This is a genomic window from Geothrix limicola (assembly GCF_030268085.1).
Taxonomy (GTDB): Bacteria; Acidobacteriota; Holophagae; order Holophagales; family Holophagaceae; genus Geothrix; species Geothrix limicola.
Genome location: NZ_BSDE01000001.1, coordinates 401,443 through 457,933, shown reverse-complemented (window position 1 = coordinate 457,933; position 56,491 = coordinate 401,443). Strand labels below are relative to the sequence as shown.

Below are 56,491 nucleotides of genomic sequence, written 5' to 3'. Positions count from 1 at the left end.
GCCCGAAGGGCGATTCGCGTCATTCGGGGTTGATCGCCTTTTGAATGGGCACTGCTGTTACCAGCGTTCCTGGTCCGACGCCGGGGCCAGGGCCCACGGATCCGAAGCCACCCCGTTGAGCGTGGCGCCACTCTGCATCACGTGCTTCGTGTTGGCCAGGAAGCCGTGGGGGAAGATGGGCGCCGGCGCGCTGGCCGCGTCGAGGCGGGCGAGATGCTCAGCGGAGAGAGGCAGGTCAAGAGACTGCAGGTTCCCCTCCAGCTGCGCCAGGGTGCGCGCCCCAAGGATGGGGCTGGCCACGCCGGGTCGCGCCAGCACCCAGGCGAGCGCCACCTGGGCGACGCCGGTATCGTATTCCTGGGCCACGCCTTCGGCGGCCTCGATGATGGCGTAGTTGCGGTCCGTGAGGCTCTTCGACACGCCGGGCAAGTGGCGGCCCTCTCCCTGAGGCTGCTTGTTCCGTCCGTATTTCCCGGTGAGCAGGCCGCCCTTCAACGGGGACCAGGGGGTCACGCCGAGTCCGCAGGCCTGGGCCATGGGCATCAGGTCGTGTTCCACCGTGCGCTCGATGAGCGAGTATTCGATCTGCAGCGCCACGAAGGGCGACCAGCCGCGGAAGGCCGCCTCGCACTGCCCCTGCACCACCTTCCAGGCGGGCGTATCGGAGACGCCGATGTAGCGCACCTTGCCGCTCCGCACCAGGTCGTCGAGGGTCCGAAGGGTCTCCTCGATGGGGGTGTGGGGATCGTGGAAGTGCATCCAGTAGAGGTCCACGCAGTCGGTGCGCAGGCGGCGCAGGCTTTGTTCCAGCTGCTGCTGGATGGCCTTGCGGCCCGCGCCTCCGGCATTGGGATCGCCGCGATGGAGGCTGCCGCAGAACTTGGTGGCCAGCACCACCCGATCGCGGCCCCCACGCTCGGCGAAGTAGTCGCCCAGGATCGCCTCGCTGTGCCCCTTGGTGTAGATGTTGGCCGTGTCGATGAAGTTGCCCCCGGCCCCCAAGTAGCGATCCAGCATGGCGCGGCACTCGTCGATTTCTGCACCCCAGCCCCAATCCGTGCCGAAGGTCATGGTGCCCAGGCAGAGCGGGCTGACGCGCAGGCCCGAACGACCCAGGGTGCGATAGTCGGTGAGCTTCATGACGGCCTCCAGGGCCATCAGCCTACACCAGGGATTCCCGGACTAGATCCCCGGATCCTCGTCGTGGGTCTCGTCGGGATTGGCGAGAAGGATGGCGCGGAAGCGGTCCAGGTGAGTGAGGAACAGCCCCACCAGATGGGGATCGAAATGCATGCCGCTGCCCTGCTCGATCAGCGCCACCACGCGATCTTCGGGCCAGGGCTCCTTGTAGTGACGACGGTTGCTGACGGCGTCGTAGACATCCACAAGGGCGGTGATGCGGGCCTCCAGTGGAATGGCCTCGCCCTTCAGGCCCTTGGGATAGCCCGTGCCATCCCATTTCTCGTGATGGCCGATGGCGATGCGAGCGCCCATCTGGATAAAGGGAACCGCCGAGCCTTTGAGGATGGTGGCGCCCATGCTGGTGTGCCGCTTCATCGTCACCCACTCGTCCTCCGTGAGGGAACTGGGCTTCTGCAGGATCGAATCGGGCACGCCGATCTTGCCGATGTCGTGCATGGGGGCCGCGGCCTGGATCGTGTCCACGCGATCCGGATCCCAGCCCAGCAGCCGCGCCATCTCCGCGGCGTAGAGGCCGATGCGGCGCACGTGCATGCCCGTCTCGTTGTCGCGGTGCTCGCTGGCGGCGATGAGGCGGAGCGCGATCTCCTCCCGTGAATTGCGGATCTCCACCGTCTGCTCGCGCACCTTCTGGGCGAGCTGGGCCTCGCGGTCACGGTAGGCGATCTCCAGCATGCGGCGGCGCAAAGCACTGTTGACCTGCACCAGGATTTCCCGCGGCTGGTAGGGCTTCAGCACGTAGCCGAAGGCCCCCTCCTGCAGGCACTCGATGGCCGTTTCCGCCCCATCCATGGAACTCACCATGACCACTGAGGTGTCGGGGATGCGGTCCTGGATCGCCCGCACCAGATCCAGACCCGAGGCCCCGGGCATCTGGATGTCGCAGAGGATCAGGTCGATGGTGTCCTCGTTCAGCACAGCCAGGGCGCTGGGCACGTCCTCGGCTTCGCGGACGCGGTAGCCGGCTTTGGCGAGGATCCGCTGAAGCGACAGCCGCACGATGGCCAAATCATCCACCACAAGCACGCTGACTTGCTCGGGCACGATCTGGATATCGTCGTTCATGGCTGCCCCGTAGCGGTCCCAACGGATTCCATGTGGTCTAGCGGTACCACCCGATGATGGCACAGGTGGAAAAACCTGGATCACCAACTGCCGGTGGGGCGGAACCTGGCCCGGGTCCGCACGGATCTGGCATGCCTACCGCGCCCACTCCAGCGAATCCCGCTTGGCCGCGTAGTGCGCGCCGAGGTCCAGAGCGATGGCCCTTTCACAGAGCTCCAGAGCCCCGTGGAAATCGCCCAGTTCGCTGTAGGCCTGAATGCCCCGTTCAAAGCAGCTGAAGCCCTCCAGCATGCGCCGGTACTCGTGCGGGAAGGCCGTCTCCAGATCGCCAAGGTAGCCCAGGGCCTGATCCACGGAGGCCACGCAGTCCTCCCACTGCTCGCACTGGGCCTGGGCGTCAGCGCAGAGGTCGTAGGCCACGGCCTTCACGGCGTTGGGCAGGCTACCTTGGCTTTCGAAGGTACGGCGCAGGTACTTCAGCGCGGATTCAGGCCCGCTGAAAGCCGCCTCGCGGTGCCCCGCCAGCAGATCCTCCAGCACATCCTTCACCGACTTGCGGACGGGTTCGTTGCGTTTCGCCATGAAACCTCTTGCTTCGCCACAGATGAACACGGATGAACACAGATCTAGGGATTCAGATGGAGATCATCCGTGTCCATCTGTGTTCATCCGTGGCTGCTTATTCGTATTCGATGGTCGCGGGCGGCTTCGAGGTGATGTCGTAGACCACGCGGTTGATACCCTTCACTTCGCGGACGATGCGCTGGGCGATGCGGTCCAGCAGCTCGTAGGGCAGGCGCGCCCAGTCGGCGGTCATGAAGTCCTCGCTGGTCACGGCCCGCAGGGCGCACATCCATTCGAAGGTGCGCTCGTCGCCCATGATGCCCACGGTCTGCACGGGCAGCAGCACGGCGAAGGCCTGGCTGGTGCGCGCGTACCAGCCGCTCTCCCGCAGTTCCTGCATGAAGATGGCGTCGGCGTTCTGCAGGATGGTGGCCCGCTCGCGGGTGATGGCGCCCGGCAGGCGCACGGCCAGGCCGGGCCCCGGGAAGGGATGCCGCTGGTTCATTTCCTCGGGCAGGCCCAGGGCCAAGCCCGTGGCGCGGACCTCGTCCTTGAACAACTCGCGGAGGGGCTCCACCAGCTTGAGCTTCATGCGCTCCGGCAGGCCGCCCACGTTGTGGTGGGACTTCACGAGGATGGCGCCGCCGATGCCGCTGCTCTCGATCACGTCGGGGTACGTGGTGCCCTGGCCGAGGAAGTCGGCCTTGACCTTGCCCGCCTCGCGCTCGAAGACCTCGATGAACTTGCCGCCGATGATCTTCCGCTTCTGCTCGGGATCCGTCACGCCGGCGAGGGCGCCGAGGAATTCTTCAGACGCATCCACCCAGATGACGTTCAGTTCGAAGGGCGCGAAGTAGGCCTGCACCTGCTTCATCTCATCCTTGCGCATGAGGCCGTGATCCACGAAAACGCAAGTGAGCTGGCGGCCGATGGCCTTGTGCAGCAGCAGCGCCGCCACGCTGGAATCCACGCCGCCGCTGAGGCCCAGCACCACCGTGCCCTGGCCCACCTGCTCGCGGATGGCCTTCACCTTCTCGTCGATGAAGTTGCCCGCGTTCCAGTCCAGCGCCATGCCGCAGCGCTTGAGGAAGTTCAGCAGCAGGGGCGTGCCCTGGGCGCTGTGGGTGACTTCGGGATGGAACTGCAGGCAGTAGATCCCGCGCTGGGGATCCTCCATGGCCGCCACGGGCACGCTGGGCGTCTTGGCCGTGACGGTGAAGCCCGCGGGGGCCACTTCCACATGGTCGCCGTGGCTCATCCACACCTGCTGGGCGTGGGGCAGGCCTTCGAAGAGCATGGACTGCTCGGGCATGGCCTGGATCTCCGCCTTGCCGTATTCCCGGCTCGCGGAGCGGTGCAGCTGCCCGCCGAGGTTGCGGGCCAGGAGCTGCTGGCCGTAGCAGATGCCGAGGATGGGCACACCCAGGTCGAGGATGGCCGCATCCAGGTCCGGCGCGCCCTCTTCCAGCACCGAATTGGGTCCGCCCGAGAGGATCACGCCCTTCAGATCCGCCCCGGCGATCTCCTTCGCGGTGGCGCCGCTGTTGTAGACCAGGCCGAAGGCCCCCAGTTCACGCAGGCGCCGCGTGATCAGCCGCGTGTACTGGCTGCCGTAGTCGATGATCGCGATGCGTTCGTGGTGCATGGGTCCTCAGTCAGGTCGGGCGGCCCGGGGGATCCCAGGCGATGGCCTAGCCTCCAGTTTGCCCTATCCGGGCCTTGAGCGTGTCCAGCAGGCTCTGGAGGGTCTTGCGGTCATAGGCGTTATTGGCCTTGGCCAGGGCCTTTTCCACCAGCCGGATGGCCTCTTCGGTCCGGCCCTCGCCCGACAGGCGCATGACCTCCTGGCCCAGGGGCGCCAGGTGGGAGGACAGGCTGAACTTGAGGGGTTTGGCCACGTTCGAGGACCGGGACGGAACGCCTCCGGGGCCCGTGGGTGACACGGCGGCGAGGGCCAGGGCCTTCTTCCGTTCCAGGAGGCGGGCCAGGGACGCGGCGTACGACCCCGCCATCTCCTTCTCCGACTGGGTGGCCGCGAGCTGGTTCAGCTGATCCCCGACGGCCTTGGCTTCCCGTTCGAGATCCAGGCTGATGCAGGCGTAGCCGAAGTTGACCCGGTTGACCAGGTTCTGAGGTTCCAACTCCAGGGCCGTGCGGCCCGCCTGCAGGGCCTTGGCCGGGTCCCTGGGCTCCAGGGTGTACTGCCGGCACAGCGCCATGTGAACGGGCGGGACGTCCGGGCGCAGCCTGATCGCGGCCTCCAGCCAGGCCAGGATCTGGGTCGCTTCTGCCGCCGCACCACCACGCCGGTTTTGAGCCAGCAGGGCCAACTGAAAGGGCACGCGGAAATCCCGGCTCCCCAGGCGGAGGGCGCTTTCGAAGGCCTGCCGCGCTTTCTCGTCCTCCCCCTGGAGCAGGAACCCGTGGCCCAGCGCCGCCTGGACTTCCGGCAGCTCCGGCGCCAGGGCGAGGGCCCGGTCCAGCAGGGGTCGGCCCTGCGGTTCCTGGTGGTGGTGCTGCAGGAATTCGGCCCGCACCACCAGGGCTTCGGCCTCACCGATCTTGCGCACCTGGAAATCCTTGTCCGTCAGCTTCAGGGCCAGGGGCAGGTTCCAGAAATGGAAGGCGGAGTGGTTGGAATAGGAGGTCAACGTTTCCTGCAGGCGGGCCAGATCCCCGAATCCGGCCTGGGCCGCGGCCAGCGGGTCGCTGTTCTGGGAGAGGGCCTTCAGGTAGGTCTGGAAGAGTCCGGCCTTCCGGGCCTGATCGTCCATGAAGAGGTAGTGCACGAAGGCCCAGCTCTGCGCGTAGAAGATCCCGGTCTTCTCCCCTTCGCGGTAGTGCGGCGAGTCATGGGTCACGGTCAGCAGCGTCTCGAGGGGCAGACGGACGCTGTGCCGCAGCTTGAGGAGACGCCCCTCCGGCACGCGCCCCAGATAGACCCGCTCGGAGCGGATCTCGGTGGCGCCATAGAAATCGGCGAGACCCTCATCCAGCCAGACGGGCAACCGCGGGAAATTCTGATGGACGATGCTGTGGGTGTACTCGTGGAACAGCACGTAGTAGGGCTGGTCCACCTGCTGGTTGACGTCCAGCCGGAGGATCGCGTAGTGGCGGTCCTGCCCCTGCACGAAGACCCCGGCCGGCCGCGTGGGATCCTTGCCCTCCCAGCCCTCCGGCATGAAGCGCTTCATGGATGCCTCATCCTCGGTCACGAGAAGGATCATCGGCTTGGGCGGATCCACCCGGAGACCCGGAAAGAGCGTGTCGAACACGCTGCGGATCCCCTCGAAGCCCTTGACCGCGTCCCGCGCCTCCCCCTCCCCCGCATCGCTGTACGCGATGAAGTGCGGGGATTTCACCTCCACCCAGGCTTCCTTGCGGCCGGCGAAGAGAACGGGTCCGTAGGCCAGCACCGAAAGGAGCATCAGGAGCCGGAACCAGCGCGCAGCATGCATGGGGCGCCTCCCTCAGCGGGTTCGGGTGGATAGGTTGTGCCCTACTGCCAGAGGCTGAAATCCGCCACACGCAGGAAGGCCTGGCGGAGGCGGTGGAGCAGGCTGAGGCGCGCGGCGCGCAGGGCCGGATCCTCGCACTTCACCATGACGGCGTTGAAGAAGGCTTCGAGGGGTTCCGCCAAGTCGGCCAGCGCGGTGAGCAGGGCCGCCTGGTCAGGCGTGCCTTCCAGATGGCCCAGTTGCTCGGCGAGCGCCTTTTCTTCGGCCTGCGTCAGCAGGGCCGCATCGAAGGTGGTGGAGGGCGTTTCGTCCTTCAGGATGTTCCCGATGCGCTTGGCGCTCTGGGCCAGGGAGGCGAAGCGGGGGTCTTCGGCAAAGGCCGAGAGGGCCTCGCAGCGGGCCTTCAGATCCGTCAGATCCTCCCAGCCCGCGGCCAGGGCGGAGCGGCGCACGGAACCCGCGTATCCCGCCACCTCAAGCTGGTAGGCCACGCGATCCCGGAAGAAGGCCAGGAGCGCTTCCTTCGTTTCTGCGGCGGGCTTAGTGGCCTTGGCGCCGACGACACCGAGGGCGACCGTGATGAGGTCGCTGGGGCTCAGGTCCCAGCCGCGCTCCCAGAGGATGCGCACGATGCCCTGCCCGGCGCGGCGCAGGGCGAGGGGATCCTTCGAACCGCTGGGGATGAGGCCCACCGCGAAGCAGCCGGCGACGGTGTCCAGTTTGTCGCAGAGGGACAGCAGGCAGCCCATGGGCGTGGAGGGGATGGCATCCTCGGCGCCGACGGGCCGGTAGTGCTCCTTCACGGCCATCCAGACATCTTCATGGGCGCCCTCATGCTTGAGGTATTCGCCGCCCATGACGCCCTGCAGCTCGGGGAACTCACCCACCATCAGCGTGCGCAGGTCGCACTTGGCCATGCGAGCCGCTTCGAGGGCACGGTTGACGTGCGTCTCATCGCTGGACAGGCGCGTGGCTATGCCCTTCACCAGGGCCACGACACGGCCGGTCTTGGCGTGGTAGCTGCCCAGGTCGCGCTGGAAGGTGAGGGCCTGGAGCTTCTCCAGGCGGTCCGATAGGGGATGCTTGAGGTCTTCGGCGAAGAAGAAGCGCGCGTCGTAGAGCCGCGCCTTGAGCACCCACTCGTTGCCCGCCTTCACGAAGCCCGCCGGGTCGTCCGTGCGGTTGGCCGCCGTGAGGAAGAAGGGCAGCAGCGTGCCGTCCGCCTGCTCGATGCAGAAGCTCTTCTGATGCTCGCGCAGCGAGGTGACCAGCACCTCCTTGGGCAGCTCCAGGAAGCTGGCGGGGAAGTCGCCGCGCACGATCTTCGGGAATTCCACGATCTCGGCCAGGGTGTCCAGCAGTTCCGCATCGGCGACGACGCGGCCGCCCACCTCGGTGGCCAGCGCTTCGAGCTGCTCTGCCATGCGCGCGCGGCGGACGTCGACGCTGACCACGACACCGGCGGCTTCCAGCGCGGCCTCGTAGGCCTCGGGCGCGGGAATGGCCACGGGCGCGGGCTGCGCGCGATGGAAGAGGCGGTGGCCCCAGGTGGTGTTCGAGGCTTGGACGCCATCCACCTGGAGGGGCACCACCTGGTCGCCCAGGAGGCAGAGGATGTTGCGGATGGGGCGCACGAATTCGAATTCGGAGCGGCCCCAGCGCATGGCCTTGGGCACGTGCAGCCCGGCGATGAGCCCCGGCAGGGCCTCCGTCAGCAGATCCGCCGTCGGCCGCCCCTGCTTCGTGAGGGTGACCACGGCGCAGGGTTCCTTCTTGCCCGCGGGCTGCTCGAAGCGCACGGCGGAGAAAGGCACGCCCCACTTCTCCGCGAACTTCTCGCCCTGGATGGTGGGCTTGCCAGCCTCGTCCACGCACATGCGCTGGGGCGGGCCCACCTGGGTTTCGGTCTGGTCGGGTTGGGAGGTCGGAATTCCTGAAATTCGCCACGCGAGCTTTCGTGGTGAAAGGAAATCCGGTAACGCATCGGATACGAATCCGTTGGCTGACACCGACGCTCCAGCAGGAACCAGTGACTCCTTTTCGAGAAATTTGAAAAACAGCTGACTAAATTCAAAATGTAACGGTTTTAGGAACCGCGCCGGAATCTCCTCACAGTGCAGCTCCAACAGGAAGGTCTTGGTCGCGCTCACTTCGCACCTCCCTTCCCAGCCATCACGCTTTTCTCCGCGCTCTCGGCGTTCTCCGCGGTTGGCGTTTTTGCGTTTTCAAACTCCAGGTACGCCTTGGCGCATCCACAAGCCAGGTCGCGCACGCGTTTGATGATGCCGGGGCGTTCGGTGGTGCTCACGGCACCGCGGGCATCCAGCACATTGAAGGTGTGGCTCATCTTGAGGGCCTGCTCGTAGGCGCTGAGGAAGTGGCCGAGGTCACTCAGCAGGTGCCAGCCCTCCTTCTCGTAGGCTTCGAAGAGCGTGCGGTGCAGGTCGAGATCCGCGTGTTCGAAGCTGTAGGCGCTCAGTTCGAATTCCTCGCGCTGGCGCATCTGGCCGTAGGTGACGGGGAAGACGCCATCGTCGGTCTTCACCTCGCCGTGCACCAGGTCGAAGATATTGTCATAGCCGCCCAGGAACATGCAGATGCGCTCGATGCCGTAGGTCAGCTCGGCCGAGACGGGTCGACAGTCCAGGCCGCCCACCTGCTGGAAGTAGGTGAACTGGCTGATCTCCATGCCGTCCAGCACCACCTGCCAGCCCACACCCCAGGCGCCGAGGGAAGGTGATTCCCAGTTGTCCTCCTCGAAGCGCAGATCGTGCTTGGAGAGGTCGATGCCGAGGGCTTCGAGGCTTTCGATGTAGAGCTCCTGCACCTTGGCCGGGCTCGGCTTGAGGATCACCTGGAACTGGAGGTGCTTGTAGACGCGGAAGGGATTCTCGCCGTAGCGGCCGTCCGCCGGGCGGCGGGAAGGCTCGACGTAGGCCACGTTCCAGGGCTTGTCGCCCAGGGCGCCGAAGAAGGTGAGCGGGTTCATGGTGCCCGCGCCCTTCTCCAGATCGTAGGGCTGGCCGATGAGGCAGCCCCGGTCGGCCCAGAACCGCTGCAGGCGGAGGATCAGTTCCTGGATGTGCATGGAGGCTCGCCAAAACGAGCATTGTAGCGGGTTTTCGGCACTTCGGTAAGCTGGAGGGATGCCGGTCAGGATCGCCCTTCCCCGTGATGCCCAGGCGCTGGCGCTCCTGGGAGAGCGCCTGTGGCGCGAAACCTACACGGGGCTCATTCCCGAATCCAATCTGAACCTGCACCTGGCCGAGACCTTCGGGCTCGCCCAGCAGGCGGCGGAACTGGCGGACCCCGCCTGCACGATGCTGGTCCTTGAGGAAGCCGGGCAGCTCCTGGGCTATGCCCTGCTCCAGAACCACCCCTCCAAATGGGCGCAGGTGCCCTTCGTCCGCCCCATGGAAGTGGTCCGATTCTACGTTGACCGGTCCCTGCACGGCCGGGGCGCGGGCGGGCAGCTCATGGCGGCCGCGCTGTCCCACGCGGCGGCGCGGGGCCACGACGGCGCCTGGCTGCAGGTCTGGGACCAGAATCCCCGGGCCATCCGCTTCTACGCCAAGATGGGCTTCACGGATGCCGGGGAGGTCAGCTTCCGCATCGGCGAACAGGTGGATCGGGACCGGCTGCTGGTGCGGCCCCTCGATGCCCGGGATGCCACCCTTTCGCAGGATTCCTCCGTCGAACCCGGGTTCAGGCATCCGCCGCGCCTTTGACAGGGTGCAAAGGGTCCGGGGTTCCGACCAGGGTTCATGGGGCTCGCCGGGCACTCTGTGACGACTGTCCTTTGCCCTGTGGCGCCAGCCCTGTATGATCCTCGTTTCCCGGGGTATGGCATGACCCGAAAGATCGCACTCCTCGCCATCGGCGGCAACGCACTGCTGAAAGAGAAAGAACGGGGGCTCCAGGAGGAGCAGCTGGAGAACGCCCGCGAAACCTCCGAGATGCTGGCGCGCGTGGTTTCCGAGGGCTACGCGCTGTGCGTGGTGCACGGCAACGGGCCCCAGGTGGGCAACCTGCTCATCCAGCAGGAGGCGGCCTCGGGCCAGATCCCGCCCTACAGCCTGGATATCTGCGGCGCCATGACCCAGGGTTCCATGGGCTACATGCTCGAACGCATGCTCATCAACCGCCTGCGATTTCTGGGCCTCGACACCTCGGTTACGTCCATCCTCACCGAGGTGGTGGTGGACAAGGAGGACAAGGGCTTCCAGGATCCGACCAAGCCCGTGGGCCCCTTCTATCCCGAGTTCCGCGCCCTGGAGCTGATGCGGGCCAAGCGCTGGAAGATGAAGGAGGATTCGGGCCGGGGCTGGCGCAAGGTGGTGCCCTCGCCGCGCCCCCTAGAGATCGTGCAGCTGGAATCCATCAAGACCCTGCTGCAGCAGGGCCACAGCGTCATCGCCGGCGGCGGCGGCGGCATCCCCGTGATCCGTGACGCCAGCGGCTTTCTCGTGGGTGTCGAGGCCGTCATCGACAAGGACCGCCTCAGCGCCCTGCTGGCGGCCCAGCTCGAGGCGGACCTGTTCATCATCCTGACGGGCGTGGCCAAGGTGGCCGTCGATTTCGGCAAGCCCACCCAGCGTTGGATGGATCGCATCACCGCCAGCGAGGCGCGCAAGCTCCTCGCCGAGGGCCAGTTCCCCGCCGGCAGCATGGGTCCCAAGATCGAAAGCGCCCTGGCCTACCTGGAGGGCGGCGGACACGAGGTGCTCATCACCACCGCCGAAGCCCTGGCCACCGAAGATCCCGACACCGTGGGCACCCGCATCGTCCGCGACTGAGCGACGGACTTTTCATACGCGTTCGTCTGTGTTCATCTGGGGCGGATCGAGGAGGCTCCATGTACGCCATGATGATCGTCCGCTACCGCCGTCCGCTGGCCGAGGTCGAAGCCGCCACCGAGGCGCATCGCGCCTACCTGAAGACGCTGGAGACTCAGGGCATCGTCGTGGCCTCGGGCCCCATGGATCCTCGTTCTGGCGGCATGATCCTCGTGCGGGTGCAGGACGAGAATCCCCTGGCGGATCTGGACACGCTGCGCGACGGTGACCCCTTCTACCAGCAGGGACTCGCCAACTACGAGCTGATCCCCTGGGTGGTCCGGCAGGGCAAGGAAGGCCTCGACCGGATCTAGTCGACCGGCTCCAGGCATTGCCGGATCGCATCCATCAGTTCGCCTTCCTGCAACGGCTTGTGAAGGATGTGCTGGACGTCCAGGCGGCGAAGCGGGGCCATCACATCCGGATCGCGGGTGGAGGTCACCATCACCACCGGCAGTTCGGGCCGCACTTTCCGCGCCATGCGGACGAGGGTCAACCCGTTGCATCCGGGCATCTGGTAGTCAGAGACGATCAGGTCGGGCGCGCCGTTCTTGATCCGTTCAGGAATCTCGGAAGCCGCCAAGTCCTCCCAGGCCTCCACCTCGTGGCCGGCCTGCTCCAGAACACGGCGCAGCAGGTGGCGCATCAGTTTGCTGTCTTCCACGACGACGATCTTCGACACCGCTAGACTCCCTTCGGCAGTCTACCCCGCCAGCAAGCCTCGGTTGGATCACACCGCGGAATCACTGCGCTGGCAGGCCTTCGGCCCCAGGGTCGCGATCGCGTGCCGGACCTCCTTCAGGCTGAAGGGCTTGCGCAGGCTCGACACCGAAGGGCGGCCCTCCAGCAGGGGTGCCACTTCGTGATCGCTGTAGCCAGTGGCCATGATCACAGGCAGACCGGGCCGCAGGGCCAGGATCCGCGGCAGGGCCTCTGCCCCGTTCATGACCGGCATGTTCATGTCGAGGATCACCAGATCGGCCTGATGGCCCGATTCCAGCCATTTGACCGCGTCGAAGCCATCCTTCGCCGTGGCCACGTCGTGCCCCAGCACTTCGAGCATGGGGGCCACGGCTTCCCGGATCAGTTCGTCGTCGTCGACCAGCAGCACTCGCAGACGTCCGCCTGGATCCGCCGTGGCGGGACTTGCCGCTGGCATGCGGGACCCCGCTCCCTCCACCCGGCTCGCGGGGAAGCAGAGGATGGCCTCGGTGCCCTGCCCAGGCGCGCTGATGAGATCGAAGCTGCCCTCGTGCGCCTTCATCGTGCCGTAGACCATGGCTAGGCCCAACCCCGTCCCCTTGCCCTTCGGCTTGGTTGTGAAGAAGGGTTCCATGGCCTTGGAGAGCACGTCGGCGCTCATACCCTCCCCACTGTCGCGCACGTGCAGCAGCAGGTCGCCCTCGGCGCTCTGCTCGCTCTTGATCTGGAGCAGGCCGCCCCCGGGCATGGCATCGATGGCGTTCACGCAGAGGTTCATGAGCGCGTGGCTCAGCGCCCCCGGATCCCCGCGCAGCGGGTTGAGTCCTTCCTGCAGGTCCAGGCTCAGCTCGACGCGCTTGAGCGTGGTGTGGCTCAGGAGCTGCGTCATCTCTCGGACAAGCTCGTTGAGATCCAGAAGCCGCTCCTCCTGAAGATCCTTCTTCGCGAAGTAGAGCAGGCTCTTCACCACGCCGCGACCCCGGAGGCAGGCGTTGATGATCGTATCGAGGTTCTTCAGCGCCGGGGAATCCGGAACCGCCGTTTCCTGGAGGGCCGAAGCGAGGCCCAGGATGGCGCCCAGCACGTTGTTCATGTCGTGGGCCACGCCTCCGGCCAGGCTGCCCAGGCTCTCCAGCTTCTGCGACTGCTGCAGCTGGGATTCGAGGGAACGCCGCTCGGCTTCATCGCGCTTTTCCTGAGTGATGTCCTCCTTGATGGCGATGTAGTTCACGAGCCCGCCCATCTCATCGCGCACCGGCGCGAGGGTGGCGCGCTCGTAGAAGATCTCGCCGTTCTTCCGGAGGTTCTCGAATTCGCCCACCCACGTCTCGCCCCGTCCCAGGGTGTCCCACATCGTCTGGTACTGGCTTTGAGGCGTCCGCGGGGAGCGCAGCAGGCGGGGATTCAGCCCGAGCACCTCGTCCGCCCGGTAGCCTGTCACCTGGGTGAAGGCCGGATTGACATATTCGATGTCGCCCTTGGGATTGGTGATCAGGACCGAGAGCGGGCTTTGCTCGATGGCCACGGAGATCTTCCGGATCGAGCGCTCGGCCTCTCGTCGTACCGTGATGTCCTGGATGATGCCCGTCAGTGCCACAGGCCGTCCTGCGGAATCCCACTGAAGGTCACCCTGGCCATGGACCCAGCGGCGGGCCCCGTCGCAAACGCGAACGATCGGATAGTCGAGGTCGAACCGCTCGTGCCGTTCGATGATCCCCGCGACGTAGGCTTCCATGGTGGTCCGGAATTCCGGGGCGACCAGGTTGAGCCATCCCTTCTCGTCACGGGGATACTCGGGCCCGATCCCGAAAATCCCATCCAGGAAGGGGCTGCTCCGCCAGCGGTCCTCCGGGATGAACCAGGTGTAGGTGCCGATGCCACCGGCCTCCTGGGCCTCTGTGAGGAACCGTTCGCTCTCCAGCAGCGCCCGTTCCGTATCCCGCCGCCGGGCCTCCCCCGCCAGGTGATCCAGGCAGAAGGAGATGTCCACCGCCGCCTCCTCCAGCAGGGCGCATTCCCGGTCGCCGAAGAAATCCCTCACCACGGCGTAAACCGCCAGCGCGCCGATGACCTCCCCGGACTGCCGGATGGGGAAGGCGGCCATGGCTCTGTAACCGGTTCCCGCGGCGGCCGCGTGCCACGGTTTGGTCGCCAGGGAGGCGAGGAAATCGTTCTCGACACAGGCCCGCCCCTCGCGGATGGCGGTGCCCACGGGGCCCGTCCCCAGGCGTGAAGCCCCCGTCTCCACCTGGATGCCCCGAAGGTAGCCCGTGGCATCCCCATAGGATGCGGCGACGGACACCCGATTGGAGAGCGGCTCGCTCACGCCGACCCAGGCCATGCTGAAACGCCCGAATTCGACCATGATTTCGCAGATCCGGCTGAACAGGGCTTCGCGGGAGGTGGACCAGACGATGGCCTGGTTCACCTGGCTGAGCGCGGCATAGAGCCGGGTCATTCTCAGCAGCTCGGCCTCCTGCATCTCGCGGGCGGTGATGTCGCGCACGAAGACGATGACGCGCATGGCGCCGTCGAGAGGCACCGCCCGCGCGCTGACATCCACGGGAAAGGTGCTTCCATCCCTGCGGCAGTGGACCGATTCGAAGCGGAGGGAGCCGAGCTTCTGGGTCTGCTGGAACAGCTCACGACCTTCGGCCCGGAACTCCGACGAGCGCAGGTCCACGATGTTCATCCGGAGGAGTTCAGGCAGTTCGTATCCGTAGCAGGTCACCGCCTGCCGATTGGCCTCGAGGATGGCGCCCTGCTCGTCCGTGAGCAGGATGATGTCGTTGGCTTCGCGCATGAGCCATTCGAAACGCTGGGCGAGGTTCAGCTGCTTGCGCACCATCTCGGCATCGTGGCGGCGGAGCATCAGGCCGAGGCCCGCCCCCACCAGGGCCAGCAGCCCGACCAGGCTCAGGCCTCCCGTCCAGACCTGCTGGCGCAGAGGACCGAATATTTCCGTCTCATCCACCTTCACGACCATGTGCCAGCCGGTACCGGGGATCCCCTTCAGCACCGCGAGGACCTCCTGCCCGCGGTAATCCCTGCCCTCCATCAGGCCTTCGCTGCCCTGGCCGGCCCGCACCGCCGGAAGGTTCGATTGCGTCGCCAGGTCATAGCGGAGATTCAGGGCACTGCCCGGCTGGTGGCGAAGCTCGTTCAGGACCACCACCTCTCCCTGGTCCCGGCGCACCAGCACGGTCTCCGCGCTGGCGCTTGCGGTCGGCCAGGACTGGATCAGGGGATAGAGGAACTCCCGTGGGTCCACCTCCAGCAGCAGCACTCCGACCGCCTTGGCCTGGGCAGCCGTGGATGGAATGGGGACCCACCACCGCAGGTGAATCCCCGCGTGGTTGGGTTCCTCCCGGAAGTCGGCAGCGCTCACTCCTGCAAAAGCCAATGCCTGCGTGCGTTCCAACAGATCGGGAAGACCGGGAATCTCTCCGGCTGGCGCCGAGACACGAAGGTTCCCCCGCCCGTCGAACAGGGCGACGCACCGGTAGGCCCGCTTCTGGAATCCACTCATCCAGAGGCTCAGGTCCTTCTCGGTTGGAGCCTCCCGGGCTCCCGAGAGGAAGCGCCGCAACTGGGACTGGATCAGGTCGCTCCCGGAGATGAGATCCGCATCGGCCCGGCGCTCGCCGTACCAGGCCGCGATCTGCCGGGCCTTGAGATCCGCGATGGATTCGAGTTCAGCCTGGACGCGGCCGCGTGCGGCCCGGATCTGGCTTCTCAGCACGAAGGCTCCGCCGGTGACCACGAGGCCGCCGATGAGCAGGAACAGGGTCAGGACCCCGGCGGGAAAACCGAAGATCGACCACTCGGCGGCGGGTCCCGGCCCGCCCCCGAAAACCGCCAGAGGCCAGGTGTCGCATCCGGCCGACCAGTGCAGGGCGAGACCCAGCGATGCCATGCAGAGCGCCGTGGGCAGGGCCATGGGGATATGGCCGGATCCGTACAGCAGCGGGGCGCCCGCGGCATAGCTCACCAGCACCACGGTGCTGATAAGCAGGGGGATCAGGGCAAGCAGGGCGGCTGCCTGCCGCGACGCCCAGGACGCGTGGGGCCGGCCCCAGCGGCAGAGCGCCGAGAGGGCCGCCCCGAACATGGCGAGGTCCGTCAGCATCGAGGTGAGCTGGACATCGGAGCGTCCCAGCACCAGCCACCGTTCCAGCGTCATCGTCTCGCCCTGCAGATGCCCGGCGGTGAATCCGAAGCTCAGCAGCGCCACCCCACCAGCCACGCCGCAGGCCACACGGCGTGCAGAAGCAGAGCTGGGCCACCGGTCCATCGCCAGGAGAATGCCACTCAGCAAGACCACGCCGACAGCCGCGAGGGGGGACATCGGCACGAAGGTGCTTCCAAAAGCCGCGAGGGCGGGCCTGCCCAGAAGTGCGCTGATGGCGGCCAGGCAGGCCCCCACTCCGGCCGCCAGAGACAACACCGTCCTCAGCCGTCGGGCGGCTTCGGAGGAGAGCACGCCCTGGGGCGACGCTGGGAGGACCATGGGATGAACCTCGCCTCCTTCCGGTAGGGGGTCACGACACAGAGCATCGGATCCTTCAAGGTTCTTCTGAAAACGCAGAAAAGGGACCTTTCCACGCCGGGTGTGTGATGCGGATCACGCACCCGGCGGATCAGGTACCGAGGCTCTTCCGGTACACGATGAAACCTGATTTTTCGGCCACCTGGTCATAGAGCCGCATGGCCGCCGCGTTGGTCTCGTGGGTCTGCCAGTAGACCCGCTGGATCCCAAGCCCAGCCGCATGGTCGTAGACGGCCTGAATGAGCGCGCGGCCCACGCCCTGGCCACGCGCAGCCTCGGACGTGAAGAGGTCCTGCAGGTAGCAGTTCGGGCCGAGCTGGATGGTGCTGCGGTGGTAGAGGATGTGCGCCAGGCCCACCAGCCCCTCGGGCCCTTCCGCCACGAAGGCATGCATGGGTTCGTAGGCATCGAAGAAACGGGACCAGGTCGACTGGGTGATTTCGGGCCGAAGGGCCGTCTCACCGGCCCGACCGTAGAAGGCGTTGTAGCCGTCCCACAGCACCTTCCAGGCGGCGAAATCAGCCTTCATGACGCTGCGGATGCGGATGGAATCGTTCAACGGGACTCCTGTGATCAGGGTTTGGGAGGGTTTTGTTTCGCGGCTTCGGTCCGTTGCCGGGCCTGCTCGCGCTCGGCCTCGCTGGGCGTGCCCCAGACCGCGCGGCTGGGCTTCTGCTTGAGGAGCTCCAGCAGTTCTTCCACCGAGGCCAGCGAGCGGCGCAGGCTCTTGAGGCTCTGCTCGAGTTCGGGATGATCCTGGGTGTTGAAGCGGCCCATGAAGGTTTCGGCCTGTTTCAGCGTGGCGGCCAGGCTCACGAGGATCTGGTCCAGCTCGGGTCCGCGCTTGTCCAGCAGGGCGCGCACGGTGGCCAGGCTGTGGTCGAGGGAGTCCAGGGCCTTGTCCGCCTCGCCCATGCTGCGATCGGCGTGGCCCACCAGGCCGCGACTTTCCTTGGCCAGGGCCTGGAACTCGCGCAGCGTGCCGTCCAGGGACTGCAGCGCCTGATGCACGGCGGGATGATCAAGCACATCGCCGAGCCCCTTCTTTTCGATGCGCGTGCGCAGCCCGTCCACGCCCGCCTGCAGGCTGCCCATGAGGTGGTCGGCGCGCTCCAGCACGCCCGCGATGGAGACGCCCGTATCGCCCGGGATCTCGTCGCCCGGTGCCAGCAGCACGGTCCGCTCGGCCAGTTCGGGCAGGCGCAGATCCAGCATCACGCTGCCCACACCCCGGGGCGCCAGGTTCGCACGGGTGCCGCGCCAGAGCTGGATGTCCTGACGCACGGCGATGCGCGCCAGAAAGTGGTAGTCCTTCCCCTCCTGCTTCATGTCCACGCGCTCCACCGCCCCCACGCGGTAGCCCTTGAGCTGAACGTCCGTGCCCGGCGCCAGACCTTCCATCTGATCGAGGCGCACGAGCAGCGGGTAGGTTCGCTCCGTCACCGCCGCGGCGTTCTTGTAGGCCACCAGGCCCAGGAACAGCCCCAGCGCCACCAGCACCAGCAATCCCAAACGGGCATCCTGCTTTTCGAATTTCATGGCGACTCCAGCGGGATCGAAGGCGCGCGCAGCTCAAGCCGATCCAAGGCGAGCTCCGCAAAGGGTGTGGAATCCTCCAGCGCGATCAGAAGGGTCTTCGTGGCATCTGCAATCCAGCCCCGCACCAAGCCGAGGGCCCTGCCGCGATCCGCAGCATCCAGCCCCTCCAGCGGATCGTCCAACAGGATCAGTTCGGCATCCAGGGCCATCACGCGGGCCAGGTTGCCCAGCTTGCGCGCAGAGGCGCTCAGCGCATGCGGGCGCAGTTCGGCCACGGACTGCAGGCCCAGCCGCTCCAGGGCGGCCCCTGCGCGCACCCGCACCTCTTCCGCCGGAATCCCGCGGAACCGCAGGGGCAGCGCGACGTTCTGCCACACGCTCAGGTTGGAGAGCAGGCCGCCGGACGCAAAGGCGAACCCCACGCGCACACGCTCCGTCAGCGACAGGACGCCGTCGCCGGGCCAGATCTCCCGTCCATCCACCCGCACGAGACCCCGCGCGGGACGTTCGGTTCCGGCGATCACCTTCAGCAGGCGGCTCTTCCCGCATCCGCTCGGGCCGGTGATCAGATGGTTTCCGCCCTTGGGCACCAGCAGCTCGATCCCCTCCAGCAGCCAGCTTCCGTCGGGGGTACCCAGGGCGAGGTCGCGCAGCTCGATCATGCGGATCAGAAGTAGAAGAGGGCGGCGATGAGGCCGTCCAGGGCGAATACCGCCACCAGCGCCGAAACCACGGTCTTGGTGACGGCCTGGGGGATCTCGGTCTGGCTGCGCTGGATGCGCAGGCCGAAGTGGCAGGCGTGGAAGGTGATGGCGCCGGCGAACAGCGCGACCTTGAGGAGCGTGGCGGCGAAGTCGAGATTGGACAGGGCTTGTCGCACCGAATCCATGTAGAAGCCGAAGGTGACGCCGTATTTCAGCTTGGCCACGAGCAGCCCGCCCGCCAGCGCCATCGCGTCGAAGAACACCACCAGCGCGAAGACCGACACGAGCACGCCCAGCCAGCGGGGCAGCAGCAGGTACTGGTAGGGGTTGATGCCGTGGGTGGCCAGGGCATCGATCTCGCCGTTCAGCTGCATGGCGCCCAGCTCGGCGGCAATGGCCGTGGAGCTGCGCCCGATGACCAGCACGGCTGTGAGCAGGGGCCCCAATTCCCGCAGGATGATGAGCACCATCAGAACACCGATGTAGTTCTCGGCTCCCAGCCCCGACAGCTGGCTGAAGGCCTGAATGAGCGTCACCGCCCCCAGCAGCAGGGCCGTGCCGCTGACCAGCCACAGGGCATCCAGGCCCGTGAAGCGGATCTGCAGTTTGGTCTGCCCGCCCACCACGGCCAGCTGATCCATGCGCAGCAGCAGGGCGTGCCGCAGCGTCCGCAGCACCAGGTGGGCCTGGTCGCCCAGGAATTCCAGAAACCCGCGAACCGGCGCACCCAGCCGCACAAGGAACCGCATCACGTCTCACCCAAGGGATGGCCCAGGCTAGCAGACCTGGGGCCGCTCAGGGATTCGGAACGAACCCGTCAGCGTAATCGATGACGGTCACGATCCGGTAGTCTCGGTGGGGCGCGCTGCCGCAGCCGGCCTGGTGGAAGTCGGGGTTGAAGAGGTTGCGCCGATGCCCTCGGCCGGGGATGCCGTCATCCACCAGCAGCTGGATCACCACCTGGCGCGGATCCTCCTCCAAGGTGGCGATGTTCTCGGCGATCACACCGTGCCAGGTGCCGAGCCGGTTCAGGCGGTCGGAGAGGCGGCTGCCGTCCGCACTCGCGTGCTCCACGCCCCCGCGCGGCCCCAGGTCCTGGGCGTGCAGGCGGGCCGCCCGGGCCAGCCCCTCGTTGAAGCGCAGCAGTCCCACGGGGCGGGCGGATTCGAGGAAGGCGATGGCCTCGTCGAAGGCCTTCAGGCCTTCCTCGGTGCGAAGGGCCGTCCGCCCAGGCCGCTTCCAGAGCGTGCCTTCGAAACCCTCCCGGAATTCCCGCAGGAGCTTCGCCCAGGCCCGGGGGCGCACCCGCGCGTCGCTCATCTCCTGCACCACCGCGCGCTCGAAGGCCGTGGCTTTTTCAGGCGTGGGTGCCGAGGTTTGGGCTTGTTGGGCCTGAACCTGCGGGACAGCGGGCGGCAGCGCGGCGATCCACATGGGGCACCTCGGAAGGGGCTCCCAGGATAGTCGCGCTGCCGGCTGGAAAACGCTAGATCGCGGGCCCGTCGATCTCGGCGAAGAGCGGGTGGGTGAGGTAGCGCTCGCCGGTGTCGCAGAGGATGACGACGACGGTCTTCCCTTCACCCAGCTCCTTGGCCACTTCGAGCGCCGCAAAGACGTTGGCGCCGGTGCTGATGCCCGCCAGCAGGCCTTCTTCCCGGGCCAGGCGGCGGGCCGTGGCGATGGCATCGTCGTAACCCACGGGGCGGACGCGCTGGAAGGCATCGCGGTTCAGGATGCCCGGCACGAAGTTGGGGCCGAGGCCCTGGATCTTGTGCGGACCGGCCTTGCCGGTGCTGAGCAGGGGCGAGGTCTCGGGCTCCACGGCGACGACGAGGGTGCCGGGCTTCTTCTCGGCGAGCACTTCGCCCACGCCGGTCACCGTGCCGCCCGTGCCCACGCCCGCCACGAAGGCGTCCAACTCGGGCACCTGCTCCAGGATCTCCAGGGCGGTGGTGCGGCGGTGCACGGCGGGGTTGGCAGGGTTGTCGAACTGGCGCACGAGGAAGTATTTGGAATCGGCATCCGCCAGCTCCTGGGCCTTGTCCACCGCGGCCTTCATGCCGCCGGAGCCGGGCGTCAGCACCAGCTCGGCGCCATAGGCTTTCAGCAGCGCGCGGCGCTCCTGGGTCATGGTGTCGGGCATCACCAGGGTGATCTTGTAGCCCTTGGCGGCGGCCACGAAGGCGAGGCCGATGCCCGTGTTGCCGCTGGTGGCCTCCAGCAGCGTCATGCCAGCTTTCAGCGTGCCGCGGGATTCAGCGTCCTGGATCATGCTCAGGGCGATGCGATCCTTCACGCTGCCGCCGGGGTTGGCGCTTTCCAGCTTCACGTAGACCTTGGCGGAACCCGCCGGGACGATGCGGTTCAGGCGCACGACGGGCGTGTAGCCCACCAGGTCATAGGCGTGTTCGGCGCGATTGGGGCGGTCGGTGGGGCGGCTCATCGAGATCTCCTAGGTGTCCGGGCCGAGCCGGATGATGAATTATGGAAACCCCTGCGAGATTGTCAAGTTTGTTAATTTGTTTTGTAATATACTCAGTGGTCATGTGGAGGGAGGCGGCCATGAAAGGTTCGGCCAAGGGACGCTACGGCTTGCAGTTCATGGTGGAGCTGGCCATCCAGGCGGGGCGCGGGCCCGTGCTGGTGGACACCATCGCCGAGCGCCAGGGCCTGCCCGCCAAGTTCGTGCGGGTGCTGCTTGGCAACCTCAAGGCCGACGGCCTCATCAAGGTGCAGCGCGGCCCCAGCGGCGGCTGCGAACTGGCGAAGCATCCCAGCCACATCACGGCCCTGGAGGTGCTGGAAGCCCTCGAAGGCCAGCTGGGGACCGAGGATCTCCCCGAGGACGCCAGCCACGGCGCCCGCGCCGTGCGGGATCTCTGGGCCCGCAGCACCGCCGCGGCCCGCGCCGTCCTCCAGGCCACCACCCTCGCCGACCTGGCCGCCAAGCAGCTGGCCCTCGAAGTGGACAGCCAGGGCTACTCGATCTGAAGCGGGGCCACCCCAGCTACTCGTAGCGGAGCGCGTCGATCACGTCCAGCCGCGCCGCCTTGAGGGCCGGCAGGAATCCGGCCACCACGCCGACCATGCCGCTGAAGAAGAGGCCCAGCATCACGGCCCAGACCTCGGCCACCGCCGGGAACTGGAAGCGCTGGAGGATCGTGATGGCGGCGAGACCGAAGAACACGCCCAGCAGGCCGCCCAGGGTGGAGAGCGCCACCGCCTCCGTGAGGAACTGCCACAGGACCTGGTGCTGGGTGGCCCCGACGGCGCGGCGCATGCCGATCTCCCGGGTGCGCTCCGTGACGCTCACCAGCATGATGTTGGCGATCCCGATTCCGCCCACCACCAGGGAGATGCTGGCCGCCACGGCCAGGAGCGTCGTCAGGATGCCGGCCTGCTCGTTCTGCATCCGCACGATGTCGTCCTGCTTGCGGATCTGAAAGGGGTTCACGTCCTGGGGCGGGACCTTCAGGTGCTGGCGCAGCAGGGCCGTGATCTCGGCTTCGGCGAGTTCGGCCTCATCCTCGTGGGCGCTCACAAGGATGCGCTGGATGGTGGTCCGCCCCATGACCATCCGCATCACGGTGGTGTAGGGACCCACGATCAGATCGTCCTGATCCCCCCACATGCCCGCCCCCTTCTTTTCGAGGACCCCCACCACCTCGAAGGGGAGGTGGTTCACGCGGATGACCTGGCCGAGCGGGTCTTCACCCCCGGGGAAGAGGTTGTCCTTCACCGTCTGGCCGATGACGCAGACCTTGGACATCCCCCGCACTTCGCTCCTGGTGAAGAAGCGGCCCGCCTGGAGTTCCCAGCCCCGGATCCACAGGAATTCCGGGCCCGTGCCCTGGAGTTGGGTGAGGTAGTTGGCGTTCTGGTAGACCACCGGACGCGTGGTCTGAACCTGGGGTGTGGCCGCATGGACCGTGGACAGGGCCAGTTCCTCCTGGATGAGATCGGCGTCATCCGGCTGCAGGATCTCGGCGGAACCCATGGCTTGGGGCCCGTGATGGGTGTGCGTCCCCGGGAAGATGGTCAGCATGTTGGAGCCCATGTTCCGGATGATCGCGATGGAGGCGCGCTTGGAGCCCTCGCCGATGCCGATCATGGCGATGACCGCCCCCACACCCACGATGATGCCGAGCATGGTCAGCAGCGCCCTGATCTTGTTCCGCAGGATGGCGTGGATCGCGATCTTGAGCAGCTCCATGGGTCCCATGGGCGCCTCCAGAGGCGTTGGCGTCCTGAAGTGTACGTCTTCGGAACAGGCCGGGGAGGATTCCTTGCGCGGACTGCCTGAGACTGCGACAAGCGATCCGGCCTCGCCCCGCGGAGGTGCGGAACGAGGCCGGAAGATCAGACACGGACCTTCTTCGGGCGCGGAGCTAGAAGGCGATTCCCATCCCTTCAGCCTCCGCGTGCCCCTTCTGCTGAACGTCGGAGCCACGGTAGAGCGCCCAGCCGGGTAGGCCGCGGGAGACGGTCTTCGTCATCGCCCACTGTTGGACGCGGCTGTTGGAAAGCACGAGCAGCAGCATCCGCTTGGGGTTCCAGGGATTGGGCAGCGAGACGACGAGTCCGTCGTCGGGACGCCCGTAGGTCCGTCCCTGCCACTTGAACCAGCCGGACCCGGTATCCAGAGGCAGCTTGCCTTCGGCCTGGAGCCGCGCCACGAGGCCGTTCTCGGCGGCGCCACCGAAGACGAGCAGGTCGCTGGCCGCCAGCTCGGCGTCGCCGATTTCCGCATCGCTCTTCACGGGCAGCAGCACTTCGGTCATGGCGTCGGCCAGGGCCTCGCGGTAGTTCAGGGCCAGGGTACGCTGGGCCTCCACCTCGCGGCCCGTGCCGTAGATCAGCAGCGTGGCGCTCCAATCATCCAGCACGTTGCCCGGCACCCAGAAGTTGGCGCGGGCCACGGGGACGTCGTGCCCCGCATTGAAGGCGAGGCGCGTGGGTCGGGTTTCGCTGTGGAACGTGAAGGTCGATTTCGCGCCCTTCACGGCGACGCGTTCCAGCTTCGCGCCCTTCTCGGTTTCGAGACTGGCGAAGGCCACGAAGGGATAGGCGAAGCCCTTCTGTTCGACGTCGAGTTTCACGTCGAAGCCGGTCCCCGCCTTTTCGATGCGAGCTTTGACTGCGGGCGTGGGCAGGTCGGCGCGCTCGAGCCAGGGCTTCAGGATCGGCGACACGTCCTGTCCCGCGGCCTCCGAGAGGGTCTTCAGGATATCGGCCGTGCGGGCGGGCTTGCCGCCGAAGCGTGCGTGAACGGCCTGCATGGCCTTGGCGAAGGCCGCGTTGCCCAGGTGCAGGCGCAGCTGGTGCAGGGCGAAGACGCCGCGGATGCGGGGGATCTGGTAGGCGCCGTAGCTGTCGTACTCCGTGCGGGTGGCCAGGGGCGCCTTGGCGCCTTCCCGGGCGTCCAGCCAGAGGTGGCGGGTGTTCAGATCCGCCAGGGCGGCGCCCTGGGACTCGAAGGCCTTGGCGGGATCGGCGGGCAGGTGCTTGAGCTGCTGCCAGTAGGCCGCCGAGGCGCTGACGAACCAGTTTTCCGCGTCCGAGGCGGGCAGTACCGTCCCGGTCCACAGGCGCCTGGCCTCGAAACCGAAGGCCTCCTTCACGCCCTCCACATTGGGCGTGGGCGTGGCCTTCGCGGGCTTGCCCTCATGCCATGCGGCCTTGGCCGCCTGGAGCTTTTCGGTGATCCAGATGGGGCTGAAGGCCGTGTAACCCTGGGTGAGGTGCGGCGTGGCGCCCGGCAGGTCGGGGATCCAGCGGCCGCCCACCATCTTTTCGCGCAGGGTGGTTTTGCCCTGGTGCGCGATGAAGACGAGCTTCTCGGCCATCTCCGAGGTGGTGAGCTTGGCGTCGCAGGCGTGGGGCCGGTTGATGGGGCTGGTGGCCATCACGCGGGTGGCGATGTCGATGTCGAAGCCGGTGCGGCCGTAGGTCCTGAAGGCCTCCTGCCAGGCGATGTCGCGGTTCCACGTGTTGAAGGCGAGATCCGCGGGCGCGTTCTCCGGATTGGCGACGTACTCGCCGCGCACGTCGAGGTCGCGGTTGTTGTTGTTGGCCCAGATGAAATCCTGGAGCTGGCCCGGCGTATCGGCGGCCTTGCCCTTCGTTCCCGTGCGCCACATCTTCGCCTTCTCCGTGCCCAGCAGGAAGCAGGCGCCCTCATCGGTCTTGGTGTCGGCCATGGTCCAGTCATTGGTGTAGAGGCCGTTGTTCTGCTTGAAGAGGATCTCGGCGGCCTCGTCGATGCTGGCTGCGTACTGGGCGGCCTTGCGGATGCGGTTGCTCTGGGGTGTGCCATCGACGTTGAAGGGCGTCTGCCCCACGGTGGTCTCGCCCATGACGAGGCCGGCGGTGTTCAGGTACCAGTCCGTGCCGCTGTGGATGCCGCCCGCGAAGGTCTGCAGGACGAGCCGGTGGCCCTTCTCGGGCACGATGTCGAGCATCACGTTCCACTCGGTGCCGGTGTAGCCGTTCCACATGAACATCTGGGTGAGGATGAAGCGCCCGCTCTTCGTGGCGCCCTTGGTGGCCACGAAGGAGTTGCAGTGATCGCCCTTCCCGCCCTTCTCCAGCTCGTCGTCACCGGTCATGAAGGTGCGGCCCGTGAGCGGATTCGCGGCGTGGGTGAGGCCATCCTGCAGCGAGCTCATGTCCACGGCGCTGTTCAGCGTCACGATGTCCAGCAGGTCGATGGCGCGCCCCTTGAACGTCGCGCCGGCCTTGGCGGCACCATCGGCGATGCCCTTCATCTCTTCGAGGAATTCCACGTCGTACTTCCGGAAGAAGAGCGCATCCGCCGTCTGGCGCTGGTCGGCCCAGCCCCGCGCGGGATCCGCCGCGTTCTTCTGCACGCCGAGTTTGGTGATGTAGCGCACGATCTCGTCGGCCATCAGCTCTCCGTGCTGGCGCCCGCGCGCGTAAGGCGCGCCCTCGATGTGCAGGAAGGTCCAGCCGCCCATCTCGTAGCGGAAGCCCTTACCGGCCCAGCGCACGGTCTGCATGGGGATGAAGGCCGTGACGTCGTCCACCTTTTCCAGCTTCACGTGGCTGAAGGCGGCAGTGCCCGTGGCCTTGCCGTTGCGGCCCAGGTGCAGCTGCACGCGGTCGCTGGGGCTCGTGGCGAGGAAGAGCATCGAGATCTGACGCTCGGAAGTTCCCGCCACGCTCTGGGAGGCATTGGTGAAGGGGAAGCTCTCCATGGACAGGCACGCGCCAAGGGCCGTGGGGTAGCGGGCCAGCGCGTCCGCCCTCACGTTCTCGGTGCGGATGGTGGCGCTCAGCCGGTACAGCTCGCCGACTTTCAGGGAGACGGGGGCCGAAGCAAGCGTCGCCTCGGATCCCGCCGTCGCCGCCACGAGGCGCAGGTCCGCGACCGTCACCGTGGAACCGGGCTTCAGCGCCCAGCCCGACACGGGAAGATCGGCGGCGCTGGCGAGCACCGCCATGGCCATCAGCAGCCCAACTCGAAGCGATCGGATCATGGAAGCCTCCATCCCCAAGCATGCCAAACCTGGCCCCGAATTGCCTCGCTTTTTGAGGCAACACAGCGCCCCGGCTACCCTGGAGGCATGACGCTTCGCAAATGGACCTTCACCGTGGCTCCCGAGGACGCTGAACTGCGCCTGGACCAGCTCATCGCCAAGCGGACGGAGCTGTCCCGGCGGGCGGCCCGGGAAGCCCTGAAGCTGGGCGGGGTGCAGGTGGACCGCAAGCGGGTGAAGGTGGCGGGCAAGCTGGTGAAGCCCGGTCTTGAGGTACGCGTGGCCTACGACCCCGATCTGCCCGCCGTGCCGACCACGGCCATCCCCATCGTGTTCGAAGACGCCTGGATCCTGGCCGTGGACAAGCCCGCGGGCATCGCCACCCAGGGCACCTGGGCCACGGACCGCCACGACCTGCTGGCCCTTCTCAAGACGCAGCGACCGGATCTGGGCCTGTTCCTGCACCACCGGCTGGACCAGGGCACCTCAGGCCTGCTGGTGCTGGCCAAAGACCCGAAGGCCAACAAGGGCCTGGCTTCGGCCTTCGCCGATCGCGATCTGGAAAAGCTCTACCTCGCCCGCATCTCCGAACCCCTGGAGGCCTGCACGGTGGAGGCCCCCATCGGCCGCCTGCGGGGCGCCGATCCCGGCCGCTTCGGATGCTCGGGAGATCTCATGGATCCCAAGTCCGCCCGCACGGACTTCAGGCCCGCCACCGCCGAGGAAACGGCCGGGCTCGTGCCCGGACACTGGGTGGTGGCGCGCATCCACACGGGCCGCACCCATCAGATCCGGGTGCACCTCGCCCACCTGGGCCGGCCCATCCTCGGCGACGCGCTCTACGGAGGCGCGCCATCAGATCGCATCTGGCTCCACGCCTGGCGCCTGGGGCTCAAGCACCCGGTAACGGGGAAGGACCTGATGCTGGAGGCCCCTCCCCTGCGGTTTCGAGCAGAGGGCTAGAACTAGGCCCCTTCCGTGAAGGTGATCGTGAATTCGGGCATGATCTGCGGCACGTCGGTTTCGATGCTCCGCACCGTGCAGAAGATGGTCTGGGGTTCGTTCGTCACGTTCTTGTAGTAGCTCACGTCGTTGCGGAAATTCGTGGCATCCACCATGAGGCCCGGATCCTTGTGTGACCGAATGTTGTTCACGAAACGAACTTTCAACTCCCCGGCGAAGCGCCCTCCTAACTGGGCCTTGACCTGCTTGCCCGGAGGTACGACCAGTGGCACGGAGACGGCGTTTCGCCCTGTGACATGCCCGCGGCAGACTGTGGGGTGATCCTTGGTGGGAAAAGGGACCGCTTCGTTGCCATTCAGTTCCTTGGCGGCTGGCGCCGCAGGTGCCTGGGCCCATAGGCCAGCCGCGGACATCAGCATCGAGCTGAAGAAGAGGGTCCGTTTGAACACGAGGTGCTCCTTTGGATGGGTGGGCGGAAAAGGTGGTCAACCTGCAGGGCGGAACGTGACGTTCATTGGCATTTTCAGAGCCGTGTCTGCGGCAATCCAGGATTATGTATTTGAAAACAGGCTAATCCATTTTTGATCCAATGATCATCATCAAATTCACACTGAAATTTTGATCCTTCCCCTATCGAATCAGCCGGAAGGCTATCAGGCGGGGCCAGCGCAGGCCTCTCCACCCCCGCCTTTCGCCAGGAGCGCCCGCGCCACCCGCGAGGCCGGAGGCCGCCCCAGGCAGGCCGAGATCCAGGCGCTGACGGAAACCAGGGCCTCCAGGTCCACTCCCGTCTCCACGCCCAGGCCTCGCATCAGCCAGACGACATCCTCCGTGGCCACGTTGCCCGTAGCGCCGGGGGCATAGGGACATCCGCCAAGCCCGGCGACGGAGCTATCGAACACGCGCATCCCCAGGCGGAGCGAGGCGTGAATGTTGGCCACGGCCATGCCGTAGGTGTCGTGGTAGTGGCCCGCCAGGCGATCCATGGGGACGACCCTCGCGCAGGCTTCGACCATGCGCGCGATACTCGCCGGATGGCCGCGCCCGGTGGTGTCGCCCAATGAGATTTCGCAACAGCCGAGGTCGAAGAGGCGGCGGGCCAGATCGGCGGCAGCCTCGGGCTGGATGTGTCCCTCGAAGGGACAATCCACCACGCAGGACGCGTAGCCCCGCACAGGAATGCCGAGGGCTTCGGCGGCCCGCAGGACCGGGACGAACCGAGCCAGGCTTTCTTCAATGGAGCAGTTGATGTTGCGCCTGGAGAAGGTCTCCGAGGCCGCCCCGAAGATCGCCACCTCCTTCGCGCCCGCGGCCACGGCGGCTTCGAGGCCCTGGAGGTTGGGCGTCAACACGGGATAGGCCACGCCATCCTTCCGACGGATGGCCCGCAGCACCTCGGCATGATCCGCCATCTGGGGAACCCAACGGGCCGAGACGAAGGATGTCACCTCCACTGTCCGGAGACCGGCCTCGGCAAGGCGCTCCACGAGCTCCACCTTGACGGCCGTCGGCACTTGGCCCGCCTCGTTCTGCAGGCCGTCGCGGGGCCCGACCTCCACCAGCTTGATGCTTTTGGGCAGCGCGTGGGCGTCCTTCACAGACGCGGTGCTTGAGCTTTGCTCAGGCACCGCGTATGGGTCCGAGGGGGGACGCAGAGCGAGCTTTCGCGAGCGGGCGGTCCCCCCTTTCATGGTCGCGCCTCGAAGTCCACGAGCTCGCGGCCTTCCTCCACCTGGTCGCCCACGGCGAAGCGGAAGGCCTTCACCAGGCCTGCCGCGGGCGCCGCGATGGTGTGCTCCATCTTCATGGCCTCCAGGATCAACAGCGGCGCCCCCTTGTCAACCTCCGCTCCAGCCGCCACCAGCAGAGCGATGACCTTTCCCGGCATGGGGGCCAGGAGACTGCCGTCGGAGGCTGCCGCGCCTCCGGCGTGATGAAGTGGATCCACATGGTCCAGGACATGGTGGTGCCCGTCGAGGAAGAGGTGGCGCCGGGCTCCGGCGGCCACGAGGGTCGCGCCGTGGACCCGACCGTCCAGTTCCAGCCGCAGGTCGTCACCGTCCAGGATCTGGCCGCGCCCGAAAGCCGATCGACCCGCGACCTCCAGCCTCCAGCCGTCACCCTGGCGGCGGCCCGTCACCGCCTCGGCCTCGTCGCCCCGCCGGAAGTGCAGGACCCGGCTCCCGGCGGCGTTGGCGCGCCATCCGTCGCGCAGGTTCCAGGGTGATCCGGGGTCGTCCGCCGTCGGCAGGGTCCTGGCTTCTTCACGCAGCAGCTCCGCCAGCGCGGCGGCCATCCAGGCCTCCGCTGGCGTCGGGATCGGATCGGGGAAGAGCACCGCGCCTTCACGTTCGATCAGTGCCGTGTCCAGGTCGGCCCGGTCGAAGGATGGGCAAGCCACGAGCCGTGAAAGGAAGGCGATGTTGCTGGCGACGCCCGCCACCCGGTACGAGGCCAGGGCCTGCCGCATCCGCGCCAGGGCGCGCCCGCGATCCTCGTCCCAGACGATGAGCTTGGCGATCATGGGGTCGTAGTAGGGCGTGATCTCGTCGCCCTGCTCGACACCCGTGTCCACCCTCAGGTGCGCGGATTCCGTCGGCGCCGAGAGGTGATGCAGCCGCCCGGTGGAGGGCAGGAATCCCCGCTCGGGATCCTCTGCGTAGATCCGCGCTTCCAGCGCGTGCCCGTTCAGGCTCACTTGTTCTTGCACCAGCGGGAGCGGCTCACCCGCGGCCACCCTCAACTGCCACTCCACCAGGTCCAGCCCCGTGACCATCTCGGTCACCGGATGTTCCACCTGCAGGCGGGTGTTCATCTCCATGAAGTAGAAGGCCCCCGTCTGCGCGAAATCCTGGTCGACGATGAACTCCACGGTCCCAGCCCCGACGTAACCGACGGCTCGCGCGGCCGCCACCGCGGCCTTTCCCAGGGCCTCGCGGCGGGTCGGATCCAGGCCCGGAGCCGGTGATTCCTCCAGCACCTTCTGGTGCCGGCGCTGCACCGAGCAGTCGCGCTCGAACAGGTGCAGCACGTGGCCCTGGGTGTCGCCGAACACCTGGACCTCGATGTGTCGCGGGCGTTGGAGGTACTTCTCCAGCAGGACGTGATCGGATCCGAAGCTGGCGGCGGCCTCGCGCTTCACGGCCTCCAGGGCCGCGCCGAAGGCCGCGGCCTCCTGTACCGCCCGCATGCCCTTCCCGCCGCCGCCCGCCGAGGCCTTGATCATCACGGGCCAGCCGATGGCCTCGGCTTCCCGGGCCAGGCGGGCCGCGTCCTGGTCATCTCCGTGGTAGCCGGGAACGAGGGGTACGCCGGCCTGGTCCATGAGCTTCTTGGCTTCGGCCTTGGAACCCATGGCGCGGATGGCCGCCGCGGGCGGACCGATGAAGACGAGGCCGGCCTCGGCGCAGGCCTCGGCGAAGGCAGCATTCTCCGAGAGGAAGCCGTAACCCGGATGCACCGCCTGGGCTCCGGAGCGACGGGCCGCATCGAGGATACGCTCCGCCGAAAGATAGGAAAAACGGGCCTCGGAAGGACCGATGGGCACCGCCTCGTCGGCAAGGCGCACGTGGCGGCTGCCCGCATCCGCTTCGGAGTAGACGGCCACCGTGCGCACGCCCAGGCGCCGCGCCGTGCGGATGATCCGGCAGGCGATCTCGCCCCGGTTCGCGATGAGGATCTTTTCGAACATGCCGCCCCCCAGAACCCCGTGTGACCTACATCCGGAACAGGCCGAACCGCGTTTCCGCCGCCGGTGCGTTGAGCGCCGCTGAAATCCCCAGGCCCAGGGCCCGCCGCGTCTGGGCCGGATCCAGCACCCCGTCATCCCACAGCCGGGCGGTGGCGAAGTAGGGATGCCCCTGCTGCTCGTACTGGCTCCGGAGCGGCGCCTTGAAGGCTTCCTCCTCCTCGGCGCTCCAGGCCTTCCCGGCCGTCTCGAGGGCATCGCGTCGGATGGTGGAAAGCACCGAGGCCGCCTGCTCGCCGCCCATCACGGAGATGCGCGCGTTGGGCCACATCCAGAGCAGGCGCGGGCTGTAGGCCCGGCCGCACATGCCGTAGTTCCCCGCGCCGAAACTGCCGCCGATCAGCACGGTGAACTTCGGCACCGCCGCCGTGGCCACGGCGGTGACGAGCTTGGCGCCGTCGCGGGCGATGCCCTGGTTCTCATACTTCCGGCCCACCATGAAGCCCGAGATGTTCTGCAGGAAGACCAAGGGAACGCCCCGCTGGGCGCAGAGCTCGATGAAGTGCGCGCCCTTCAGCGCCGATTCCGAGAAGAGGATGCCGTTGTTGGCCACGATCCCCACGGGATAGCCGTGAAGGTGGGCGAAGCCGGTCACCAGGGTCGATCCGTAGCGCGCCTTGAACTCGTGGAACCTGGAACCGTCCACGAGGCGGGCGATCACTTCGCGCACGTCGTAGGGCCTCCTCGTATCCGTGGGGATGATGCCGTAGAGTTCGGCAGGATCGTAGGCAGGCTCCTCCGCCGCCGCCAGCTGCAGGGAGATCTGCTTGCGGCGGTTGAGGCTGGCGACGATGTCGCGGGTGATGGCCAGGGCATGGAGGTCGTTCTCGGCCAGATGGTCCGCCACCCCGGAGAGACGGGTGTGGACGTCCCCGCCGCCCAGGTCCTCGGCGCTCACCACCTCGCCGGTGGCCGCCTTCACCAGGGGCGGGCCACCCAGGAAGATGGTGCCCTGGTTCCGCACGATGACGGTCTCGTCGCTCATGGCCGGTACGTAGGCCCCGCCGGCCGTGCAGGAGCCCATGACGACAGCGATCTGGGGGATGCCCAGGGCGCTCATATTCGCCTGGTTGTAGAAGATCCGCCCGAAGTGGTCGCGGTCCGGGAACACCTCGTCCTGCAAGGGCAGGAAGGCGCCGCCCGAATCCACGAGGTAGATGCATGGCAGGCGGTTCTGGAGGGCGATCTCCTGGGCCCGGAGGTGCTTCTTCACCGTCAGGGGATAGTAGGTTCCGCCCTTCACCGTGGCGTCGTTGGCCACGATCACGCATTCGGTGCCCGAGACCCTGCCGATGCCCGCCACGAGGCCCGCGCCGGGGACATCCCCGCCGTAGAGCCCCCAGGCCGCCAGGGTCCCGATTTCAAGGAAGGGTGAGCCCGGATCCAGCAGGCCTTCCAGGCGATCCCGCACGAGCAGCTTGCCTCGCGACAGGTGCTTCTGCCGGGCTTCCTCCGAGCCGCCGCGGGTCACCTGGGCGGTCTTCTCCCGCAGATCCTCCACCTGGGCCCGCATGGCCTCGGCGTTGGCGCGAAACTCCTCGCTCTTCGGATCGATCTTCGACTGGATGAGACTCATGCCCCCTCCCGATTGAACAGTAGAAGTCTCAGGCCGTTTCCTCGAACAATTCCCGCCCGATCAGCATGCGTCGGATCTCGGAGGTTCCGGCGCCGATTTCATACAGCTTGGCATCCCGCCACATGCGCGCGACCGGGTATTCGTTCGTGTAGCCGGCTCCGCCCAGGGCCTGGATGGCCTCGCCCGCCATCCAGGTGGCCTTCTCGGCGGCGTAGAGGATGGCACCGGCGGCCTCCTTCCGGAGGGCGCGCGAATGATCGGCACGGTCGCAGGCCTGCCCCACGGCGTAGACGTAGGCCCGCGTCGCCTGCCACGTGGTGTAGAGGTCCGCCACCTTCCCCTGCATCAGCTGGAACTGCCCGATGGCCGAGCCGAACTGGCTGCGCTGGTGGATGTAGGGGAGCACCACGTCCATGCAGGCGGCCATGATGCCCAGGGGCCCGCCAGCGAGCACGGCCCGCTCGTAGTCGAGGCCGCTCATCATCACCTTCACGCCGCAGCCCAGGCCGCCAAGGAGGTTCTCCACCGGCACCTCCACATCGTCGAAGAACATGGGGTAGGTGTTGGATCCGCGCATGCCGAGCTTGTCCAGGTGCGAGCCGTGGCTGAGACCCTTCATGGTCTTCTCCACGATGAAGGCGGAGAGGGCTCCGCTGCCCCGGCCCCCGCCATCCGAGGGATCCGTCTTGGCGTAGACCACCAGCACATCGGCGTCCCCGCCGTTGGTGATCCACATCTTGCTGCCGTTCAGGACATAGCGGTCGCCGCGCCGTTCCGCGCGGAGCTGCATGGCCATCACGTCCGAACCCGCATCGGGCTCAGAAATGGCCAGGGCGCCCACATGTTCGCCCGAGACGAGCTTCGGCAGGAGCCTCGCCTTCTGCTCGGCGCTCCCGTTCCGGTGGATCTGGTTGACGCAGAGGTTGGAGTGGGCGCCATAGGAAAGGCCCACGGAGGCCGAAGCGCGGGAGATCTCCTCCATGGCCACGATGTGGGCCAGGTAGCCCATGTCGGTCCCACCGTATTCCTCGGAGACAGTCATGCCCAGCACGCCCAGATCGCCCAGGCGGCGCCAGAGATCCGTAGGAAAGGCGTTGGCGCGGTCGATTTCCGCGGCCCTGGGGGCGATCTCCCGCGACGCGAATTCGGCCACGCTGGCGCGCAGCATGGCGATGGTCTCCCCGAGCTGGAAGTCGAGTCCGGGCATGGGCGCCTCCTGGTTTGAGCGGGTTGGGTGGGTGCCGTTCAGAGTAGTTTACGTTTACGTAAACGTAAAGCTCATTCTGAGGCCGTCCCTCAGCCCGGGCGGGTGCAGGCGTGGCCCAGCACCCTCCTACTTGCGGGCCGCGAGGATCTCCCGGCACTGGCGCTCGAAGGCGCCGATCTCCGCCAGGATCTCCTCGATGTCCCGGCGCTGCTGCTCGAGGGTGGCCCGGCGGTGTCCCAGCACGCCGACCAGCTTCAGAAGCTGTGGGGTCTCGTCCGGCTGGTTGTCGTACATGTCGATCAACTCGCGGATATCGGTCAGGGACAGCCCGAGGCGCTTGCCCCGCAGGGTCAGCTTCAGCCGGGTGCGGTCCCGCCGGGTGTAGATCCGTTGGAGGCCCACACGCCGGGGCGACACCAGCCCCTGCTCCTCGTAGTGGCGGATGGCGCGGGGCGTGAGGCCGAATTCCGCGGCGAGTTCAGAGATGGTGAAGGTCCGTTCGATCATCGGGGCGATCTTACGCAGGCCCCAGGCAATTGCAACCACCATATCCAGATTCCCACCCTGGCCGCCGCACGGCTATCCTCGCCCCATGGCCCTGCCCCTCCTCTTCAATCCCGCCTCCGGCAGCACCGCGAAGGATCCCGACGTCCTTCTGCGGGCCCTCCCCAAGGACCTGCGGACGCGCGTAGAGCCCCGGCCCTTCGGTCCTCCCTGGGATTTCGAGCCGCACATCGCGCAGGCCAGCCGCGCCGGCGGGCCGCTGTTCGTGTGGGGCGGTGACGGCACCATCCATCACGCCGCCCGGGCCCTGATCGAGAAGGGCTGTCCTGTCCCCTTGGCCGCCATTCCCGGCGGCAGCGGCAACGGACTCGTGCGCAGCCTACGCACGCCGCTGGAACCCGCCGGCGCCCTGCAGCGCCTGCTGGAGGGCCGGGAGCTGCGCATGGACCTGCCGCGCCTCGACGGCGTCCCCTTCCTGAACCTCGCCGGCACGGGCTTCGAGGCCGCCGTGGCCCACCGATTCCACGACCTTCCCGGCCGCGGTTTCCGCACCTATGCGAAGGCCTGCTGGCAGCTCTGGCGGACCTGGCCGGACACGGCACTCAGCTGGGATGCGGACATCGCCTCCACCCCCCATGATGCGGGCCGCCTCGAGCGCCTCCGCGCGGCCTTCCACGCCTCGGCGCCAGCCCTTCCGGCCTCCGCCTGGAGCCTCTGTTTCGCGAACCTGCCCCAGTACGGATCGGGCCTTTGGATCGCCCCCGGGGCCGATCCCACCGATGGGGCGCTCCAGTGGGCCACCCTGGCGCGCCCTTCCCTGGTCGAACTCCTGGTGGACGTACCCCAGCTGTTCCGTGAAGGCGGGCGCACGCCCCTGCGTCACGAAGGCAGCCTTCGCGCCGCCACCCTGCGCCTGGATCGCCCCCTGCCCTGGCATCTGGACGGCGAACCGGCACCCGAGCGGGACCGCGCCGAACTGACCGTGGAACCCAGAGGCTTCCGGATGCAGGTGACCGGCGCCTGTCCCTGGAATTGAACCGACGCTCCGTTCCACAACCTCATGGAGGATGATCCGCGCATCCAATCTGGATCAGTGACGGCCAGGGAGCCTGCGATCGATCGCCCCTCCCAGCCTGAGCCACCTACCCCATCCCGTTCACGTGAAGGAGCCGCCATGTCTCGTCAAGCCATCACCACCCCGGAAGCCGTCATCGTCGGCCCCTATTCCCAAGGGATCCGCGCCGGGGAATTCATCTACCTGTCGGGGCAGACGCCCCTCGATCCCGCCACCGGCAGACTGCTGGAAGATCGGGTGGAGGCCCAGACGGAGCAATGCTTCCGGAACCTGTTCAAGGTGCTCGAAGCCGCCGGGCTGGGCCCGGACCAGGTGGTGAAGGTGAACGTCTTCCTCACGGACATGCGCGACTTCCCCGCCATGAACGAGGTCTATGCGCGGCAGTTCAATCAGCCCTTCCCGGCCCGCACGACCATCGGCGTGGCCTCCCTGCCCCTGGGTGCGCGGATCGAGATCGAAATGGTCGCCCGGGGCTGAAGCCGCAGGTCCGGCCAGAACGAAGAAGCGGCCTCCCCGAGGCCGCTTCTTCGAAGATCGAGACTTCAGTGAGGCGAGAATTCAGTGAGGATAGACCGCCGGGCCCGTCAGGCTCGAATGCCTGAACTCGGCGCTGACACTGGGGCTCGCGCCCCACAGGCCCGCAACCATCTGGACCTTGCTGAGGTCGGTCTTGGCGGGATCCCAGTCACGGCGCACTTCCAGGGTGTAGGGGGACTTCGCGTCGGACCACCAGGCCGGATCGTCCACGATGACGTAGATGGCCCGGTCGTCCTTGTTCGGATTCTTGTAGGTGACCATCACCGGCTGGTGCGCGATGGCCGCCTGGAGCATGCCAGGGCCCGGAACGCCCCACTTGTCCACGAGCATCAGGCGGAACCAGGCCAGGTTCGGATGCTTGACCTCCACCTGCACGGTGCCGCCGGCAGGCACGGAAATGCCGTAGGCGCGCCATCCCGCGGGCTGCATGGTGTAGTCGCTGAGCACCTCCACGCTGTCACCGACCGGGCTCACCGGGATGAAGCCCCGGCGGGCCATCCACTGGATCTCCGTCGACAGGTCCCGGGTGCGCCAATAGAAGGAATCGGGCAGCATCATGCAGCGGTCCCAGGGGCGGGGCACGACGATGTGTGTGCCGGGGTAGCGGGCCACGAAGTTCGCCCGGGTCTGAAAGCCACCCTGGATGCGGGAGGGAGAAGGAGCCTGGACGGCGCGGGAAGGCGCCTGAGCCACGGATGAGGTCATAGCCGAAGGCTCGGGACGAGGCGTTTTGCCCTCGGGTCGCGAAGCGCCACAGATGGTCGTGGCCAGGGCCAGACAGGTAAAGGCATTAATGGAATGATGTTGCGAGAACCGAAGTCGCATCGAAACACCTCCTTTGGGTGGGTGCAGATCTTATGATGCCAGACCCGTGCCACCCGTGCCATGAACCCTCCCAAAGGGCGTCTTGGCGGTATCCTGGCGGATTCCATGATGGGGGCTCCCAGGTGTTTGGCAAGATTCAGCACATCCATTTCGTGGGCATCGGCGGCATCGGCATGTCGGGCATCGCCGAAGTCCTTGCCAACCTGGGCTACCAGGTCTCCGGCTCGGACCTCAAGGAGAGCGCCGTCACGCAGCGGCTGCGCAGCCTCGGTATCACGGTGCATCTCGGCCATCACGGCAAGGCCATCGAGGGCGCCCAGGTGGTGGTCATCAGCTCCGCCGTGAAGGGCGATAACCCCGAGGTGGTCGCCGCCCACGCCAGCAAGATCCCCGTGATCCCGCGCGGCGAGATGCTGGCGGAACTCATGCGCATGAAGTACGGCATCGCCATGGCGGGCTCCCACGGCAAGACGACGACCACCAGCATGGTCGCCCAGGTGCTCAGCCAGGGCGGCATCGATCCCACCATCGTCATCGGCGGCAAGCTCGGCACCATCGGCAGCAACGCCAAGCTCGGCAAGGGCCCCTTCCTCGTGGCCGAAGCCGACGAAAGCGACGGCAGCTTCCTCATGCTGAACCCCACGCTGGCGGTCATCACGAACATCGATCGCGAGCATCTCGACCACTACAAGGATCTCGAAGAAATCCAGGACGCCTTCGTGACCTTCGCCAACAAGGTGCCTTTCTACGGATCCGTCTTCCTCTGCATGGACGATCCCCACGCCGCCGCCGTGCGACCGCGCCTGAAGCGGCAGGTGCGCACCTACGGCACCCACCCCCAGGTGGACATCCGCGCCCGCGAGATCCGCCAAGAGGGCTTCCGAACCCATTTCAAGGTCACGGCCCACGGCGCGGACCTGGGATCCTTCAGCCTCGGCGTTCCCGGGCACCACATGGTCCTCAACGCCCTGGCGGCCATCGGCATCGCGCTGGAACTGGACGTCGAACCCGAGGTGATCCGCGCCAGCCTCTCCAGCTTCACGGGCGCCGACCGCCGCTTCCACCTCAAGGGCGAAAAGGGCGGCGTCCTGGTGGTCGACGACTACGGCCACCACCCCACGGAGATCGCCGCCACCCTGGCCGCGGCCCGTGCGGGCTTCCCCGAGCGGCGCCTCGTAGCCGCCTTCCAGCCGCACCGCTACAGCCGCACCAAGGCCCTGCTCGACGAGTTCGGCACCGCCTTCTTCGAGGCTGATTCCGTGCTGGTCACCGACATCTATCCCGCGGGCGAGCAGCCCATCCAGGGCGTGGATGGCGCCGCCGTCGCAGAGGCCCTGCGCGCCCACGGGCAGAAGGATGTCCACCTCGTGAACCGGGTGGAGGATCTCCCCCTCGCCATGAAGCGCCTGACCCGCAACGGTGATCTGCTCATCACCTTCGGGGCCGGTTCCATCACCCACGCAGGCCCCGCCTTCCTCGATCTGGACTGACCATGCGGATGCCTTCGCGGCCGGCCCTCCTCGCTCTGCTGTGCGCCGCGCCGCTTATGGCGGGCCTGCCGCCGGGGCTGCTGCCTGCCGCGGATCACCGCCCGGACGTGCCCCAGCCCGACCTCGGCACCCGCTACACGCCTCACCACGCCCTGCTGGCCTACGCGCGCGCGCTGGCCGCCGCAGCGCCCGAGCGCGTGCGGATGTCGATCCTGAACGTCACCGAAGAGGGATACGAGCAGCCCTTCCTCGTCATCAGCTCACCTGAGAACCTGCGTCGCCTGGACGAATGGAAGGCCCTCAACGCGAAGCTGGCGGATCCCAGAACCTGCCCGGAGGAGGAGGCCCGCCGCATCACCGAAACGAGCCCCGTGTTCGTCTGGCTCGGCTATTCGGTGCATGGTTCCGAAGCCGCGGGATCGGAGGCGGCCCTGGCGGTGGCCTACCATTTCGCCTCGGCCCGCAGTCCCGAGGTGCTCAAGCAGTTGGACCGCGTCGTGCTCCTCATGGACCTCACGCAGAATCCTGACGGCCGCGCCCGGCACCTGCAGGGTGTGGCTGAAGCCAGCACACCCTTCAAGGCCAACGATCCGCTCGACGCGCAGAACACCGCCCAGTGGCCCGGCGGACGCTTCAACCACCGCCTCTTCGACCTGAACCGCGACTGGGTCTGGCAGACCCAGGGCGAGATCCGCGCCGAGACCGCGGCCTTCCTGCAGTGGAATCCCCAGGTGGCCGTGGATGTCCACGAGATGACGCCTGAATCCTCGTACTACTTCCCGCCCACCATGCAGCCCATCCACGAGGGCCTGCCCGAGGCCTTCTCGGGGCGCTGGCAGGCGACCTTCGGCAAGGGCGTGGCGCGGGCCTTCGACGCCCGCGGCTGGGCCTATTTCAGCCGCGATGTCTTCGACCTCTTCTACCCCGGCTACGGCGATTCCTGGCCTACCTTCCAGGGAGCCGTGGGCATGACCTTCGAAACGGCCGGCCAGGGCGGCGTGGCCTACCGCCGCCAGGACGAGGACATCCTCACCCTGGAGGGCCGCATCCAGCGCCACACGGCTTCCTGCCTCGCCGTGGTGGCCACCGCTGCTGCTGAGCGCCAGGCCCTGCTCTGGGACTTCCAGCAGGCGCGACGGGATCGCGCGGCCCTCGGAGATCGCGCCGGAGCCTTCCTCCTCGGCGAAGGCGAGGATCCCTCCCGCACCCGGGCCCTCGTGGCCCTGCTCCAGCGCAACGGGATCGACGTGCTCCGCACCACTCGGGAACTGGCCACGGCCGGCCTCGAACCCATCGGCCTCGCGCAGGGCGCCGGCCTGCCCGCGGGAAGCTATCTCGTGCCCCTCGACCAGGCGAAGGGCGCCCTGGCCCAGGCCCTGCTCGAAGCCGAGGCCCACATGGGCCCCAAGCCCACCTACGACACCACGGCCTGGAGCCTGCCCATCGCCTTCCACGTGCCCGCCTGGCGCGCGAAAGTCCGGCCCAAGGTCGACGCGGCAACCCTGGTCCCACCGGCAGAAACCGGGCTTCCGGACGCCGCCTGGGGCTACCTGATCCCCGCGGGACACGAGGGCGCCGAAAAGACCCTGGCCGCCCTGCTGCAGGAGGGATTCAAGGCCACGGCCCTGGCGGAACCGGCGCGGCACCTGGATCAACGCCTTCCCGCAGGCACCATCGTCCTGCCCCTGCGCGGCAATCCACCCACGCTCAAGGCACGCCTTCACGCCCTGGCCCGCCAGAACCAGCATCCCGTGCTGCCCACGGACACGGCCCAGATGGGCCTGGGGCCCGACCTCGGATCGAACCGCGCCCTGATCCTCAAGACCCCGCGCATCGCCGTGCTCATGGACCGGCCCGCCAGTCCGACGGCCTTCGGCGCCCTGGCGCACACCCTCACGGAGGCGGGCCTCGCCTTCGTGCAGCTGCGGGCGGATCGGCTCGCGGCGGCCCCCCTGCAGCGGTACACGCACCTGGTGCTCGTCGACGACGAAGCCCAGGGCAAGGGCTGGCAGCAGGCCCTCGGTGAAGGCGGCGCAGCCAAGCTGAAGGCCTGGGTCGCGGAGGGCGGCAGCCTCCTGGCCTTCCAGGGCGGCGCAGCCTACGCGTCGCGCGCGGGGCTGACGGCGACGGGGTACCACCTGCTGGCGAAGGGCGCCGAGGAAGCGCGCCTGAAGGAAAAGGATCCCAAGCGTGAGGCGCCCAAGGTCGACCCCGCCGACCTGGTGCGTCCCTGGGACAAACGGGAGGAACGCAGCCTAGAGGAGAGCATCCCCGGCGCCTTCCTGAAGGTGCGCGTGGACGGCACCCATCCGCTGGCCTGGGGCCTTCACGCCGAGCAGGGCGCCGCCGTGCTCGACACCAGCGACCCGGTGCTCCACCTGAGCGCGGGCGGCGAGAATCCGCTCTACTACGCGAAGGAGGAGCTCAGGGTCTCCGGGCTGTTGCCCAGGGCCATGGAAGCCAAGCTGCAGCAGAGCGCCTACGCCATCCGCGAGAAATCAGGCCAGGGCGCCATCATCCTCCTGGCCGGCGATCCGGTGTTCCGGGCCCAGACGCCGTTCACGCGCCGTATCCTGTTCAACGCCATCTTCTTCGGCGCCTACCGACCCACCAACGACTGAGCGATCATGGGCCTTCGATTCACCCTCGCCATCACCGGAGCCTCGGGCTCCGCCTTCGGCGTGGCGGCCTTGAAGCGCCTCTCCGCGAATCCGGAGGTGGAGCAGGTCGCCCTGCTGCTGTCCCCCACCGGGAAGCGCTGCCTTCTCGATGAAACGGGGCTGACGCCCAAGGATCTCGCGGCACTGCCCAAGGTGAGCCTGCGCGACGAGCGCGACCTCGGCGCCGACATTTCCTCCGGATCCCACCGCCATGACGGCATGGCCATCGTCCCCTGCAGTGCGGGCGCCCTGGGCCGCATCGCCTCGGGCGTAAGCGAAACGCTGGTGAGCCGCGCGGCAGATGTCTGCCTGAAGGAGCGCCGTCCCCTCGTGCTCTGCCTGCGCGAAACGCCGCTGAACCGCATCCACCTCGAGAACATGCTGCGCGTTCACGATGCGGGCGCCGTCGTCATGCCGATCATGCCCGGCTTCTACAGCGGCCCGAAGAGCCTCGACGATCTCTTCGACACCTTCGCCACCCGCGTGCTGGATCAGTTGGGACTCAGCGAATCCGATACCCGGCGGTGGAAGGACTGATTCACCACGGAGACACGGAAAACACGGAAGGGACTCCGAGAAGAGGTCCTGTTTTTCTCCGTGTCGTTCTCAGTGCCCTCGGTGCCTCCGTGGTGAATCTTGGACGATCAGCCCGCGCCTTCCATCAGCGCCTCTTCCTCGCGCTGGGCCTTGCGGGTGGACCAGAAGGCCCAGAGGGCGCCCAGCGCCCCGGTGGTTGCACCGACGAAGGCGAGCAGGAGCATGCTGCCCATGGAAAAGAAACCGAGGCGGGCCAGTTCCACCAGCATGGGCGACAGGCCGCCGACGCCGCGGGACAGGGGCAGCCAGAGGCCGAAGAGGCCGAGCATGGCCAGCACGCTTCCGCCCAGGCCGAGGAAGGCCCCTTCCAGCAGCAGCGGGGTGCGGATGAAGCCTTCGGAAGCGCCGACCAGTCGCATGATCGTGATTTCTTCTTCGCGGGCGAGGATGCTCATGCGGATCACGTTGCCCGTGGCAAATCCCGCCGCCAGCAGCAGCAGCACGCCCAGGGTGGCCAGGGCCGAACGCAGCATGCGCGCCATGCGCTGGAGGTTTTCCAGGCGTTCCTGATCCACGAGGACATCGCCCACGCCGGGCATCCCCTTCAGGCTCTCGCCCACGCCCACGGCCCGGCCCCCCGTGGCCAGATCCTGGCGCAGCGTCAGCTCCAGGCTTTCGGGCAGGGCGTCCTTGCCGGCGCTTTCCAGCAACAGGCCCGCCTCTCGGGTGGCTGTCTGGAACTGCCTGCGGTTCTCCTCGGCCGACAGGCGGCGGACCTCCCGGAAGCGCGGATCGCGCTTCAGACGGACCGCGGTTTCATCCAGCGTCCGGCCTTCGGCCGCATAGACCACCACCTTGGCCATGCCCTCGAGGCGTCCGACGAAGCGGTCCAGGCTTTCCACCAGTAGCAGGCCGCCACCCGCCAGCAGCAGGCCCGAGGCCAGGGTGAGTACCGCCAGGACGTACTGGCCCCGATGACGGAAGAGGTCGCGGAGCACGTCCTGGAGCAGCAGTCCCAGCAGGCGCAGGCTGGTCACGAGGCGTTCCCGTCCACGGCGATGCCCTTGAAGACCGACGCGGTGGGCGAGACCACGACGACCTTGGCGTCCGTGCCGCCGAGGGGGGATTTCCAGATGTAGATCGTGCTGGAGGCGGTGGTCCCGAGGCCCACCAGCCAATCCTTCGTACCGGGATGGGCGAGGACCCGCAGATCCGCCTGGCTCGCGGCGCTGCCCAGGGTCTTGTAGGGGGCCACATTGTAGGTGCTGCCGAACATGCCCGCGGTGAAGACCTGGATCGGCTGGGCCGTGCTGGAGGCATCGGTGTTGTGGCGGGCCACGTACAGGTTGCCGTTACCGTAATCAAATGCCAGGGCCCCGTAGACGCCGAGGGTGGTCTTGTCGCCGAGGATGACCCGGGTGGGATCGAAGGTGGAGGCGGTGCCCTTGCGCAGGCGGGGCCCCGTCAAGGCGTCGATGCCCACGGTGCCCCCATCCTTGAAGAAGGCGTAGACCGATCCCGAGGCCGCGGCCACACCGGTTCCGCCCGTGTCGCCACTCATGGTGAGCGCCTGGAGGGTCACGGTGGCGTCCTGGGTCTGGGCGCTGGCGCCCGCCACCACCCAGATCTGGGTGCTGTTGTCCCCGTTTTCCGTGATGAAGAGGGTGTCGTTCGAAGCGTCCAGGGCGATCTGGCCGAACTTCCCGTTGGTCAGGCGGCCCGTGCTGGACAGGCTGAAGGAGACCACCTCGCCGTTAGGCACCGTGCCGGACTGGGCGCGGATGTTGCTCACCCGCACGATGGTGCCCGCATCCGAAACGAGGTAGAGCGTGCCCCGCTGACTATCGAAGGCCAGACCGCCCCAGGCCAGGTTCGTGACCTTGCTGAAGAGGCTGGACGTGATCTGGTAGCTGGGGGCGGGCGTGGTCGTGCTGTCGTAGACGGTGTTCAGATCCTTCCAAACGAACACCTCGCTGGTGGTGGAGTCGAAGGTGTACAGGGCCACGCCGCTCGTGCCGCCGGAGGTGCCGTCCGGCTCCTTGCATCCCGAAACGAGCAGAAGGAGGGAGGCCAGGAGGCCGGTCAGAACGCGCGATGTCATGGGAACCCTATTTGGTGGAGAAGAGGGCCTTCAGGTGGGTGTTCAGGGTGCGCACCATGTCGGCGTCGCAGCCCGCATCCACCGCGCCTCGGCTGATGGCCAGGGCGAGCCCCTTCACGGCTTCAGGCCCGTCGCCTGAAATGATCTGCTGGGTGGCCCGCGCCTGCAGCCGGTTCACCATCTCGTGCTGCGCCTCGGGCAGCACCATTTTGGCGGCCTGGGCGATGCGCTGGGTGAAGTTCATGAGCTTGACCATGCGCTGGGGATCGTCCATGGGCGCGGGTTTGGGAGCCGACACGGGCGGCTCGCCGCCCACCACGCCACCGCCAACCGTTTCGGGAAGCGGTTCTTCGTTCTCGGGAAAGCCCTGCATCCTCGGGAGCGGACGGGGGGCCTGGAGACGCACGATGGCCGTTTCCTCGGCGGTCGATTCGGGCATCACCGGGCCGGAGGAGGATCCCAGCAGCGTGGACACGGGAACCAGTTCCTTCTCCTTGGCGGGCTCGGCGGCCGGGGCGTCGATCTTGGCGGGCTTGCCCGAGCGGATGCCCTTCATCACCACGTGGCCGGCCATGACCAGGCCGTAGAGGTCCTTCGCCACGGTGAGTACGGGCTTCTGCATCACCTCGGCCAGCTCGGACACGGTGTAGTAGCCCGTGGCCAGCGCCAGCAGCTTGATCTCGCGGGGGTTGACGCCCTGAGGGGTCTCCCCGGGCAGGAGCGTGGAGGCCGGATAGAGGTCCACCGAGGGCACCTTCTGGCTGATGACGCGCCATTCGTCCATGCGCCGCCCCAGTTCCATCAGGATGGAGGCGTTGGGCTTGGTGATGGTGGCGGGCACATCCGGCACCACTTCCTCGAAGCGGTAGCTGCCCTCGAGCCAGAGCGCCACTTCCATCAGCGCCTCGAAGCCTTCCCCGGCATGGGTGACCGCGTGGATGATTCGGCCATCCTTCAGGTAGATGCGCGCCTTGGAGGCTTCCTGCTGCACGTGGAAGCAGCCCGATTTCCCGCCCTGGCTCACGAGCTGGATGATGTCGGGCAGCGGAGCCTCGCGCATAGAGCCTTGGATCACACCCTGGGACATGGGCTGTTCCTCTCGGGAAAATGAAATCGGATGCCCAACCATACCACGGAGTGCGCCCATACCTTGGAGTGCGCCCTTCCCCAGGAAGGTCTCATGAGCGATGCTGGGGGTCCTATGAGCCCCCGCCCCGACTCCCCCTTCGCCCCCATCGAGGAAGCCATCGACGCCATCCGCCAGGGCCGCATGGTCGTGGTGGTCGATGACGAGGATCGAGAAAACGAGGGGGACCTCACCCTCGCCGCCGAGCACGTGAGCCCCGAAGCCATCGCCTTCATGGCCACCTATGGGCGCGGCCTGATCTGCGCCGCGCTCGAGGGCCCGGTCCTCGACAAGCTCCAGATCCCCCTCATGGTGCGCGACAACACCAGCCCCTTCGAAACAGCCTTCTGCGTCTCCGTCGAGGCGCGGGAAGGCACCACCACGGGCATCAGCGCCCAGGACCGCTCGCGCACCATCCAGGCCCTCATCGATCCCGAGGCCAAGCCCCAGCACTTCGTGAAACCCGGCCACGTCTTCCCCCTGCGCGCACGCCCCGGAGGCGTGCTCACACGCACGGGCCAGACCGAGGCCAGCGTGGACCTGGCGCGCCTGGCGGGCCTGCACCCCAGCGGCGTCATCTGCGAAATCATGAAGGATGACGGCACCATGGCCCGGGTGCCCGACCTCGTTCCCTTCTGCAAGCAGCACAACCTCCTCCTCGTGACCGTGGCTGATCTCGTGGCCTACCGGCTGCGCCAGGAACCCCTGGTGAAGCCCCTCGAAGTCCGCGCCATGAGCAGCATCTGGGGGCAGTTGAAGGTCCACCGCTTCCAGAGCCTGCTGGATGGCGGCAGCCACCTGGCCTTCGTGCTGGGGGATCTGTCGGGCGACGGCGAACCGCCCCTCGTCCGCGTGCACGTGGAAACGCTGCCCGACGACCTGCACGGCTTCGAATCCGGCCTCTTCCAGAAGGCCATGGGCGTCCTCGCCAAGGAGGGCCGCGGGGCCCTCGTCTACCTGCGCCGGCACATCCACACCCCCGGCGTGGCCGAGGAGGATCACGCCCAGCCCCAGGTCATGAGCGACCGGGATTTCGGCGTGGGAGCCCAGATCCTGCGGCAGCTGGGCATTGGTAAAATGCGCCTCCTCAGCCGGCATGAAACCAAGTACATTGGCCTACGTGGCTTCGGCCTCGACCTCTGCGCCCACGTGCCACTGGAACCCCCCGCGGCCCACCCCTCCACGGAACAGCATTGATCGATGCCGCTTTCCTGACCCAGTCCCCCTTGTTCAGGAACCTGGACGAGATGGAACGGGCCCAGATCCTCATCATCGGGGACGTGCGTTCCTATCCGGCCGGACAGGTGCTCTTCCGGGAAGGGGATCCGGGGGACGGACTCTACCTGGTGGTGAAGGGGTCGGTGCGCATCTCCAAGCAGAGCGTGACCGGTGAAGAGGCCCTGGCGGTGCTGGAGCCCCCTGCCTTTTTCGGCGAGATGGCCCTCATCGATAGTGCGGCCCGGGCAGCGGATGCCATCGTCAACGAGGATTCAGTGCTATTCTTCGTGCCGCTCCAGGGCCTCCGCTCCCTGATCGAAGCCCAGCACCGGATCGCCCTGAAGATTCTCTACGCCTTGTGCGAGGTGCTCGCCCAGCGGTTGCGGGAAACCAATGAACGCTACATGAACATCTTCACCATTGCCCAGTGGGGGGGCGCCAACCCCGACGGCCCCCTTCCCGTCCCCTGAACTTGAAAGGAGTTCCCATGTCCGACCTCGTCGCCCACATCACCGACGCCGAATTCCCCCAGGCCGTCGCCCAGGGTGTCACCCTCGTGGATTTCTGGGCCCCCTGGTGTGGCCCCTGCAAGATGATCGCCCCCGTGCTCGATGAACTGGCCTCCGAAATGAAGGGCCAGGCCAAGTTCGTGAAGATGAACGTGGACGAGAACCCCCAGGTGGCCGGCCAGTTCGGCATCATGAGCATCCCCACCCTCATCGTCTTCAAGGACGGCAAGCCCGTGAACAAGCTCGTCGGTGGCCAGCCCAAGCCCCAGCTCAAGGCCTTTGTCGAAGGCGCCTTCTGAGCCAGCCCGATCCTCGATGAAACGGCGCCGAAAGGCGTCGTTCTTCGTTTCAGGGCTGGCCCTTGTCGGGGCTGCGGAGCCGGCGGACCTCGCCTTCCAGCTCCGAATGGCAGGAGGGGCAGACCATGTGACTGAACCGGGCTTCGCTCCGCTGGTGGATGAAAGCCTCCACGTGTTGCCAGGTGCCGTGGTCGTCCCGGACCCGCTTGCAGTAGTCGCAGGTGGGGATAAGCCCCCGCAGGGCCCTCACGTTCTTGAGGGCGCCTCGAAGCTCGGCCAACAAGCGCGACCGCTGCCGCAGCAGGACACGGTCCTTGGCGCGCATCACCGCGAGCTTGAAGAGCAGGCGGTTGATGAAGACCCAGATGGCCACGCTGACCAGCAGGCTGGAAAGCAGGGTGAAGACCTCGCCCAACAAAACGTCCAGCCCCGTCCAGAACCAGAAGGCCCCGGCGCAGAGTCCCAGTGTGGTGCCCTGCACCAGCAGGAAGCGCCAGCGCGACCGGAAGGCCACCGCCGCCCCCATCTGGATGAGCATGAAGGTCGATATCTGCACGGCGCCCGGCAGCACCGCCACGAGGAAGATCCCGTTGGCGCTGGCGAGGGCCACCAGGAGGAAGCCCACGTTCTCCACGTCCCGCAGCAGGCGGTTGAGGGGCTTGATGAAGTAGCCGGCCAGGTAGAAGAGCGCCATCTCGGCCAGGGATTCCAGGACCAGGGTCCGCTTCAGAGGCGTCGCGCTGTACCGCTCCAGGCGCCAGAGGGTCAGGAACAGGAAGAAGTGCCCCAACCACAGGGCCACGCTTTCGTAGGCGCGGAGCACCTGCTCCTCCCACTCGTCCGAAACCCGTTCAACCAGAATGGGCGGCGCGACGGCCTCCTCGCCGACATCCGGCAGGCCTTCCCGGGTGGTTTCCGAGGCTCCCGACATGCGCCTTCATCCCTCTGGAGAACCCTTCGGTTCCTGGAGGTGGCGGGTAAAGAATCGGCCTCTATTTTCTCCGGAGCACCAGCCGGATCTGGTTGCCCTTGTCGTTGAAATGGACCTCGTCCATCACCAGCATGATGAGCGGCAGGCCCCGGCCGCAGTGGGGCGCCATGTCTGAGTCCCCGGGCAGCGGCGAGATGCGGCTGGCGTCGAAACCCCGGCCCTCGTCACTGATCTCCAGTTCGAAGCGCTCCGTATCCATGGCCAGGCGCACTTCGATGAGGCGGCCCGCATAGTGCGGATCGGCCATCCGCTGATCGCGCAGCTGGACGTAGGGATCCTCCTTCGCGAAGAGGTCGCCCTTGAGACTCGATTCCAGCTCGAGGTTGCCGTGTTCCAGTGAGTTCACCAGGGCCTCGTGGAAAGCCATGGCGATGACGTCCAGGTTGCTCGTGGAGGCGAAGCCCATGGGCACCAGGCGGTCCGTCAGGTGACGCACGAGGATGGGCACGTCCAGTTCGTCCGAGCGGAAGAGGAAGTGGCGCCGCTCGTTCACCAGGCCGCGCAGGCCGTCGTCCGCCAGGCGGATGTCCCGGTGCAGGTCCACGAGGTGGAAGACGCTCTGCACCATGTCCCGGATGGCGATGGGCTTCATGAAGAGGTTCGAGGCCCCCATGCGCATGGCGCGGATGGCGTAGTCCACCGAGGCCTGGCCGGTCATCAGCACCACGGGGAGGCGCGGCTGCAGGGTCTTCACCTTGTGGATGACGTCGAAGCCATCGAGGCCTTCCATGTTGATGTCGGTGATGACCAGATCGAACTGGGGGGCCGAGGGATTCTGGATCAGCTCGAGGGCCTGGGCGGCGTCCGGGTAGGCGTGCACCTCCATGCCGTAGTGCGCCAGCGCGGACTGCACCATGTCCAGCACCGCCGGGTCGTCATCGATCAGCAGAATGTGGGCGGCCCGTCGAATCATGGAAGCTCCGTCTGGCCGATTCTATCCAACCGGCGGCAGATAGGGTGCAATCAATGCCCAGGTCCGATCGAGGGCTCCCGCCAGCTCTTCCGGCAGCGCGCGTCCCGGGGTCGGCCTCAGCGGAGCTTCCGCCAAGGTGGCGAGAACCTCGCGTTCGAGGTGTTCGGCCTCGACCACCTGAAGGCGCCCCGCCTGCAGGAGGGGCGGCACCAGATCCTCGAAGTTGGCATAGCCGAGCCCGAGCAGCGTCGGCAGACCCGCGCGGACGGGCTCCAGGGGATTGTGCCCGCCGCCGGCGGTCCAGCCGCCCGCCACGAGGGCCACGGTGCCTTCGGCATAGGCGGAGGGCAGCTCTCCCAGGGTGTCCAGCAGCAGCACCTCCACCTCGCGCCAGGCCGCCGTCTCCGGCCAGGGCCCAGAGGCCCGTCGGAAGGCCAGCCCACGCGCGGTGAACCCCTCGGCCACGGCCTCGAAGCGCCTGGGCTGCCTCGGCGCGAGGATCAGGCGCAGTCCGGGCACACGGGCCTTCGCGCCCATCCAGGCCTCGAGGGCCAGGTCCTCCTCGCCCGCCAGGGTGTTGCCCACTACCAGCACGGGGTGCTTCGCCCAGGCCGTCCGAAGCCCGTCCCAGCCTGCATGCAGGGGACGGGGCGGAGGCAGGTCCGCCTTGAGGTTGCCGCCCAGTTGCACGTCCGGGGCGCCCAGGCGTTGGAAGGCCCCGGCGCTGGCCCGGTCCCGGGCCGCCACCCGCGTCAGGCGCGACGCGGCCCGCCGCAGCCAGGGGCCGCCGCGATGAAGGGACTTCTCAGTCAGGCGCCCGTTCACCACCAGGCGCGGCACGCCGCGGATCTCCAGGGCCTCCAGCAGCCCCGGCCAGAGTTCTGTTTCCAATGCGAGGAAGGTTCCGGGCGGATGAAGGAGGAAGGATTCCAGTCCGGCGGGATCGTCCAGCGGGAAGGCCCCGCCCGTGATGCGGCCCGTGCCGCCATCCCATTCCGGCAGGCGCCGCGCCAGCAGATCCAGCCCCGCGGGCGTGCCCGTGCTCAGGTGGACGCGGTGGCCCGATTCCCGCAGACGGCCCACCAGGCCATCCGCCAGCAGGAGTTCACCCACGCTCACCGCATGGAGCCAGACCCAGCGACCCGCCGGCAGATCCGGGGCCTCCGCCTCCAGGCGCACCCGCCAGCCCTGGGGCAGGCCCCGGGCACAGGCCCGGGCCGCGGCCCCGGCCAGAGAAACGGCCAGTCGGTAGCTGAGGTCGAGTGAATCCACGCCTCAACGCTCTCACAATTCCAGGCTTGTGCGGAATTTTGGAATCGAAAAAGCAGGCGAGACGTGGACCAACCTTGGCGATGGTGTTTTCAGCCAATCCCGCGATTTCAGCGATAACCGATTCACAAGGGCGAAAGGAATATTTAAAGCGGAGGAAAGCGGAAGGGGAGAGGAAAGCGGAGGCATGGGGTAGCGTTGCACCCGATTTTCTCAGCTATCCTCAGCGCCTCGGCTACCCTCCGCTTTTGAATTCCTTCCTCGCTGACGCCTCAACCCGTTGTTGGAACAGGGCCGACTTGGGCGGCATCATGGAGGGATGGACGGACCCGCCCCCCTCGACATCCTCATCGTCACCGGCCCCCTGGGCGCGGGCAAAACCACCGTCGTCAACCGGCTGCTGAAGGCCGAGGTGGCCGCCTCCCGCCGGGTGGCCGTGCTCATCAACGAATTCGGCGCCGTCAGCGTGGACGGCACCCTGGTGGACACCGAGCGGCCCGAGCTGGCGGGCGTGGAGAACCTGGTGAACGGCTGCGTCTGCTGCAGCCTGCGCGACGATGTCATCACCACCCTCAAGGCCTGGTGCGATCAACCCGAGGCCCAGCGCCCCCAGCGCGTCGTGCTGGAGACGACGGGCCTGGCCGATCCCACGGACCTGCTGGATCTGGAACAGGAGCCCGCGCTGGCGGGGCGGTTGCGCCTGGCGGGCCTGCTGACGGTGATCTCCTGCCTGGCCCCCGTGGACCATCTGAAGACCAAGCCCCTGCTCCACCGCCAGGCGGCCCTGGCCAGCCTCATCCACCTCAGCAAGGCCGACCTCGATCCCTCGGGCGCGGTGGCCTGGGAAAGTGAACTGCACGCGGCCTTCCGCCATATTCCGCTGGTGGCGACGCGCCAGGGCGTCGCGCCCGAAGGCAGCCCCGATCCCTGGCTGGGCGATGTGCGGCCCCTGCCCGAGGGTTGGGAAGCCAGCGACAGCACCAGCTTCGCCGAGGCCCGTTCGCTCAGCCTGCACTGGGATCATCCGGTGGATCCGGCGGCCCTGGAGGCCCTCCTCCTCGCGTCGCCCACCCAGGGCGAGCTCCTGCGCGCCAAGGGTGTCTGCGCCTTCGCCGGCTGGGCCGCGCGCAACGACGGCAGCGACCGCTGGGCCTTCCAACTGGCGGACGGGCGCCTGGAGATCTCGCCCCTGCCCCTTCTGGCCGACGGCACCGCAGCGGCCTGCGTAGCTGTGGCCATCGGCACGAACCTGGATCACACGCAATGGAAGAAGGATCTGCGCGGCCTCGAAGTGGCACCCGAAGGCGCCCGCCGCAAGGTCACCCTCCGGAACTGAGATCGCTTCTGTCTTCCCATCTGGCCTGAGTCACGCGATCGACCGATGAAGGCCCTCCTTATCACCGTTCATCACTGTCCATCACCGGTTGCCCTTTTTTCTTTCGCCGCGGCTTCCCAGCGAAAAAGACAAGGCCATGAAGCCGGTGATAAACGGTGATGGACGGTGATAAAGGCAGACCGGTTGGATCTTCCCGAAGGTCCCCACACCGTGCATCCCCGTCGCGGTGCGAAGAAAGGAGGTCATGGTTGCGGCCCCTCGGGGGCTGAACCAAGCAGCCGAGGCCGGTCCTTGGTATGATCGCAGGTCCCTCTGGGAAAGTTCGCAAGGAGCAAGTGTGGATCAGGTGCTGGACCTCATGGCCAAGGAGCTCAAGCTCCCCCGCAGTGGCGTGGCCGCCATCGTGGCACTGCTGGAGGAGGGCAACACGGTCCCCTTCATCGCCCGCTACCGGAAGGAGGCGACCGGTTCCCTCGATGAAGTGGCCATCCGCGCCGTGGAAGACCGGCACGCCTACTACAAGGACCTGCTGGACCGCCGCAAGACGGTGCTGAAGTCCATTGACGAGCAGGGCAAGCTCACGCCGGAACTGAAGACGAAGATCGAGACGACCTGGGTGAAGGCCGAACTCGAGGATCTCTACCTGCCCTTCAAGCCCAAGAAGCGCACCAAGGCCACCGTGGCCAAGGAGCGCGGCCTCGAACCGCTGCTGGATTCGCTGCTGGCCGATGCCACCGGCGCCGATCCGTTCATCTTCGCCGAGCCCTTCATCAAGGATGAGGACGGCCTGCGCTCGCCTTCGGAATGCCTGGAAGGCGCGGGTCACATCCTGGCCGAACGCCTCACCGAAGATGCCGAGATCCGCGCCTGGCTGCGTATGGAATTCCACGAGCAGGGCGTGCTCAAGTCCGAGATCCGCGAAGAGCGCAAGAACGATCAGGCCGCCCTGCGCTTCAAGCCCTACTTCGACTTCTCCGAGGCCATCAAGAAGATCCCCAGCCACCGCCTGCTGGCCCTGCGCCGCGGCGAGAAGGAGGAGATCCTCACGGTGAAGCTCCTCGTGGAGCGCGAGAACCTCGTGAGCCAGCTCGTGTCCAAGGTTCCCGTGAACCCGGGCAGCGGCTACCGCCGCTTCCTCAACGAGGCCGCCGGCGACGCCTTCGACCGCCTGCTGGCGCCCACCATCGAATCCGAAGTGCGCTACGAGGCCAAGAAGAAGGCCGACGCCGAAGCCATCAAGGTCTTCCAGACCAACCTCGACCACCTGCTGCTGGCGCCCCCCGCGGGCCAGCGCTGCACCCTGGGCGTGGACCCCGGCATCCGCACGGGCTGCAAGCTCGTCGTCATCAACCGGCTGGGCCAGCTCGTGCAGAACGAGGTCATCTACCCCCTGGAACCCAAGCGGGATCTGGACGGGAGCCGCGCCATCCTCGAGAAGCTCTGCACCGGCAATCCCATCGAGGCCATCGCCATCGGCAACGGCACCGGCGGCCGCGAGGTGGAGGCCTTCATCCGCGAGTGGCTGAAGGAAACGAACCGCACGAACCTCATCTGCGTGAGCGTGAGCGAGGCCGGCGCGTCGGTCTACTCCGCCAGCGACATCGCCCGCGAGGAATTCCCCGACTACGACGTCACCGTGCGCGGTGCCGTGAGCATCGCCCGCCGCTTCCAGGATCCCCTGGCTGAGCTGGTGAAGGTCGATCCCAAGAGCATCGGCGTGGGCCAGTACCAGCACGACGTGAACCAGACCTCCCTCAAGAAGGGCCTGGACGACGTGGTGGAGAGCTGCGTGAACCGTGTCGGCGTCGACATCAACAGCGCCTCATACAAGCTGCTGGCCTACGTGGCGGGCATCGGCGAGGGCCTGGCGAAGAGCATCGTGGCCCACCGCTTCGAGCATGGCGCCTTCAAGCGCCGCGAGCAGCTGATGGGCGTGAGCCGCTTCGGCGCCAAGGCCTTCCAGCAGGCCGCGGGCTTCCTTCGCATCCACGATGGCGAGGATCCGCTGGACGCCTCCGCCGTGCATCCGGAAAGCTATCCCGTCGTGCAGCGCATCTGCCAGCTGGCGGGCAAGACCGTGCCCGAGCTCATCGGCAACGACGCCGTGCTGGACGCCCTCGACATCAAGCTGCTCGTGGACGACAAGTTCGGTGCGGAAACCGTGAAGGACATCCTCGCCGAGCTCAAGAAGCCCGGCCGCGATCCCCGCCACCGCTTCGAGATCGTGCAGTTCCGCGAAGGCGTGAACAAGCCCAGCGACCTGGAAGTGGGCATGGAGCTGCAGGGCATCGTGACGAACGTGACGGACTTCGGCGCCTTCGTCGATGTGGGCGTCCACCAGGACGGCCTCGTTCATCTCTCGGAGATCGCGCACCGCTACGTGAAGAACCCCGCGGACGCCCTTAGCGTGGGCCAGGCGGTGAAGGTGAAGGTGCTGGCTGTCGATCTCGAAGCCAAGCGCATCGCCCTTTCCATCAAGGCCATGCTCGCCGCCCCCGCGGGTGCCGGACAGGCCCCGCAGCACCGACGCCACGCCGGCTCCCGGCCCGACTCCAACCAGCCCCGGCCCCAGAATGGGCCGCGTCCGCCCCGCCCCGAAGGCCGCCCCCAGGGCGCCCGGCCCGACCAGGGACGTCCCTTCCGCGCCGAGGGCTCGCGGCCCCCGCGTTCGCAGGACGCACGTCCTGCGCGCCCCGAGCGTGAGACGCGCCCGGCCCAGACTCAGTCCCACGCCCAACCTCGGCGCGAGGCCGCGCCCGTGGCCAGCGGCGCCTCACTGACGGACCTGATGGCCAAGTTCAACAAGGGCCACCGCTGATGCAGGCCCGGCTGAACCGGCTCGCGCCCGCGGCGCTCCTGCTGCTCCTGGCCTGCCAGCCTCGCAGCGCCGCGCCGGTCTACGGCCCATGGGAGGAGGGCCTCACCCTCACCTACGAGAACCCCTCCCTGCCCCAGCCCCTCCGCACGGCGGAACGGTTGCAATTCCGCGTGGCCCGGGCCTCCCTGAGTCCCAGCGGCCCCACCCTCGTCCGGTTGACCTTGTCCAACGCCCACGGCCAGCAGAACCTGCTGTTCAAGCACGAAGGCGGCGGCATCGCCATGCTCGACGACCAGGGCAATGTCGTCGCCCAGCCCCTGCCCGCGGGATTCCAGAACCTTTCCCGCTGGACGGACCGTGGCATCGAATACCGCGTCATCGGCCGCTCCACCTGGGAAGGGGCCTCGATCCTGCCTGAGACCTCGGACCCCGTGGGCCTCTGGATCGAGACCCGCACACCCGATGGCATCCAGCGCCGGACCCTCTTCCTGCCCAATCTCGGTGAGGTGGAATCCCGCATCTACCGCGACGGCGCCTGGGTGGCCGTGAATCGACTCGTGGCCCGTGGCTTCACGGACCTCCCCACCTCCAAGCGCTCCTGAAGCCCCGAACCGGAGCTGACATGACCGAATCCACCCACCCTGCCCCCGCCGAGGATCTCGAGATCGCGGTGCCTCCGGGCGCCGAGAAGGGCATGGTGCGCGACAACCTCGAAGTGATCTGCTTCGCCATGGTGCTGATCCTCTTCTTCAAGGCCTTCGTCGGGCAGCAGTTCAAGATCCCTTCCGCCTCCATGCGGAACACGCTGATGATCGGGGACCACCTGCTGGCCAACAAGTTCATCTTCGCCCAGCCCCAGTGGGCCTGGGAGGAGAAGCTCTTCCCCATGCGCGGCGTGAAGCGCGGCGACATCATCGTCTTCCGCTATCCCATCGATCGCGACCAGGACTACGTGAAGCGCTGCGTGGCCCTGCCCGGCGACACGGTGGAGATGCGCAACAAGCGGCTCTACGTAAATGGGAAGCAGGTCACGGGCCCCTTCGAGCACATGTTCGGCCGCACGCCCGATGGACCGACGCCGGGCCCCTGGCCCCTCACGCGCAACGCCGGCGAAGCCGAGAGCCCTGTCGGGCTCTGGCGTCACGCCGATCCCGAGGTGCTCGCCCTGCACGACCGCAACCAGATGCAGTCCATGGAAAGCCTCATCCAGAACGGATTCAAGGACAACCTGGGCCCCGTCACCGTGCCGCCGGGCCACATCTTCGCTATGGGCGACAACCGCGACAACAGCATGGACAGCCGCTACTGGGGCTTCCTCCCCATGGACCACCTGCGGGGCCGGCCCTTCATCGTGTGGTGGAGCTTCCGAGAAGGCGACACAGACAATGACAACGGCCGCGTGCCCGACGGCCCCACGGACGTGGCCGCCGACTTCATCGACGCCGCCCGCCACTTCTTCACCCGCACCCGCTGGGACCGCACGGGGACCATCCCCGAATAGACCCGTCGAATCTCCTCTGCCCGTCCCCAGCCCCGCCCACCGGAGCCGTGAATGCCCGTCCACCAGCACCTCTTGAAACGAGCGGCCCTGGCCTTCACGACCGCCCTCATCCTCTCCGGTGGCCTCGCCTGCCGGCGCTTTTCGGGCCCCAGGCCCGTGCAGATGGGCGAGCGGGCCGCCAACGATCAACTCGCCCTCACTCTGCAGGAGCTCCAGTTCTGCGAGGAGATGACCAGCGACCTGGGAGCCCGGCTCACGCCAGCCCAGTCCGGAGCCCTCTTTGCAGTGGTGAAGCTCCGGTTGGAAAACCTGTCCCCCTCCCCCCTCACCGCCAATGAGTTCGACCTTCGTCTCGAGGTTGAGGGCCAGGATCAGCCCCTGAAGGCCGCCAACATGCCCGCCTGGCCCATGCTCATCAACCGCATGCTCCAGCTGCGCCTGAATCCCGGTGAAACCAGGGAAGCCTCCGCACTCTTCGTCGTTCCCAAGGGGAAGCGCCTCGTCCAGTTCCAGGGTCCCCTCCCGCATGCGCTGCGGGTGCGCCTGGACCTCCCGGCCCAGGCTCCACCCCGGAGGCCCATGCCTAGGATTGGCGAACCGACCGAGGCGAGCGGGCTCCAGTACACCGTTCACAAGGTGGCCTTCCCGGAGGCCGTCTCCGATGGCCTCTGGAAGTCCAGCCCCAAGCCCGGCCAGAAGCTGTGCCAGCTGGAAGTCAGCGTGCGCAACGCCAGCGTGGCCGCCGGGTTCCAGGTGAACCCCCTGAATGTGGAAGTCCTGGATGCCCAGGGCCGCCGCTACAGCATGGGCGGCCTCCAGTTGGGCTACGGCCATGCTCTGGAACTGAAGACCCTCAAGCCCGGTGAGGAAGTGCGAGGTGCGGTGCTCATCAGCGTGCCCAAGGAGGCCGAGATCAAGACCTCCTTCTTCCGCACCGGGGTGGTGGGCCCCGCCCTGGAAGTGGCGCTGTAGTGCCCCGTTCGTTTCTTTGGCCTCGGTACCTGGCGGGAGCCCTCCTCGCCACGACGCTGAGTTTGGGCACCCCCCTCCAAGCCTGGGGCGACAAGGGCCACCGCATCGTGTCTTCCCTGGCGCTCCGGTCGCTGCCCGCGGGGCCGCAGGCCTGGTTCGCGGGCCGCGAAGCGGAGGTGGCCGACCACGCCTCCGATCCCG

General features: G+C 67.4%; 49 protein-coding genes (1 of these 49 cut by a window edge). 19 read left to right on the top strand and 30 right to left on the bottom strand.

The genetic code is table 11. The features are described 5' to 3' along the window. Positions 1-57 precede the first annotated feature (57 nt). The 7 genes from QSJ34_RS01855 to QSJ34_RS01825 all read right to left on the bottom strand — a co-directional run bounded on the left by QSJ34_RS01855 (position 58) and on the right by QSJ34_RS01825 (position 9,375). Positions 58-1,140 (bottom strand): aldo/keto reductase, encoded by a 1,083-nt coding sequence (locus tag QSJ34_RS01855; protein ID WP_285569531.1) that lies wholly within the window; start codon positions 1,138-1,140, stop codon positions 58-60. 42 nt (positions 1,141-1,182) lie between these two features. Continuing rightward, positions 1,183-2,265, bottom strand: a complete 1,083-nt coding sequence (locus QSJ34_RS01850; RefSeq protein ID WP_285569528.1) for an HD domain-containing phosphohydrolase — start codon at positions 2,263-2,265, stop codon at positions 1,183-1,185. 135 nt (positions 2,266-2,400) lie between these two features. Next, a complete protein-coding gene (locus QSJ34_RS01845) occupies positions 2,401-2,847 on the bottom strand; it encodes a hypothetical protein (protein WP_285569526.1) in 447 nt (148 codons plus the stop codon). Positions 2,848-2,944: 97 nt separating this feature from the next. Continuing rightward, positions 2,945-4,474, bottom strand: a complete 1,530-nt coding sequence (guaA, locus tag QSJ34_RS01840) for a glutamine-hydrolyzing GMP synthase (protein WP_285569523.1) — start codon at positions 4,472-4,474, stop codon at positions 2,945-2,947. Positions 4,475-4,520: 46 nt separating this feature from the next. After that, positions 4,521-6,287, bottom strand: a complete 1,767-nt coding sequence (locus tag QSJ34_RS01835) for a DUF1570 domain-containing protein (RefSeq protein ID WP_285569520.1) — start codon at positions 6,285-6,287, stop codon at positions 4,521-4,523. 41 nt (positions 6,288-6,328) lie between these two features. Next, complete coding sequence (gene glyS / locus QSJ34_RS01830) at positions 6,329-8,437, bottom strand: glycine--tRNA ligase subunit beta (protein ID WP_285569518.1); 2,109 nt, start codon at positions 8,435-8,437, stop codon at positions 6,329-6,331. Next, positions 8,434-9,375 (bottom strand): glycine--tRNA ligase subunit alpha, encoded by a 942-nt coding sequence (locus QSJ34_RS01825; RefSeq protein ID WP_285569515.1) that lies wholly within the window; start codon positions 9,373-9,375, stop codon positions 8,434-8,436. The genes glyS and QSJ34_RS01825 overlap by 4 nt, the downstream gene beginning before the upstream one ends. Positions 9,376-9,433: 58 nt before the next feature. Between QSJ34_RS01825 and QSJ34_RS01820 the strand changes: the two genes are divergently transcribed. The 3 genes from QSJ34_RS01820 to QSJ34_RS01810 all read left to right on the top strand — a co-directional run bounded on the left by QSJ34_RS01820 (position 9,434) and on the right by QSJ34_RS01810 (position 11,436). Then, positions 9,434-10,015: a GNAT family N-acetyltransferase gene (locus QSJ34_RS01820; protein WP_285569513.1), complete on the top strand. Its 582-nt coding sequence runs from the start codon at positions 9,434-9,436 to the stop codon at positions 10,013-10,015. Positions 10,016-10,135: 120 nt separating this feature from the next. Then, positions 10,136-11,083: a carbamate kinase gene (gene arcC / locus QSJ34_RS01815; protein ID WP_285569512.1), complete on the top strand. Its 948-nt coding sequence runs from the start codon at positions 10,136-10,138 to the stop codon at positions 11,081-11,083. A 59-nt stretch (positions 11,084-11,142) separates the two neighbouring features. Further along, positions 11,143-11,436 (top strand): YciI family protein, encoded by a 294-nt coding sequence (locus QSJ34_RS01810; RefSeq protein WP_285569509.1) that lies wholly within the window; start codon positions 11,143-11,145, stop codon positions 11,434-11,436. Here QSJ34_RS01810 and QSJ34_RS01805 read toward each other — a convergent pair. The 8 genes from QSJ34_RS01805 to cysK all read right to left on the bottom strand — a co-directional run bounded on the left by QSJ34_RS01805 (position 11,433) and on the right by cysK (position 21,059). Then, on the bottom strand, positions 11,433-11,804 hold the full coding sequence (locus QSJ34_RS01805) for a response regulator (RefSeq protein WP_285569506.1): 372 nt from the start codon (positions 11,802-11,804) through the stop codon (positions 11,433-11,435). The two genes, QSJ34_RS01810 and QSJ34_RS01805, sit on opposite strands and share 4 nt — an antisense overlap. 48 nt (positions 11,805-11,852) lie before the next feature. After that, positions 11,853-16,334, bottom strand: a complete 4,482-nt coding sequence (locus tag QSJ34_RS01800) for a PAS domain S-box protein (protein ID WP_285569503.1) — start codon at positions 16,332-16,334, stop codon at positions 11,853-11,855. 130 nt (positions 16,335-16,464) lie between these two features. Next, entirely contained in the window at positions 16,465-16,902 is a 438-nt protein-coding gene (locus QSJ34_RS01795; protein WP_420798816.1) for a GNAT family N-acetyltransferase, read from the bottom strand. Between the two features lie 44 nt (positions 16,903-16,946). After that, the gene (locus QSJ34_RS01790; protein WP_285569499.1) at positions 16,947-17,912 is read right to left on the bottom strand and encodes an MlaD family protein; all 966 of its coding nucleotides are present in this window, start codon (positions 17,910-17,912) and stop codon (positions 16,947-16,949) included. Further along, positions 17,909-18,574 (bottom strand): ATP-binding cassette domain-containing protein, encoded by a 666-nt coding sequence (locus tag QSJ34_RS01785; protein WP_285569496.1) that lies wholly within the window; start codon positions 18,572-18,574, stop codon positions 17,909-17,911. The genes QSJ34_RS01790 and QSJ34_RS01785 overlap by 4 nt, the downstream gene beginning before the upstream one ends. 5 nt (positions 18,575-18,579) lie before the next feature. After that, positions 18,580-19,365: an MlaE family ABC transporter permease gene (locus tag QSJ34_RS01780; protein ID WP_285569494.1), complete on the bottom strand. Its 786-nt coding sequence runs from the start codon at positions 19,363-19,365 to the stop codon at positions 18,580-18,582. 46 nt (positions 19,366-19,411) lie between these two features. Beyond that, positions 19,412-20,050: a CAP domain-containing protein gene (locus tag QSJ34_RS01775; protein WP_285569492.1), complete on the bottom strand. Its 639-nt coding sequence runs from the start codon at positions 20,048-20,050 to the stop codon at positions 19,412-19,414. A gap of 52 nt (positions 20,051-20,102) precedes the next feature. Further along, the gene (gene cysK, locus QSJ34_RS01770) at positions 20,103-21,059 is read right to left on the bottom strand and encodes a cysteine synthase A (RefSeq protein WP_285569490.1); all 957 of its coding nucleotides are present in this window, start codon (positions 21,057-21,059) and stop codon (positions 20,103-20,105) included. Positions 21,060-21,178: 119 nt separating this feature from the next. Between cysK and QSJ34_RS01765 the strand changes: the two genes are divergently transcribed. Next, entirely contained in the window at positions 21,179-21,607 is a 429-nt protein-coding gene (locus QSJ34_RS01765) for an RrF2 family transcriptional regulator (RefSeq protein ID WP_285569487.1), read from the top strand. A 16-nt stretch (positions 21,608-21,623) separates the two neighbouring features. Here the strand turns inward: QSJ34_RS01765 and QSJ34_RS01760 are convergent, their stop codons facing one another. Together QSJ34_RS01760 and QSJ34_RS01755 are read right to left on the bottom strand one after the other, a co-directional pair. Beyond that, on the bottom strand, positions 21,624-22,838 hold the full coding sequence (locus QSJ34_RS01760; RefSeq protein ID WP_285569484.1) for an ABC transporter permease: 1,215 nt from the start codon (positions 22,836-22,838) through the stop codon (positions 21,624-21,626). 166 nt (positions 22,839-23,004) lie between these two features. Beyond that, complete coding sequence (locus QSJ34_RS01755) at positions 23,005-26,115, bottom strand: C45 family autoproteolytic acyltransferase/hydrolase (protein ID WP_285569481.1); 3,111 nt, start codon at positions 26,113-26,115, stop codon at positions 23,005-23,007. An 87-nt stretch (positions 26,116-26,202) separates the two neighbouring features. Between QSJ34_RS01755 and QSJ34_RS01750 the strand changes: the two genes are divergently transcribed. Then, entirely contained in the window at positions 26,203-27,078 is an 876-nt protein-coding gene (locus tag QSJ34_RS01750; protein ID WP_285569479.1) for an RluA family pseudouridine synthase, read from the top strand. A gap of 2 nt (positions 27,079-27,080) precedes the next feature. On the opposite strand, the gene QSJ34_RS01745 is transcribed toward QSJ34_RS01750, so the two are convergent. From QSJ34_RS01745 to QSJ34_RS01720, 6 genes are all read right to left on the bottom strand, one after another. Further along, a complete protein-coding gene (locus QSJ34_RS01745; RefSeq protein WP_285569477.1) occupies positions 27,081-27,527 on the bottom strand; it encodes a hypothetical protein in 447 nt (148 codons plus the stop codon). Positions 27,528-27,731: 204 nt separating this feature from the next. Further along, positions 27,732-28,676 carry a hydroxymethylglutaryl-CoA lyase gene (locus tag QSJ34_RS01740; RefSeq protein WP_285569475.1) on the bottom strand — a complete coding sequence of 315 codons (945 nt, stop codon included), beginning with the start codon at positions 28,674-28,676 and terminating at the stop codon, positions 27,732-27,734. An 89-nt stretch (positions 28,677-28,765) separates the two neighbouring features. After that, on the bottom strand, positions 28,766-30,769 hold the full coding sequence (locus tag QSJ34_RS01735; protein WP_285569472.1) for an acetyl/propionyl/methylcrotonyl-CoA carboxylase subunit alpha: 2,004 nt from the start codon (positions 30,767-30,769) through the stop codon (positions 28,766-28,768). 25 nt (positions 30,770-30,794) lie between these two features. Continuing rightward, entirely contained in the window at positions 30,795-32,402 is a 1,608-nt protein-coding gene (locus tag QSJ34_RS01730) for a carboxyl transferase domain-containing protein (protein WP_285569470.1), read from the bottom strand. A 28-nt stretch (positions 32,403-32,430) separates the two neighbouring features. After that, positions 32,431-33,609 (bottom strand): isovaleryl-CoA dehydrogenase, encoded by a 1,179-nt coding sequence (locus QSJ34_RS01725; RefSeq protein ID WP_285569467.1) that lies wholly within the window; start codon positions 33,607-33,609, stop codon positions 32,431-32,433. A gap of 126 nt (positions 33,610-33,735) precedes the next feature. Then, positions 33,736-34,116, bottom strand: coding sequence for a MerR family transcriptional regulator (locus QSJ34_RS01720; RefSeq protein WP_285569464.1), 381 nt, complete (start codon positions 34,114-34,116; stop codon positions 33,736-33,738). An 85-nt stretch (positions 34,117-34,201) separates the two neighbouring features. Here QSJ34_RS01720 and QSJ34_RS01715 point away from each other — a divergent pair, with 85 nt between their 5' ends. Further along, positions 34,202-35,149, top strand: a complete 948-nt coding sequence (locus QSJ34_RS01715) for a diacylglycerol/lipid kinase family protein (protein WP_285569461.1) — start codon at positions 34,202-34,204, stop codon at positions 35,147-35,149. 138 nt (positions 35,150-35,287) lie between these two features. Beyond that, entirely contained in the window at positions 35,288-35,665 is a 378-nt protein-coding gene (locus QSJ34_RS01710; RefSeq protein ID WP_285569458.1) for a RidA family protein, read from the top strand. An 81-nt stretch (positions 35,666-35,746) separates the two neighbouring features. Here QSJ34_RS01710 and QSJ34_RS01705 read toward each other — a convergent pair whose 3' ends face one another. Further along, positions 35,747-36,430, bottom strand: a complete 684-nt coding sequence (locus QSJ34_RS01705; protein WP_285569456.1) for a hypothetical protein — start codon at positions 36,428-36,430, stop codon at positions 35,747-35,749. Between the two features lie 242 nt (positions 36,431-36,672). On the opposite strand from QSJ34_RS01705, the gene murC reads away from it, so the two are divergent. The 3 genes from murC to QSJ34_RS01690 are packed head-to-tail and all read left to right on the top strand — an operon-like array spanning position 36,673 to position 41,237. Further along, on the top strand, positions 36,673-38,040 hold the full coding sequence (murC, locus tag QSJ34_RS01700; protein ID WP_285569453.1) for a UDP-N-acetylmuramate--L-alanine ligase: 1,368 nt from the start codon (positions 36,673-36,675) through the stop codon (positions 38,038-38,040). A 2-nt stretch (positions 38,041-38,042) separates the two neighbouring features. Beyond that, the gene (locus tag QSJ34_RS01695; RefSeq protein WP_285569450.1) at positions 38,043-40,661 is read left to right on the top strand and encodes a M14 family zinc carboxypeptidase; all 2,619 of its coding nucleotides are present in this window, start codon (positions 38,043-38,045) and stop codon (positions 40,659-40,661) included. Positions 40,662-40,667: 6 nt separating this feature from the next. Continuing rightward, positions 40,668-41,237, top strand: a complete 570-nt coding sequence (locus QSJ34_RS01690) for a UbiX family flavin prenyltransferase (RefSeq protein WP_285569447.1) — start codon at positions 40,668-40,670, stop codon at positions 41,235-41,237. Positions 41,238-41,344: 107 nt separating this feature from the next. Here QSJ34_RS01690 and QSJ34_RS01685 read toward each other — a convergent pair whose 3' ends face one another. The 3 genes from QSJ34_RS01685 to QSJ34_RS01675 are packed head-to-tail and all read right to left on the bottom strand — an operon-like array spanning position 41,345 to position 44,425. Beyond that, positions 41,345-42,274, bottom strand: coding sequence for a cell division protein FtsX (locus tag QSJ34_RS01685; protein ID WP_285569445.1), 930 nt, complete (start codon positions 42,272-42,274; stop codon positions 41,345-41,347). Continuing rightward, complete coding sequence (locus tag QSJ34_RS01680) at positions 42,271-43,338, bottom strand: hypothetical protein (RefSeq protein ID WP_285569442.1); 1,068 nt, start codon at positions 43,336-43,338, stop codon at positions 42,271-42,273. Before QSJ34_RS01680 ends, QSJ34_RS01685 begins: the two co-directional genes overlap by 4 nt. A gap of 7 nt (positions 43,339-43,345) precedes the next feature. Beyond that, the gene (locus QSJ34_RS01675) at positions 43,346-44,425 is read right to left on the bottom strand and encodes a DUF4388 domain-containing protein (RefSeq protein WP_285569439.1); all 1,080 of its coding nucleotides are present in this window, start codon (positions 44,423-44,425) and stop codon (positions 43,346-43,348) included. A 114-nt stretch (positions 44,426-44,539) separates the two neighbouring features. On the opposite strand from QSJ34_RS01675, the gene ribB reads away from it, so the two are divergent. From ribB to trxA, 3 genes are read left to right on the top strand one after another with little or no spacing between them, the layout of a single operon-like run. Continuing rightward, positions 44,540-45,661: a 3,4-dihydroxy-2-butanone-4-phosphate synthase gene (gene ribB, locus QSJ34_RS01670; RefSeq protein WP_285569437.1), complete on the top strand. Its 1,122-nt coding sequence runs from the start codon at positions 44,540-44,542 to the stop codon at positions 45,659-45,661. Then, entirely contained in the window at positions 45,658-46,152 is a 495-nt protein-coding gene (locus QSJ34_RS01665) for a Crp/Fnr family transcriptional regulator (RefSeq protein ID WP_285569435.1), read from the top strand. The genes ribB and QSJ34_RS01665 overlap by 4 nt, the downstream gene beginning before the upstream one ends. Positions 46,153-46,169: 17 nt before the next feature. Next, positions 46,170-46,490, top strand: coding sequence for a thioredoxin (gene trxA, locus QSJ34_RS01660; protein WP_285569432.1), 321 nt, complete (start codon positions 46,170-46,172; stop codon positions 46,488-46,490). A gap of 49 nt (positions 46,491-46,539) precedes the next feature. Here the strand turns inward: trxA and QSJ34_RS01655 are convergent, their stop codons facing one another. The 3 genes from QSJ34_RS01655 to QSJ34_RS01645 all read right to left on the bottom strand — a co-directional run bounded on the left by QSJ34_RS01655 (position 46,540) and on the right by QSJ34_RS01645 (position 49,666). Continuing rightward, on the bottom strand, positions 46,540-47,421 hold the full coding sequence (locus QSJ34_RS01655; protein ID WP_285569430.1) for a hypothetical protein: 882 nt from the start codon (positions 47,419-47,421) through the stop codon (positions 46,540-46,542). A 61-nt stretch (positions 47,422-47,482) separates the two neighbouring features. Further along, positions 47,483-48,394 carry an ATP-binding response regulator gene (locus QSJ34_RS01650; protein WP_285569427.1) on the bottom strand — a complete coding sequence of 304 codons (912 nt, stop codon included), beginning with the start codon at positions 48,392-48,394 and terminating at the stop codon, positions 47,483-47,485. Positions 48,395-48,415: 21 nt separating this feature from the next. Then, positions 48,416-49,666, bottom strand: coding sequence for a 3-deoxy-D-manno-octulosonic acid transferase (locus QSJ34_RS01645; protein WP_285569425.1), 1,251 nt, complete (start codon positions 49,664-49,666; stop codon positions 48,416-48,418). A gap of 316 nt (positions 49,667-49,982) precedes the next feature. Between QSJ34_RS01645 and QSJ34_RS01640 the strand changes: the two genes are divergently transcribed. From QSJ34_RS01640 to QSJ34_RS01615, 6 genes are all read left to right on the top strand, one after another. Beyond that, complete coding sequence (locus QSJ34_RS01640) at positions 49,983-50,999, top strand: CobW family GTP-binding protein (protein WP_285569423.1); 1,017 nt, start codon at positions 49,983-49,985, stop codon at positions 50,997-50,999. A 337-nt stretch (positions 51,000-51,336) separates the two neighbouring features. After that, positions 51,337-53,817, top strand: coding sequence for a Tex family protein (locus tag QSJ34_RS01635; protein ID WP_285569419.1), 2,481 nt, complete (start codon positions 51,337-51,339; stop codon positions 53,815-53,817). Next, a complete protein-coding gene (locus QSJ34_RS01630) occupies positions 53,817-54,419 on the top strand; it encodes a hypothetical protein (RefSeq protein WP_285569416.1) in 603 nt (200 codons plus the stop codon). The genes QSJ34_RS01635 and QSJ34_RS01630 overlap by 1 nt, the downstream gene beginning before the upstream one ends. Before the next feature lie 20 nt (positions 54,420-54,439). Next, positions 54,440-55,318, top strand: a complete 879-nt coding sequence (lepB, locus tag QSJ34_RS01625; protein ID WP_285569413.1) for a signal peptidase I — start codon at positions 54,440-54,442, stop codon at positions 55,316-55,318. 51 nt (positions 55,319-55,369) lie between these two features. Then, a complete protein-coding gene (locus QSJ34_RS01620; protein WP_285569408.1) occupies positions 55,370-56,290 on the top strand; it encodes a DUF4352 domain-containing protein in 921 nt (306 codons plus the stop codon). Beyond that, positions 56,290-56,491, top strand: the 5' portion of a protein-coding gene (locus QSJ34_RS01615; protein WP_285569405.1) for a S1/P1 nuclease. It continues 662 nt past the right edge of the window; the window shows 202 of its 864 coding nt (coding positions 1-202); it begins with the start codon at positions 56,290-56,292; the stop codon falls past the right edge of the window. Before QSJ34_RS01620 ends, QSJ34_RS01615 begins: the two co-directional genes overlap by 1 nt.

Excerpts from the sequence above, each read along its gene's own strand:
- QSJ34_RS01855 (WP_285569531.1), bottom strand. The coding sequence starts at position 1,140 with ATGAAGCTCACCGACTATCGCACCCTGGGTCGTTCGGGCCTGCGCGTC.
- QSJ34_RS01850 (WP_285569528.1), bottom strand. The coding sequence starts at position 2,265 with ATGAACGACGATATCCAGATCGTGCCCGAGCAAGTCAGCGTGCTTGTG.
- QSJ34_RS01845 (WP_285569526.1), bottom strand. The coding sequence starts at position 2,847 with ATGGCGAAACGCAACGAACCCGTCCGCAAGTCGGTGAAGGATGTGCTG.
- guaA (WP_285569523.1), bottom strand. The coding sequence starts at position 4,474 with ATGCACCACGAACGCATCGCGATCATCGACTACGGCAGCCAGTACACG.
- QSJ34_RS01835 (WP_285569520.1), bottom strand. The coding sequence starts at position 6,287 with ATGCATGCTGCGCGCTGGTTCCGGCTCCTGATGCTCCTTTCGGTGCTG.
- QSJ34_RS01825 (WP_285569515.1), bottom strand. The coding sequence starts at position 9,375 with ATGCACATCCAGGAACTGATCCTCCGCCTGCAGCGGTTCTGGGCCGAC.
- QSJ34_RS01820 (WP_285569513.1), top strand. The coding sequence starts at position 9,434 with ATGCCGGTCAGGATCGCCCTTCCCCGTGATGCCCAGGCGCTGGCGCTC.
- arcC (WP_285569512.1), top strand. The coding sequence starts at position 10,136 with ATGACCCGAAAGATCGCACTCCTCGCCATCGGCGGCAACGCACTGCTG.
- QSJ34_RS01810 (WP_285569509.1), top strand. The coding sequence starts at position 11,143 with ATGTACGCCATGATGATCGTCCGCTACCGCCGTCCGCTGGCCGAGGTC.
- QSJ34_RS01800 (WP_285569503.1), bottom strand. The coding sequence starts at position 16,334 with ATGGTCCTCCCAGCGTCGCCCCAGGGCGTGCTCTCCTCCGAAGCCGCC.
- QSJ34_RS01795 (WP_420798816.1), bottom strand. The coding sequence starts at position 16,902 with ATGAAGGCTGATTTCGCCGCCTGGAAGGTGCTGTGGGACGGCTACAAC.
- QSJ34_RS01790 (WP_285569499.1), bottom strand. The coding sequence starts at position 17,912 with ATGAAATTCGAAAAGCAGGATGCCCGTTTGGGATTGCTGGTGCTGGTG.
- QSJ34_RS01785 (WP_285569496.1), bottom strand. The coding sequence starts at position 18,574 with ATGATCGAGCTGCGCGACCTCGCCCTGGGTACCCCCGACGGAAGCTGG.
- QSJ34_RS01780 (WP_285569494.1), bottom strand. The coding sequence starts at position 19,365 with ATGCGGTTCCTTGTGCGGCTGGGTGCGCCGGTTCGCGGGTTTCTGGAA.
- QSJ34_RS01775 (WP_285569492.1), bottom strand. The coding sequence starts at position 20,050 with ATGTGGATCGCCGCGCTGCCGCCCGCTGTCCCGCAGGTTCAGGCCCAA.
- cysK (WP_285569490.1), bottom strand. The coding sequence starts at position 21,059 with ATGAGCCGCCCCACCGACCGCCCCAATCGCGCCGAACACGCCTATGAC.
- QSJ34_RS01765 (WP_285569487.1), top strand. The coding sequence starts at position 21,179 with ATGAAAGGTTCGGCCAAGGGACGCTACGGCTTGCAGTTCATGGTGGAG.
- QSJ34_RS01760 (WP_285569484.1), bottom strand. The coding sequence starts at position 22,838 with ATGGGACCCATGGAGCTGCTCAAGATCGCGATCCACGCCATCCTGCGG.
- QSJ34_RS01755 (WP_285569481.1), bottom strand. The coding sequence starts at position 26,115 with ATGATCCGATCGCTTCGAGTTGGGCTGCTGATGGCCATGGCGGTGCTC.
- QSJ34_RS01750 (WP_285569479.1), top strand. The coding sequence starts at position 26,203 with ATGACGCTTCGCAAATGGACCTTCACCGTGGCTCCCGAGGACGCTGAA.
- QSJ34_RS01735 (WP_285569472.1), bottom strand. The coding sequence starts at position 30,769 with ATGTTCGAAAAGATCCTCATCGCGAACCGGGGCGAGATCGCCTGCCGG.
- QSJ34_RS01730 (WP_285569470.1), bottom strand. The coding sequence starts at position 32,402 with ATGAGTCTCATCCAGTCGAAGATCGATCCGAAGAGCGAGGAGTTTCGC.
- QSJ34_RS01725 (WP_285569467.1), bottom strand. The coding sequence starts at position 33,609 with ATGCCCGGACTCGACTTCCAGCTCGGGGAGACCATCGCCATGCTGCGC.
- QSJ34_RS01720 (WP_285569464.1), bottom strand. The coding sequence starts at position 34,116 with ATGATCGAACGGACCTTCACCATCTCTGAACTCGCCGCGGAATTCGGC.
- QSJ34_RS01715 (WP_285569461.1), top strand. The coding sequence starts at position 34,202 with ATGGCCCTGCCCCTCCTCTTCAATCCCGCCTCCGGCAGCACCGCGAAG.
- QSJ34_RS01710 (WP_285569458.1), top strand. The coding sequence starts at position 35,288 with ATGTCTCGTCAAGCCATCACCACCCCGGAAGCCGTCATCGTCGGCCCC.
- QSJ34_RS01705 (WP_285569456.1), bottom strand. The coding sequence starts at position 36,430 with ATGACCTCATCCGTGGCTCAGGCGCCTTCCCGCGCCGTCCAGGCTCCT.
- QSJ34_RS01695 (WP_285569450.1), top strand. The coding sequence starts at position 38,043 with ATGCGGATGCCTTCGCGGCCGGCCCTCCTCGCTCTGCTGTGCGCCGCG.
- QSJ34_RS01690 (WP_285569447.1), top strand. The coding sequence starts at position 40,668 with ATGGGCCTTCGATTCACCCTCGCCATCACCGGAGCCTCGGGCTCCGCC.
- QSJ34_RS01680 (WP_285569442.1), bottom strand. The coding sequence starts at position 43,338 with ATGACATCGCGCGTTCTGACCGGCCTCCTGGCCTCCCTCCTTCTGCTC.
- QSJ34_RS01675 (WP_285569439.1), bottom strand. The coding sequence starts at position 44,425 with ATGTCCCAGGGTGTGATCCAAGGCTCTATGCGCGAGGCTCCGCTGCCC.
- ribB (WP_285569437.1), top strand. The coding sequence starts at position 44,540 with ATGAGCCCCCGCCCCGACTCCCCCTTCGCCCCCATCGAGGAAGCCATC.
- trxA (WP_285569432.1), top strand. The coding sequence starts at position 46,170 with ATGTCCGACCTCGTCGCCCACATCACCGACGCCGAATTCCCCCAGGCC.
- QSJ34_RS01655 (WP_285569430.1), bottom strand. The coding sequence starts at position 47,421 with ATGTCGGGAGCCTCGGAAACCACCCGGGAAGGCCTGCCGGATGTCGGC.
- QSJ34_RS01650 (WP_285569427.1), bottom strand. The coding sequence starts at position 48,394 with ATGATTCGACGGGCCGCCCACATTCTGCTGATCGATGACGACCCGGCG.
- QSJ34_RS01640 (WP_285569423.1), top strand. The coding sequence starts at position 49,983 with ATGGACGGACCCGCCCCCCTCGACATCCTCATCGTCACCGGCCCCCTG.
- QSJ34_RS01630 (WP_285569416.1), top strand. The coding sequence starts at position 53,817 with ATGCAGGCCCGGCTGAACCGGCTCGCGCCCGCGGCGCTCCTGCTGCTC.
- lepB (WP_285569413.1), top strand. The coding sequence starts at position 54,440 with ATGACCGAATCCACCCACCCTGCCCCCGCCGAGGATCTCGAGATCGCG.
- QSJ34_RS01620 (WP_285569408.1), top strand. The coding sequence starts at position 55,370 with ATGCCCGTCCACCAGCACCTCTTGAAACGAGCGGCCCTGGCCTTCACG.